The sequence below is a fragment of the Agrobacterium larrymoorei genome, from assembly GCF_037722385.1.
GTDB lineage: Bacteria > Pseudomonadota > Alphaproteobacteria > Rhizobiales > Rhizobiaceae > Agrobacterium > Agrobacterium larrymoorei_C.
This window is the reverse complement of sequence record NZ_JBBKAQ010000001.1, coordinates 633257-690927: the sequence shown is the minus strand read 5'-3', so window position 1 is coordinate 690927 and position 57671 is coordinate 633257. Positions and strand designations below refer to the sequence as shown.

Genomic DNA, 57671 nt, shown 5'->3' with positions numbered 1-57671 from the left:
TCGATCAATACCTTGCCGATATCACTATCCCGCGGAACTTCTAACTCCGCGACAGATCGACCGCACTTGAATATTAAAAGGGAATTTTTGTCGTAACCTCACGTGCAAAAATCAGAGTTTCGCGACCGACTTGTGAAACGGCCAATGACTGCTTTGGGCCAACACCGGACGTTGCGGCTGCCGCAAAACTCCCTATTCTGCGATGTCGCAAAAGTCAGGAAAACAAGTGTCGCCTTAATCGGAATTTTCGCGATAAGGAGTAGGCTTAATTTGAGATCAGAGAAGAAAAATTTCGAAACTCACATTTCGGAGTTGATGAAATCCGCTCGCGTTCCGGGCCTGTCGATATTCATTGCGGAAGACGGATCGGAGGACATTCGCGCCTTCGGGGTTCGAAATACAGAGACAGGCGCGCCGGTTGCCAGCCAGACCGTGTTTGAAGCCGCTTCTCTGAGCAAACCGGTCGTCGCACACGCTGCACTCCAACTCGTGGATGATGGCAAGCTTGATTTGGATGAGCCGCTTTCCCGATTTGCTGGCCCATTGGTGCCCCACGATCCTGCCTCGGCAACCATCACAGCGCGCCATGTCCTCTCCCACACCACCGGACTGCCAAACTGGCGTCGAAACGATGTTCCTCTACAAACCTATTTCCCTCCCGGCTCTCGGTTCAGTTATTCGGGTGAGGGATTCGTATACCTCCAATCGGCCCTCGAACGGCTGACCGGCGAACCTCTGGCTAACGTCATTGAGCGGTGCGTCTTCGATCCCCTTGGGATGAACAATTCAAGTTTCATCTGGCGAGACAGCTTCGATGACGACGCTGCATTCGGCCACGATAGCGCGGGAAAAGCAGAAGCGAAGTTTAAGCCGGATCGAGCGAACGCCGCCTTTTCCCTCCACACGACAGCCATCGATTATGGAAGGTTCGTTGTTGCGGCGATGGATGGGGTCCTGTTGTCGGAGAAGGCCGCTCGTCTATGGACGGAGCCACAGATACCAACGCCAAAGGGACGCTTCGAAGCATTGGAGAGCACCCCGCCCGAAACAGAAACCGGGGTATATTGGGGCCTAGGCTGGGGATTGGAACCAGACGCCAAGGCGTTCTTCCATTGGGGCGCGAACCCAGGGATGACTGCTTTCGTTTTGGCAGTACCCGCAAAACGCGCCGCCTTCGTCGTATTCATGAATAGCGACTTAGGGCTAAATATCGTTCCCAGCATTGTCGAGCGCGTCGTGCAAGGTGAGCATCCTGCCCTGTCGTGGCTCGGGCTGTCACGAAATTCCTAAATTTCGCCACAGATCATCCGCCCCTGAATTTGAGGGGAAATTTCCGTCGCGAAAGTCAGGAGCAAATGTCTGACTTTTGCGACCTCTTTGCGGCACCTTGCGGGGATCGGAAGTCAGGATTTCACCAATATTGCTCCGAAGAGCGAATGACCGCTCTGGGGCAACTGCTGCCTGTGCTGCCGCTTTGCGCCAGAAGCGGACTTGCGGCGAAACTTGTTCTGCGACCGCAATCGGCGTGTCGCTGAAATTTGCACTGCTGCATGTTTGGTGTTTAGTTTGGCGGGAGCTGCAGTCCTGACGGAAGGGTAATTTCGATGCGAAACAAAGCAGTGCTCCTCGAGCGCGCTCAATGGGCCGAAAAGGACAGCGCATGGCACGGCGAATTCCAAGGAAGCGTATTTGGCACTAACGTTTCGGTCATGTTTTATACCACGGACGAAACCGGCTCCGGCCCCAGGCTACACAAACATCCCTATGACGAGGTCTTTATAGTGCGGCAAGGACGGGCGCTTTTTACCGTCGGTGAACAGCAGCTGGAGGCTAGGGAAGGTCAGATCGTGTTCGGTCCGGCCAACTTACCACACAAATATATTAACATGGGTCCGGGCCGTCTTGAGATGACCGACATTCATGTGACCGATGAATTTGCTCAAGAAGACTTGGAGTAGCCATCCGCGGCTTTCCACATCCATTGCGGTCTTCTCACGGGAGTGACAGACGACGGCTTTGGGCCTACTGCTGCTTTAGCAGGGATGCGCCGACAGGAGACATTGAAAGACAAGTCCGTTAAGTTGGCCTCGTGGAACGAGGTTGAATGATGCTTATTATTTTCGGCGGACTCCCTGGGTCGGGAAAAAGCACGGTTGCGCAGGCGCTGGCACTGAGGATAGGGGCGCTTTATCTGAGAGTGGACACAGTCGAGCAGGCAATTCGTACATCCGCACCATTAGCGGAGGGAATGGATGTTGGTCCGAGTGGGTATGTGACACTATATCGATTGGCGACCGATAATCTGCGGCTTGGGCACAGGGTCATCGCAGATTCCGTGAACCCCTTGCCTGTAACCAGGAGTGCATTTCGAAATGTCGCGGCTGAGTCCGGCAGTAACTTCATCGAGATCGAAATAGTTTGCTCTGATGCCGCGGTCCATCGCCAGCGCGCCGAGACAAGATCACCCTCTGTCGAAGGACTGTCGCCACCCTCTTGGGCGGCAATCCAGACCACGAACTACAAGCCTTGGAAAGCCGATTTGCGCCTAGACACCTCCCTTCTGTCTGTCGAAGATAGTGTGGCGGAGATTGTGAGAAAGCTGAGCGCATGACCGGTTTGGGCCAAAACCCGACATTGGAATCGGCTAGATGCTGTGCACCGGCGTAATTGCGATCGAGCGCCAAAGAGCATGCCGTCCTTGTGCCTGAACTGTCCACCGGCATTGTCGCTCATCACGTCTATGTCGGAACAGATGATTAGATTGTCTCAATTGCGAGAACCAACTTCGAGATACATTGCCACACCATCCGACCTGTTGATCATATGGTACCAGTTACCAGAGCCCTTTAGAAATGGTCCGAGCATATCGCAACCAGCAGAGCGACTGCTTTCGGTTGGCGGAAAGCTTGACTACAATTGGTCCCGAAACCTGAGAGCTGCTCCATCTCGTCATATCCCTGTTGCAAGTAAACCTAATGTCGCCATCGCTGCGGGATCTGCCAGAGCGGTATACGTAGTAGAACTGGCTCAATCGTCATAAATAGGGACCATGTAGTCGTAGATCCGCGCTGCGCTTGATCCGCGCGCCCGAGGGCATTGGATAAACTCGTCGGTCAACCTCAATGCTTGAAGGTGTTTTCGCGATGCCAACTTAAAAACTGGGGATGCGGCCGTTGGTAAACACCGCTCGGGACAATCGCTCTTCCCGTCTTGTTGATTAGCCCTAGAATGCTATCGCGATCGTTCGCGTGACGCGAAATCAGGATCTCGAGTTCATCCGACAGAGAGATAATCCCCCGGTCGAACATCCAGTGAGCGGTTCCAGAGAGCGCGATTCCGTTCACTAGGATATCAGGCCCATTTTTCTCGACCGGCCGGATATGAGCCGCGTCTACCTCGGCACGACCACCACCGTTAATCAGCTTGAGTCCAGTTATCGCGCATCGTTTGTCGTAGGCTTGTAGGACGAGACGCCGAAACAGCCGATCTCTGACAACTCGAGACGACAGCTGCATGATCCGCTCCCTATCGTTCTCGAATAGGAAGGGCTCCTGAACCCTATCGGACAGATCGTTCAGCGGTGACGTTTCCAGCGACTTGCCCGTACGCGGCAATTCGAGTTGATCTTCCGCCAATCCCAACGACAGAATCCGATTGAAATCGGCAGCAGATAATGATCGGACCGCAGCCTGTGCACGGCCTGAAATCCGCCCCGCTTCGTTCAGTACACCTCGCTCAACAACACCATCCTGCCCACTAAACGCAACTGGGTTTACGAAATCGAGATAGCTGCCAGGTTCGATTAGCGCCACATACATGCCTGGCGCTTTGGGATCTGGAATAACCTCAGCGACCTTGGCGACAGCGAAATATCCACGCGTTGCAGCGACCTTTCGAGGTTCATAGTAGATGATCCAATCTCCGGCACAGCTTTGAACGCGACCGAGATACTGGCCAGGGAACTGATACTGCTCAGCCGGGCTATCATCGTAGATCGTGTCTGTGCGGTGGATGAATACGCCGAATCCCATATGCAATCTCTATCATGATAATCGCGACTCAAAACAGGCAGATCAATGACGACGCTTGCCACCCAAACCTGCAGCTCTTTGCGTCCGCTATTCGACAGTTGGACAAACTGCAACCTCGATCGAAACGTATTCATATCTGGCAAGAGCAAGCTAGTCGCCTGGGGTACTTAGAATTGGCGTCATGAGTTTGACATGGGTATCAATCCGTTCGAGCACTTTTATCGGCACGACCTCGCGCTGCGGCATCGACCACCAGATTTGGTTGACGCGCTCGACGGTATCGACCACCGCTCTCAGAACAGCAGCCTCCGGCAATCGCGCACGCCTTGCGAACGCTTTCCAGCGCTGGGCACTCAGTGCTTTGAAGGACCGATCGCCCAAGACGGATAACGCCATGGCATCTGTCGGAATGTAGGGAATCGTCGAAAGGACATCGTAAACCGGCGCAAGCTCGGGTTTGTCTCCTGCTCCGCGATAAATTAGCGACCAATTTTTTAAATGCATGTCACCATTTCCCGTTACCGCAGCCAGAGCCAACCGGCGGACGAATTCCAGCGCCGCGGCTGGGGAAACAGCAACGTTCAGAGCCGCAGCGATATCGTGATAGGCGGCCCCTTCATACTTACGCGATGGATAAATGCCAAACACCTGCGCAAAGTCCTCGATGTGGATCCGCGTCGCTCCCGTGCCGCGATCAAAGCGTTTGATGAGCAAGACCTTTCCATCCGAAAGCGTCTCAAATTCTTTCGGAATATCTTCGAATTCCGATTGATCGACAAGTTCTCGTTCCGGTACATCCATGCCGATTGCTTCGGCTAGAGCCAGATTGGCATATTCGTTTTCGGAAACACCTGGAAACGATGTCCACGGAAATTTTGCAATATACGAACCCTGCTCGTCGCCCAAGGGCAAGGTGAGACCACCGCCCTTGCCGGTATTCTTGATAACAGAGAGCTTCATCTGCACCCCAGCAAGAGAAAACCGGGCTTTCGGTTCAGGACGTGAGGTGGCATTGAGCAGAGCGATCGCGCCTTCGCTCGGTACGATGCGGACAGCTCCTGGCAAATCCGCACCGAGCGCCGCAAGAAGATCGAAATCATTGCCGGGCCGAACGCTGCCGGCATGGTGCTTCTCCATCGCCTCGCGCAGTTTGTCTTCTGGAAGCAGATTGGCAAAAAAAGCTGGCAAGGCCCTGGCGACAGGCTTCGGGTCTTTACGCAAGCCTCCGCTTGCCGCCCGAAAGGACAGGCTCAACACAGGAGAGCCACCAGTCGCGCGATAGCTTTCCTCGAAACTAAATGCATTGAAGTCACCAGGCGTCCGGACAATTGTGCCGACCTTAAGGTTGTTCAGCAGCACCTCAAGCGAGGAGATGGACTTTGGATCGAGATACGCATCAGGCATCGTCATCACCGTTGGAACTGGAAACGAACGCGGGCAAATCGTCGTCGCTGCCATGCGGCTGAAGCAGCGCATTGACAGCTGGCACCATCGGTTGCGGGATGAACATCAGTTCAAGACCAAGCGCACGTGCGATATTGATCAGCGTGGTCGTGCGGGCAGCGCTCTTTCCGCTCTCAATCTCGCGATAGCGTGGCCGCGATATGCCAGCCATCTCGGCGACCTGCTCTTGTGTCAGATCCAAGCCTTTACGCGCTGCCTTCAAGAGACCGCCGATCTCAACCAATATAGTCGTCTCTATTGACATATGATACCTAAACATATCTTCAAATGACAAAATGACACGTTTAATTATCTATTTCGACGCGCGCAGTCAAGGACCTGGCGTTGACCATGTCGTAGCGGCCCCGTCTAGCGTGGTGACGCTTTCGGATGGTGATGTGCCTCTGCGCGCGCTCACCATCTACTTCAGGCTCTGACTGATCATCAATCGCGACCTGTTTAGCGGCAATCTCAATGAGCGTCTCATCCTGATTGCTGATTGCTGCGCTACAGCGGACGGTTCTTGATCGTGAAAACACAAATTCTAGTATAGACCATAAATCTGATCACAATGTCTCACGCTCCTGCACATCACGCTGGTCGCGCTCACTCATAAAGTAGGGCGTCGCGTGCGGTCCGTAGAACGAAATATCCCACATCTCGCTGGCCGGCGTTACAATCCAAGTGCGTACAACGACGATGATATCGACGAGGTCAACATCATCCAGCAGAGCCCCTGCTTTTGGAAGGCGGACCGCTTGGCGTCAATGGGTTTTGAAAACTTGACCATGCTTCATCTGTCAGAGTTCGCGATTGCGAATTAAACTCGTGTAGTGAAGGAAGCGGGTTAGGTCAAAGCGGCCGAACACGTCGAAATGGACCTCTCAGGATTATGTTGATGGCGTCATCGAACCATGCACTTTGCGGCAACGGCACATCGTCTCTCACGCACTGTCTGCAAGCATCCTATGGGCTACATTTATGTGAAAAAGCTCGTATAAAGTGTGAACCTCGACATAGTTGCTCCTATTTCGGCTCTTTGATCACTGCCCGGTTTATCTGCTCATCGTTGAGCCGATAAACTACAAATCCCTCACCCGCAACTTTGTGGGCGCCACTATTCATTATTTCGTTAGATGAGATTCTCACCGATCGGCTAAAACTCTCATCAACGTCAGGCCCAAAGATGTGGATCGTTGAAACCTCGTCCCAGTCGACTCGCGTTCCTGTCTTTTGATCGGTGTAATATCCGCTGCCCACCAAAACGCGTTTTGTGCTCAGGGCAGACTGCCTGGAGTTATCCCCGGAAACCAGATTGAACCCGTAAGTCCCGTCAGCTGGATAGTCGAACTCGACAACGGAAACCTTGCTGGAAACCACTACCTCCAGCAACTTGTCCTCGTCCCTGATTTCCCTAGCCTTCGGATTATCCTGAAGCACAGATTTCTCCGGTCGATTGCGAAGTTTATGCCAAACGTCCTGGGAGACCTCATGCGGCACCACGAGAACCGTTCCTCCGGTTCTGAGAACAGGATCATCGACGATTATCGTAATATGAGTTTTTACTGGTTTTATCACCTCCATGTTCGCCGCCGCCACATGCGTCTCGAGGAAAGGCGTCAATGCACCCGCTAATATCATTGCTCTAAAAAGGGCGCGAAACATGCCTAATTCAGCTCTACCTTTGCTGACGTCATCTTGATGTTCTCATCTTCTTCGACGACGGACAGTTTGAACCTTGATTTTTCCTGACTATGGTACTCGAAGAAGGTTGGACCGACATTCTGCCGAGATGTCAATCGATCTCAAAGTTCATATCCGCCCAATAATCGAAATACGCCCTGACCTGCTTCTTGGGTTCAATGGTGCCTGTGCGCACGAGGGAGGAATATGTGCTCCCGCCTCGCGCCGAAATCTCGGCCCTTAACTCTGCAAGACGCTCGCTTGGTGCGGCGACAAGGAAAACATCTCGGCCATCGCTCACATAAATGAGCGCGTCGTTCGGCGACAGAATATACTTCTCTTCGTCGACAAACTCACTTTCCAGTTTAACCGCTTCGGAAAACGAAGAGGCGGATGAACCCTCGAGTGGATTATCGCCGCTTGAAACGAACAACTGACGCGAGCCAAAAAATGCCTCGAAGGCTTCAAATTCGGCGTCATCCAGCCAGTCCACGCCAAAGAAAATCCTGCAACCGTTCCTACGGCAAACTTCCTTGTCTATTCCATATCGATCGGATTTCATCTTTGGCCTCATGTCGATGGGCTGCCAGGATATCTGTATTTTCGGAAAGGCCGTCCGTTCGGCTTGATAATATCAAGTGTTGGCCCATTGCTTTTACTTTCAGGTCGCACCGTTACGGTCCGGCCGTCAGACAGCTTGCCTATCCTAATACCATTTCCTTTTATCGATCGCATTGCCTCCAACGAGGTCGTCAAAATCCTTGTTCGCATCGTCGACCGTGCCCGGTCTGTCTCTGTTAAAGTCCTTGTCGCCTAGCTTATGGGTAGAATCCGCATCCATCTGCCCGATCTTTTCCTTCTCTTTCTTCTCCTTCGCGCAGTCGGACGCATCGTTGTCTTGCGAAGTGTTGTGCGGTCGTCCGCCTTCGAGATCTGCTGACTGATGATATAAGCGTCGCCGATGATTGTTACTGCCGAAAGAACATCATGCGTCACCCAGCCAATCGGCCCCCACCAGCAGCGCGCCAGCAACAGGCGTCGTCATGCGCGTACCCTGCGATGTGCAGCAGCCTGACAGACTTCAGCAACAACCGCACTTTCATAGGGTGTCGCTTCTCCCCTGCTAATCATATAGTCGGAGCCCGGACCGACACAGAAACCTGGCAGGATTCACTTCCCTTGCTTTAACATATTTTTCAGGCGCTTCCTCATGATCACCATACTCATCCAACCAATCACTTCACGAGTTCTTTCAACGCTCGTAAAATTCAAAGCACCTTCGCAAAATCAGTCTCATGCCGAACAGCAGAACGATAAACGCAACGAAAGCACCTAATGAAAATGGGCCGAACACAATCCACGCGCTTGAAAACAGCGCTGCAAATAATGCTACAAAAACGAAATACGCTGTTTTTTTTCGCATCCTGATTCGTTGCATTTGATAACATTCCCAATATTTCTTGACACGCGCTCGCCCAACTTGGGTTCCGAAACCTGTTTAATGCACATCAGTCATCCGACCGCTGCGGCGGGCAAGGAGGATATTCGTATTTTTTCCAACTTCCTGCAAAGCTACTAAATCCCAATCCCGCGGCACCCGGCGCTTGAGATGGCGACGGAAGGCTGCCGCCCGGGGGACGGACAGGGCAGCCTTCGACAGCAGACCCCACGATTTCTCGACGATACTTACGCGTTCGTACGACCACCGGAGATTACGTCACGTTCACTGCATACTGTCATCGGCACGAAATGTAACTGCCGGCGGATCGCCGGCTCTGACTACTAAAACTGATAAGCCAGAATTCTGATCGGAATCTGGCGTTACGTGTTTTCCCGCGAGACATCCTGCTCCAGCTTCTGGATATGCTCGTCGCACACGACCTTCACCAATTCCAGGAGATGGGCAGTTCGCTCCCCTAGCCAGACCAGCGTCTCTTCGCTGATCTCGAAATGTTTCGAATACCGAGCCTTAACATAGGCTTCGTTGATTGTGTTAAACCAGGCTCTTTGCCGGTGGTGATACCGTGGAAACGCTTCCACCAGCCGCAGATCCTGCTCTTCGGCAAGTGAGCGCAGGAACTTAATGTTGTGTGAGGCAGGCGCGTAGTTGGTCAGGGTCAGGATAATACAGGAGTACGCTTGCTCGATGCACTGATGCAATTCGAAAGCGCCGAGCCGAAGATCTTTTTCGCTGATACAAAAGCGCGCGACTTTCATGAATGAAAGAGCAAGTCCATGCCTCTCATTGAAATGCTCCCGTGCGACCGCTAACCGCTCCTCCGCATTTAACGGCTTCGGCTCAGCCAACGGCTCGTCATCAAGCTCGTAGAGAACAATGCCTTCCTTGCGGATGTCGGAGAAGAAGTAGTGCCCCTTCTTCAGCTCCGTGTTCACCTCGCGCAGCGAGTGGACGATGAACTGCGTCGGCGTTTCGATGAAGCTGTCGCGGATAATCCGGTCTGCCGCCTTGTACCAATAGGTGGCATGATCCGTCAGCTTGCGATTGTTGACGATCACCAGCAAATCGAAATCCGAGCGATAGCCCTTCATCGTGTGCGGCTCGTCGACAAAGGTGCCGCGTGCATAAGAACCGAAGAGGATGATCTTGAGAATGCGTCCGCGCTTCTTGAAGTCGGCGGTGCCTTCGTTCAGCGCATCCTCGAACTCCTCGTGCAGGATCTCAAGCGCACGGGCGAGCTCTCGCTGCTTTCTATGCGGGATATGATCGAGGGAGGATTTCATCATGGGAACGGGGTCTGACTGACTTCTAATTATGCCGCGATCTTATCGCGCTGGTGGTATCCATGGACCTTATACGCTTCGTAACATTCATCAAATGGCAAAAGTGCTAGTCGATTTCTGGAGGTCCAGATGTGGCTGGTACCCACGCTTGTTCCTGATGTCGTCTATCGCAGATGCAATCTCCATCTGCGGTCCTCGCCTCTTGTAAGAACGACCCATGCGTAAGCTTAAGGCCGTTCAACCAAACGAACTGACACGAAGACAATTGCATCGCCGTTCGCTGTCAGGAACCAGCAGAACCCCGCCGGGTTAGTCTTCCTCAACATGAGGAGAAGAACGATGTCGGAGACAACCCGAGGCCGTAACCAGGATCGCGAGCGCGTGGCTGGCGGGCAGGATCATGAAGTCCGCTACGAGGCCAACAAGGAGCACGTTTCAAAGGACGCTGTAACGAGTGCGATCAAGTCGGTTGGCAACAGCCGCGACAAGGTCGAACACGAGCTCGATCGCAAGGGCTGATTATCTCTTGTCCTTGCTCAACGAAAGCCGCCTGGCCTCATCCAGGCGGCTTTCGTCTTAGTGTCTGAAGCCTTGCCCGCTGATAGCCTTACCGGCGTTTCCATCTCTACCTTCAGAGCACGGGGCGCGCCTGTCCTGCCGCTCACTTCGGCGCTATCTGGGAGCGCGTTCCCGTCAGGCCAGGCTCGATCATCGCCCTCTATCTTCCGTCGCAGTGAGTGCCCACTCTCGTTGCTTGCTGAACCACGTTGACGTTCGATGTCGATGGCTAGGTCAGCGATTTGCCTGTCGCTCGCATCGCTCTCAGATCCCCTCGAACATTCCTTTGAACTCCTTGTCCTCGTAGTACCGGATCTTGGTGAGCTTTGCCGGATAGTGCCCCTGGCGCAGAAGGATCATTCTGTCGTCTGGCAGTCGCATGATCTCGTCGGCATTGATGAGGTCGCGGGCAGCGATATGCTCCGAGTTCGTCTGCTTACCTTCACCGTAAGAGGCCGTCATGTAACACGCATCGCGCTTGCCAATCGAGCGCGCAACAAGCTCTGCCGTCTCGATGTCGTTCACACCAAACACCTGCAGTACGCCGGCATTGGCGAGGAAGGTGTTGGCGCCTTTGACGTAGAGACTCCGCAGTTGATGCATGTCCTGAAGGATCGGCCAGAGCTGCACGCCGTAGCCTGCCATCAGCCCCATGGCACGCTCGACAGCATCTAACCGTCCCAGGCTCGCAAACTCGTCGAGCAGGAACAGCACGGACTTGTTTGCGGGAACGGCTCTCTTCTGCTTGCCGAATGTTGTCGCGGTCACTTCTGACGCGGTAATGCTTTGGGATGGCGATGCACCGTTGCGCGTCGTCACCATCTCCGTCAGGCTCTGGCTGATCATCAATCGCAGTCACCGTGCATAGGTGCCAAGCCTGTCCGGTGGCAGCACCAGGAAGACGCTCTGCGTTCTTTGCTTCAGATCGATGAACTGAAAATCCGATCGCTCCATCAGCCGCTTCATGCGTGGACTATCGAGGAAGTGAGTATGCCGTTGCGCCGATGACAGAACGCCCGATGCCTCGCTATCGGACTTGCCCAAATGCCGGTTGGCGGCGCGTGCTATCAGACCCTCACAGGATGTGCTCTCCTGCATCCGTGTCAGCAGGTCGGCAAATGCCTTTGGCGGTCTGGTCAGATAGTCGCGCAACGTTGCCGGATGACGAAGATGCGGCGGTTCGCTGGCGACCACCATCATGATCAAACCGGCAATCAGTGCCTTGGCTTCCTCGTTCCAGTGCGCGTCACCAGAACTCCCCGGTTCGTCATAGACCAGAGCATCGGCAAGCGTGCCGGCATGCTCGGCAATATCGAGATCGTTTGCGTCCAGATGAGCGAATGGATTGAAGCAGGATGATGGCCGATCCGTCACCCCGAACGGGTCGAGCACATGCAGTGCTCCAAAACCTTCCCTTGCCCGCGCCGTGATCCTGGCATTCTCGCCTTTCGGATCGATGCAGATGACCGAGCGCTCGCCCGTCAGCAGGTTTGGAATGATCGTACCGACACCTTTGCCGGTGCGGGTCGGCGCTATCGTCATCAGATGCGATGGACCGTCATAGCGCAGCAACGCCTTTTTCTGCGGATCGCGTCCGATGATGAGACCGGCACGATCCTTTCCTTTCATCGATGCGATGTCTTTTGCACTTGCCCAGCGTGCCGTGCCGAACACGGATTGCACCGGCACATCGGAGACGAATGCCCCCATGAATCCGAACACTCCGAACACAAGCGGCAGATGTTTTGCCACGACCAGCAGGAGCTGACTGATCAGCCCCTGCTCCAGGCCCAAGGCCCAATGGACCACGAAGTCGAGGAAGATGATGGTGCCTGCGTTCACCCAGCCAATTGCTGCACAGATGACTGCCAGGAAGGGTGCCGTCACAACCGCCTTCACAAAGCCCCAGACCGTCATGACTGCACGGTCCCTCCGTCCTCGCCCGTGGAGCGTTGCGCGTGATCTCGATGCGTCACTGGAGCCTCATTGTCCTTGCCGTCGACGCCTATCCCTTGCCCGGCCTGCGTCGAATGATTGGGCTCGTTCTGCGGCCATAGGAGATCGACGAACAGCAGCCGGTCTGTATCGCGGCTGAGGTAAGCCGGAAACTCGCGAGCCAGCCATTGCCTCAACTGCTTGCCGTCCATCCGTCCTTGTTGATGGGCGGGAGGTTCGTCCTGCTCCAGCCGCTCCAGAACGAACGATCCGAGCAGCATCCTGCGCCGTGTCGTCTCTGCCCGCTGCTGCTTCTCCAGCCGCGATTGCAGCGCCTTCTTCTGTTCTTCCAGCTCCCTGATCCGTTGCTCGATGGGTTTGCGCATCCCTGCTCTCCCTCCTGGTTGTGGGTCAAAGCCCGGCATTCAAGGAAACCCCTTTCGAATTGGCCACTGGCATTTGTGCTAGTTGAATACTGACCTCCCGAGAGCTACCCCCAGTTAAGGCACAAGGGCGCACTTACGAGTTGAGCACGTTTTGGCGCGTGGTTTGCGCCCTTTGTCCAGGGAACAAGCGACAGTTGGAGACTGTCTGCCTGTCGGATCTGTCTATCGCGGGGGAATGATGGCGATCTATCATTGCAGCGCAAAGCCGGTTAGCCGGTCGGGAGGCCGAAGTGCCGTCGCAGCCATCGCCTACCGGACAGCAAGCCTGCTGACCAACGAGCGCGATGGCCTCACCCATGACTTTACCGCCAAGAAGGGCGTGATTCATTCCGAGATCGTTCTACCCGACGATGTCGAGGCAGACTGGGCGCTCGATCGTTCAGCGCTGTGGAACGCCGCAGAGAGGGCAGAGCGCCGAAAGGATTCCCGCGTTGCCCGGGAGTTCGAGATCGCTCTTCCGCATGAGCTGAGTGCAGACGCCCGCCTGTCGCTTGCCCGCGCCTTTGCCCAGGATCTGGCCGATCGTTACGGCGCTGCGGTCGACTTCGCCATTCACGTTCCTCAGGGCAAGAGCGACATCCGCAATGTCCATGCGCATGTGATGATGACCACAAGGGAAGTCACTCCAGACGGTCTTGGCGAGAAGACCATGATCGAGCGTGAGAACAGGTGGTTGCTGGCAAACGGTCTGCCCACCTCGCACATGCAGATGCGCGACATCCGCAAGGCCTTTGCCGATCTCGCCAATCGTCATCTGCTGGAGGCCGGTCTCGGTATCCGTGTCGATCATCGATCGCATCTTGATCGCGGTCTGGAGCTTTCACCGACCGAGCATATGGGCGTCCACGCCAGCCAGATGGAGCGGCGTGGGCTCGCCGTATCCAGGACTCGCCTCGAAGAGCAAGCCGCGAAGAAGAACGCCGATCTGATCCGCAGGAAGCCGGAAGAGGTTTTGCGGATCCTGACCGACGAGAAAAGCGTCTTCGATCGTCATGACATTGCCCGTACCATCCATCGCTACATCAACGACAGCCACGGTTTCCAGTGCGCCTTTGCCGCCGTCATGGCGTCACCCCAGCTCGTCGAGCTTTTGCCTGCGCAAAACAGCAAACTAGCGAAATACTCGACGCGCGAGATGATCGGTGTCGAGCACGCGATGGCAGCGAGCAGTCTGCGCATGACGGAGCGAAACAGTCATGGCGTAAGCGCAACCACGATTGAACAGGCACTCGATCGGCAGGACGCGATACTGGGTGGCTCGGGTCTGACAGATGAGCAGCGCACTGCTGTTCGCCACATCACTTCACCGACACAGATTGCAGCTGTCATCGGCTTTGCCGGGGCTGGCAAATCGACGATGCTGTCCGCGGCAAGGGAAGCCTGGGAAGCGCAAGGCTATCGTGTTCATGGAGCCGCCCTTGCCGGCAAGGCGGCCGAAGGTTTGACGACGTCATCGGGTATTCCAGCGCGCACGCTGGCGTCATGGGAGTATGGCTGGAGCCGTGGCAGAAATGAGCTTGGCCGCAACGACATTCTCGTCATCGATGAGGCTGGCATGGTGGCAAGCCGTCAGCTGGCGCGCTTCGTTGCAGAGGCCGAAAAGCGTGGCGCCAAGCTTGTGCTCGTCGGTGATCATGAACAGCTTCAGGCGATCGGTGCAGGCTCGCCCTTCCGCGCCATTGCCGAGCGCATCGGCTCGGTGGAGCTCACCGATATCCGCCGGCAGAAGCACGACTGGCAGAGAGAAGCGTCCGTCGCTTTTGCCACGCATCGCACGGCGGAAGGATTGCAGCAGTATGCGGAGCGAAACAGCATTCGGTTCGCCAAAGATCGGGAGCAGGCCTGCGCCGAATTGATCGGCGATTATCTTGCCGATCGGGCGCAGAACCCGGAGGGGTCACGCATTGCATTGGCCCATCGGCGGGTGAATGTGCGTGCCATCAATGATGGCATCCGAGAGCGGCTGCAGGCGGAAGGATTGCTGGCAAAAGGTGATGGTCAAGCTCGCAGTGAACAAGGATACGGAGATGGCCTGACAAACCGCGAGCTCGTCTACCAGACGGTCAACGGCAAGCGTGCCTTTGCGCCTGGTGACCGCATCGTCCTTCTCGAGAACAATTGCGACCTTGACGTCAAGAATGGCATGCTGGGAACGGTGGAAGCCGTCGAGCCGAACGCACTACATCTGCGGCTCGACGGATCTTCGGGCGGACCAAACGATGCCCGCCATCTCGCTCTACCGGTCAAAGATTACCAATCCTTTGATCACGGCTACGCCACCACCATCCACAAAGCCCAAGGGGCCACCGTCGACCGCGCCTTCGTCATGGCATCCTCGAGAATGGACCGGCATCTAACCTATGTGGCCATGACCCGCCACCGCGACGCTGTGACACTCTATGCCGGTCGTAATGAGCTGAAAGATATGAAGGACATGGTTGCCAGCATGGGGCGCTCAGGCGTCAAGGAAACCACGCTCGATTATGAGCAGGTGTTTGCCGAGCGGCGCGGATTGCAGGCGAGAGCAAGCGGAACGGAGGAGCTGGAGGTCGCCAGGGTCGGAGCGAAAACGCGTCAGCAGGAACGTGTCGTCGGAACGCCGGAACAGACCCGCTCACAGAGCCAGGACATTCCTGCCCCGCTCGTTGCCGCCATCACCCAATATGACCGTACCATCAACGAGGTGGCGCGGGACAATGCCATGCCGCATCTGGAGCGTGAGATCGAGCACCTACGATCGATGGCGGGCTCAGTTTATCAGGACACCTTTACCGTTGCGCTCACCTTCAAGGGCCTCATCCTCGATGACAAAATCGACAAAGCCGAACTGGTCAAAGCTGTCCAGGAGCGGCCGGAACAGTTTGGAGCTCTGCGTGGCAAGACTGGTCTGTTCGGCGACAATGCCGAGCGCAAGCAGGCACTGAGCAGAGCGCAAGGCCTCTCAAGCCATGTCGGTCATGCGGCAGAAACCTGGGAGCGCCGATTGGACGACGCGCGCGGGTCGGAAGAGTGGCAACGCCAGAAACGGGATATCGTTGAAGTGCCGGGTTTGACACCGAAGAGCGAGGCGATCCTCAAGGCCTTTGATCAGCTTGGCAGCGAGCAGAGGCCGCAGTTCCTTGAGCGGATGATGGAGACGCCGGACGGCAAGCAGGCGCTTGTCGAGGCAGCCGCGATCGCCAACGCGCTGGAGAAGCGGTTTGGGACGACCAGCAGGCTGGAGCTGGAAAAGATGGATCTGCGGCTGGGCAAGGATCAGCTTCAGCAGGTAGATCGCATCAGGAACGTCGCGCGGCTGGTTGAGCGGGCGCATACAGCTGAGCAGAGAAAGATGTATGAGCTCTGGCAGTCGTTAAAAAAGAGTTTGAGCCTGGGGCTTTGATCGACGAAAACCATAAGCCCCGCTAGACCGCACTCGAAATGCGGCATACCTGCAAGGGTATCGTGGGTTCGAATCCCACCCTCTCCGCCATTCTAAGTCATTTATTTAAACGTCAAATTCGCACTTTTGGTGTAATATGGCTTATTGCTGGTTCTGACGCTGATTCAAGTAGAGGCGCGTTTGAGCCACTTTCTGATCAAAAGCCTGCGGTTCGGGTTCATTTATCAAGGCTATTGACAAAATATTTAATGTCTCTAGATAATGTGCTTGCAGAGCACATCTGCGAGCACCTAACCGAACTCATAGTTTGGGACCGTGCCATGGTAGTAGCAGCATTGCTAAAAGGCTTGCAGCACACTACCGCGTCGATGGGCGACACTATACGGATGTGGCCCCACCCATCTTGTTACTGACTCGGCGGTTTATGCCGGACGACGTTAAGGGCAATGGTGGTAAGATCGAAGTTGACGTTCTGCTAGAAGAATACACAAGGGTGGCTAGTCCACCCTTTGTTGTTTCTATCTATCCTTTCTTTCCTAGGCGTATCCGGTCGTTTGGCGTAATGTTGATATACGTATGTTCACTTTTTGGAGACACCAAACCCTTTTCGCAATCCTCAAAGTCAAAGCGACTGAGCGGAGGTTTGTCCGGCCTCACATCATAGTGAAAACCTACAGGGAGGCTACGCCCGACCCTGAAAGCGCCCCTCAACCATGTAAAAGGCAAATCACCGGATACCTCGTGACCATGAAATTCACGGCGTTTTGCGGGAACAAATAGTAGGTTCCTATTATCCGAGAAGACAGTCGTCTTAGGACTAACTGTGAGTGCAGTGGGCAAATTGACTATTTCGCCGATGCTGGCCGGATCATCATCATGGTGGAAAGTAGAAGCCTGCGTTAACTGGGTCGGAAAAGTGTCGATCTTGTAGTTTGCGAATGGAAGCGCAAGAGGGCTTCGCCGAATCTCAGATTCAAAAATCGTATTTAGGGTTCGACCTAAGCTCTGCGCATTCCGCACCGCACGCATGATCAAAGGCAACGCCTGGTCTTTTTCAATGTAATTAATATTAGATGGCAAACTGAAATTAAGCGTAGCTGGCGTAAAGTTATCGAGTAGAACTTCTGAATTTGCGTGCTGCGCGTATATCAGCGAGAGGAAACAACTTGAACCCTTCTCGATATTACTTGCGAGCATGTCACGAGCAAGCCTCGCAATTACCGTAATGTCTTCAAGAGAATATGAATAAGATTGATTTGTCTTGACTGGCCTTCCAATGATGGGACTTGAGCGGAATTCTTTCGCGACAACCTTTCTTACCGCTTCAAAAAGCTCCCCCCCCAAACCTGCTAGGATAAAATATTGCACGTCAGTTTACCGGGCCCTGAACATTTCCATAACAATGTCCAAAGGAATGGATATGCGAGACTGATCCAATTTCGATAATCTCGCCAGCGCAGTCGCAAAATCTACGCTCTGCCCAGTGGACTCTAAAGATGCTTCAGAGCCGTCCGACCTCGGAGTAGGCTTTGAAATCAATGAAGACTCCTCCAGATCGCGCTCTGCGATAAACTTCCGGATATTATCCCGCAGGGTTGCGGCATTCACTGGCCCTAGCGGCCCGTCGATGCCGATTACAAATCTCTCAGGGATTTCGATCGACTTTTCAGGTATAGGCTGGCCCATAGGTATGTCGGTGTAAGAGTGCGGGGTGGAGAACGACCACACTCTAGCACATCCCGGCTTAACCGGGTTTTTGAATGCCTTCCATAAACCAGGGTGGTAGCTGAGTTGAACGCTACTCTGATGATTCAACGGACCTGAATTGGCCGTAAATAGAAAATCTGTATTTTCCGGAATATCCGCATCCGCTGGCACAACGCCATGCTTTCCTACCGACGATTTGTGGGTAATAACTCGTAGAGATTTTACGTTGTTGTCAATGAACGACTTAATACCCCCGAGGCGCTTCAGTAATGTTTTATCATCCATTGAGGCCAGCGCCTCAGTTCCAAGTGTAGTAAGTAGAAGAGCTTGCCGGGTATTGTTCCAATGCCGCGAACAGCGCTCCTCCACGAAAGCGGCCAAATCATCTGCGGTCAAAATTTTGGTTAGGCTCATTCCTAGGTCTCACTAAACACGCGTATAACGTGAGAAACCACGCATACATGCCACGTGTCAACGCGAGCCTCGCAAAAATGTTCTAGTGGTAAGATACGCGCTTATTTTCCATTGCTTCGATCATTCTAAAACACACTTGCTGCGAGCACCGGAGCAAAGACCAGATCCAAGCATAATTATGGCTTCATTTGCATGCCGTTCATCTTGGCAATAATCCGGGGCGGATCACCATCGCTATGGTTCAGAGGCTCAGAGGCCGCTGGCAAGCACGAATGTGTCGTTGGGGAGCGCCTTACGACAGACCCGCCGCTGCATTTAGCGCGCGGATAACATCAGCCCCAAGCTGTTGCGTGTTTTTTAATCCGCCTTTAGAATTGAACAAATCGACCCCTACTTCCGTCGCGATGGATCGCAGGGTTTCTTTTACAATCACCGCCTGAACTACTCTATTTTTAAGGATGCGGATGGCACCGCTTTCGTATTTTACGATCTCGAATTCAGAATAGGACGCCTTCGCAGTCACCTGTAAAGATTCGACCGGACGCTCCGTCCGAACACCACGTCTGATTGGGTAGACAAGCTTGCCGGCTTGTTCCCGCAATAGTTGACGGACTTCCCCTGACGGCGCATCCAAAAGCTCCTCGACGGAGACACCTTTCTCATCATCTATGTTGATCCGGAGGATCATAACCCGGTCGACATGGTGAAAGGTGCTATGATTGAAGCTGACATGCGTCGACGTGGTGATTGTTTTAACTGAAATCCGTTCATTCGACGCCGACACTACATCATAGCCTTGCTGATTGATGTCTAAAGCCATCTGTCCGCGAGTAATCATTGCGGCATAAAGCTCACCGATGCGTCCGGTCAGGTGGTTGAGCTCCCCTGAACTAACGCCCCAGCTGATTTCTTTTTCGAACCAAGAAAGTGTTTCAGCGAGCGACTGGATGATTTGGACCTGGCTGAGTGTCGGCCTATCCATCAACATCGCCACAAGCAGATAGAATTTTGGACATAATCTGGGTTGGTGACCCGCTTACCGCGCTCTCCAAGATACAAACTCTATGTTCGCTTTTCGACCTCGTCACCACTGATCCGATACCGTCACTCCCTGATGCACCAGCATACGAAATGTGCAGAAAACTGTCACGCTTGGTTACCCTACTTTTTCGCTGATGGCATGGCCGGAGATCAGAGCTGAGCAACAACTATGTCTTTCAGTTCATGAATGGTTAACCAAGGAACACGTTTATGGACCATGCGGTGGCAGTTCGCGCAAAGAAGAGCTAAGTCTCCGATTTTAGTCCGATGGTTGGGAAGCATATCCCTCACCGGAAACAGATGGTGCGCTTCGATGAAGCCATCACCATGGGCTCCGTATTTCTCACCGAAAACGATTCGGCATCCTTCGCACCTTAAGCAACCATACTTCTTGATCGCATGCCGCTTTTTTTTCTCGACTATCGCTCGATCTCTCTCTTTCGAACGATGTAAACCAACTAGCACGCGCCCCTCAACTCCTTCAGCAGCATCGTAGTCTTCATCAGCGATTGTAATTTGAAGCAGCTCCTGCGACGCGATTGCTGCTCTAATTGCACTTGCGATCTGGCCCAATTCTTCCGGTTTATTGCCGTATAAATCCCATATCCGCTGCTCGGCTTGAGAGCCGTTTTTTAGACCTACGGTTCCCGAATTAATGAATTTCGGATCAAGACGGCGGAAATTCATTGCTTTCATATAGACGCTACTAGGACTGCGGTAGTTCGCTCGTCGGCGTCTCCCCATCAGTGATCCGAGAACACGCAGTTCATTGGAAAGACTAATCGTCTCAAGTGAGTATTGGTTCGGGGGCGATCCACCATGATTCAAATAAAGGCTCAATGCCAAAATCAACTCGTCAGCGATCCATCGGAAGTGCTTCGGCTGCGGTTCATCCTGAGGCGCTCGGGCTAACGCCTCACGCACCTCCTTGCACATTATTACAAATGCCACCGTCTGAGCGCAGATTTCCTCAGAGGTCCCGCGAAGTTCGCACACTTGAAACCAGTTGCGAGGCGCCTTCTTGCCCAGTTGGCTTTTAAATACGGGATCCGCTTCACAGACAGCGTCGAACTGATCCGGCAAAATGTTTTGAGGGTTCGTAGGGTTGTGATGAAGCCTGCCCTGCCGAATGATTATTTTGACATCGTTATCGATCAACACATGGGATAAACCGTTAGTGCTGTCTGCAGTTCTGGGAACATTGATTTTGACAATCGCGGGATTGAACTGTTCATTGTTCGCAAAGGTGACTATGCTGTGCGCAGGTCCAATTTTAGCCTTTGAGAACTTAAAATAAATCTGATCATTTCCGTCTAAATTATAAGTTCTTGCCCCAATTTTTTTCGACATTTCCACCAGAGCTTGCTGCCAGGCGCAAAATTGATCGGCAATTTCGGCTGAGCTTAAGAGCAAGCCAGAATATTGAGCAGTGTTCATTCGATTTCGCTCCCACCTTCATCTTGAATCAGTATATTTACGGTTGTAAATTTTATCCTAACGAGTATTTCTCCGACCGCGACTAAGGCGCACAAGGATGATCGGAAAGTCCTAGTTGCCTGCTCAGTATTCGCGGTGCTCGTCGGTATAATCCTTGGCTCCGATGTCGGGGCATCCTACGTGTGAGATTCAATATCTATTGGAAATCACGATGGCGACGATCCGCAAACTCAGAGGACGATGGCAAGCTCAAGTTCGCCGTCGTGGCATCAAGCCCCGTTGCAAATCGTTCGACACGAAGCTCGAAGCCGAGAAGTGGGCGCGTAATCTGGAATCACAGATAGACAAGTTTGGTGCTGCGCCGGACACGAAAATTCTCGAAAGCACCACGCTTGGGCAGCTTCTAGAACGCTACCAACGGGAAGTCTCTCCACTAAAGCGCGGATCAGTCCAAGAGATTCAGCGTATTGGTGTGCTGCGTCGTCATGATCTCTCTTACCGGACGATGATTGGACTCAGCCAACAGGATGACCTTGCCCCGTTGAACTAATCCATTTTGAAGTAAGCTCTGGCCCATCGAGAGGACCAGAGAATGAAGCGCAATCGTTTTACGGACGAGCAGATCATCGGCATTCTGAAGGAGCACGAGGCTGGCACGCCGGTCTCGGAGCTTTGCCGCAAGCACGGCGTCAGCGATGCCAGCATATATAAATGGAAGGCCAAGTTCGGCGGCATGGACGTATCCGAAGCCAAGCGCTTGAAGACGCTGGAAGACGAGAACACGAAGCTGAAACGGCTCCTGGCAGATGCGATGCTGGACAATGCGGCTTTGAAAGACCTTTTGGGAAAGAAGTGGTGACGCCCGCAGCAAGGCGAAAAGCTGTCGCTCATCTGATGGATCACCACGAGATGAGCGAACGGCGGGCGTGTAAAGCCATCGGCTTTTGCCGGATGACGATCCGTTACAAAACCAAGCGCAGCGATGACTATGATCTTCGTGAGCGGATGAAGGCGCTGGCGCATGAACGTCGCCGCTTTGGATATCGACGCCTTCACGTGCTGCTCAGGCGTGAGGGTCACCTTGTGAACCACAAGCGGCTCTTCCGGCTCTATCGGGAAGAGAAACTGACGGTGCGCAAGCGCGGCGGTCGGAAACGAGCGATAGGCACACGAGCACCGATGCTGATCCCGCTTGCCGCCAATGATCGCTGGTCACTGGACTTCGTATCGGATCAGTTCACCGATGGTCGCAGGTTTCGGGTGCTGACCGTCGTCGACGATTGCACCAGGGAATGCCTGGGCCTCGTCGCCGATACGTCTCTTTCCGGCCTGCGGGTTGCCCGTGAGCTGGATCGGATCATCGAGAGACGAGGCAAGCCGAAGATGATCGTCAGCGACAATGGCAGTGAGTTCACCAGCAACGCCATCCTGCAATGGACGGATCGGACCAAGGTGGAATGGCACTACATCGCACCGGGCAAACCGATCCAGAACGCCTTCATCGAAAGCTTCAATGGGCGGCTGAGAGACGAGTTCCTGAATGAAACGCTCTTCTCGTCACTGCCCCATGCTCGATCAGCGCTTTCAAACTGGCGCAGCGATTACAACGATCATCGACCGCATTCTGGCCTGGGCTGGCTGACACCTGCCGAGTTCGCTCAGACAATCAACCCGCGACGTGATGCGGTGCTGCGCAGCCGGAATGGCTCCGCACCGCAACCCGCCGCTACCGCCCCAAATACAGCAACCCAAAACCGCTGGAGCGAACTCAAAACTGAATAAAACTTGGGGGCAAGGTCACCTATCACGTCGGTCTCGATCACGACAGCGACATCAACAAGAGATACGAATGCGACACGTAATTCTCGCCTGACCGTTAGCCACCGCGACGTGACGAAGGTCGTGGGAGTAGCGCCCTACAGGTCCTACCAGAGGATGGTCGTCTCGGCATACGCCCAGGGTTCGAAGCTCATCATAGATGAGCTTAATCCCTCCCTAGAGTATGGGGAGTATTGAGCATACCGAGATTATCTACCCCTGTTTCCGACCTCCTCATCGAGCGCGCCGTAGAGCTTTGGTGCCGCGCGCTGCGCAAACCTCTTCCCCACAGAGATGAATTAGAAGACTTAAGCCGTCGAAGTAAGAGTTGACGGCGACCGCGTCCTCCTGCTCGAGAGGGACGGGAACATAGCTGGCGTGGCTGAGAAGGTTCCGTTGCGGTTGATGCTACGTTCGATTTCCCGCCCTCGGAAATTGACCTTCAGATCGCAAAGAGACCATCGACGCCGGACTCAAATCATAAAGGCAACTGACGGAATTTACTGTGCCTGATTTTGCTCAGCGCCGGAAGACCGCCGACGGCCACCTTGCTGATTACCTGAACGTGGGTTTTTCTTCGATGTGAGGTAGTGCTGGAAGGTTTGATAGACTTCTTTGGCCGGCCTACTGCTACCAGCACCCGTCTGCGTGGAAAAAATATTGTAGTATGCGGTGAACTTCTTTTTGTCTTTTGCCCACATATTCTCCCAGTACCAAGTGTATTTGCTGTTCTCTAAAGCTGCTTCTTGAACGGGAATTCGTTCGAGAAGGGTCTGGTACAGAAAATTGTTTAGCTTCTGAACAAAATGAAGCAACGCTGCAGATATGGTTTGCAGTTCGTCGATTGAAGGATGAAACGGCTTTTCCAACAAATCTTTATGAGCGGCCGTCCCCAAGGCAAACGCCGTCTTTGATCCAAGCCTCCCGAACCGATGTACGCAACAGTGCCTAATTTCGCAAATCTTCAAGAAGTCACCACGAATTTTTTGCATGTCCTGAGGAAAGTTTTGAATCCCAACCATTGTAGAAAATGTGGTGAGGCCACTGCTCCCGGCAAAAGATACATGTTCGGTCAAAGCTTCTGGGAGAAGCTGACGCGAGTGATGACGTGCAGCACCAAAACTGACTGTCATAGGCTCCACCAATGTATGAACCATGTCGTCTACTTCAATCAAACGCCTGACTAGCGCCCTGATGTAGCTTTCAACCGCAGACATGTAGCCAAGCACAACAAGCGCTGCCAATTCAGGCTCAAGAGTGGACTGCAAGGTATTCTCGCCAGTAACAGCTTGGCCTAAATATATCCGGTTAATGGCCTTAGTATTATCGATAAACTGATCGTAGGGGCTCGTATCACTCAGAGGTTGGTTTCCTCTGAACATCGTTGAAGTTTCAACTGACCCATTAAAACCCTCAACAGAAACTACTTCTTTGTGAAGCAATAATGGTGCTCTCATGACATGAACTCGTCGACATACGTGTGGATTTTTTCAGCAACAGCGACTGACCTCTTTGGTCCGAACTGCCAGATCTGTCGCAACTTGGTTCCACTGTCTTGTATAGCGACGAAGTCCCCCACTACGTTGATCGCTTCGGTAGCTAATGACTCGATTTGCCACCCAGTCAGTCCTGGGACGTGAGATATCGGTGTTTTCATGCATGTTTCATAGGTAGACGCTGTCACCAGCCTCTCGCCACACGCGTGACAAAAGAGCTGTGAGTCACTCAGGCGCCTTGTTTGACAGTTGTCGCACGCGGGAAGGTCGAATCTGATCTCGTGGATCTCACTATCATCAAGGATAGTGTCAATCTTCCGACGAACTGGATGCTTAGTTTGTCGAAGCTTAAGGACCTCGAGTGAGTGTTTAGAAGAGCTACCTCGCGATGGACTACCGAGGGACCGTGACGCGATCAGAGAAGAGATGTGAGGAGTAAACCGCCTATAGGTTCGATCGGCACCACCGTGAGAAACCTCCGACTTGTATTCGTAAAGAAGGCCAGCCTCGATCAGCAGATTGATCATCCTGTTAATCATCGGCGTTAGACCAGACGTTTCAATCCCTAAGACGAGCTGCTTCTCATCTCGGTCCATTCCGTGGTTGGCCTGTCTTATTGCCTCGATGCATCTACTAAAAAAATGCTCCCCTGTTTTAACCAGAATACCAAGTTTAGGGACTTTTTGCGCAATTGAACGGAATTCTTGTAACCGGAGTTTGTGATGCTCTTGGATAATAGTGTTCACGCGCTGTTGCTCAGACCCCGATGCATCCCTGTAGGCGCGCAGCATGTTTAGATAGGCGCGGGGTATGCCAAACGACGCAAACATGAACAGCTCATTAATGTCAGCGCGAGGAAGCTGGACACTACTGAACCTTTTTGATGCAATCTCTCGCATTGTCTGTTCATAGTTTTCAGTATCAACCGGCAGCCAAGCTGAGACTGTTCTACCTTCGTGGTCAGCATGAAAGCGTGGCCCGTATTCTGTGGAGCCAGGGTACACTGAAGCCTTCGGTGCGATCCGTGAATGTTTTAAAACGCGCACCACGTCAAACAGCTCAACTAAATATTCGGGCGTAAGAGTAAGAGCCGCGTCATCAAGCAAAACGACCACTCTTTTGCGTTTATGTCGATCACACAGAGCCAGTAGAAAGTCTTTAACCTTATCAATTGACAGAAATCTTATAAGGTCTTCTTCTTCCTCATCTGGCATCAGTTGCCGCTCTAGGCTGTCAACCAACCTTTGTAACGAATCTGCTGTAAATCCGAAAACCTCTTCGAGAAAGCTATCGCTTGACGGGTGTCGGAGCTGCTCATCGACCGCGGAAGCCTCAATGAGTATGTTTGCCAGGATCCAGGCTTGAAACGTCACGAGCGCGTCGGACTTCTTGCGTAGCAGCGGTTCCAAACGGAGATATCGATTAAAGCTTACATAGAGCGCAAGCGGTAGTTTGTTCTCCTGCCGGCAGCGTACGGCGGTAAAGCGCATAAGATGCGTTTTACCAGACCCTCGCGGGCCCTCGATCAGGACCAACCCCTTCGACACAAGGGCTCTATGGACTGTATCGAAGTGATCTTCAGCAACGGTTTCATTTAGAAGAGCATGATCGTCAATCTGATCCGCTCTTTCCTCAAAAGTCTGCGCGTCCTGCCCCGCCATATCCGCTCTTCTATAAAATTGGAAAACTCATAAGCTCCGACTTCGGTAGATGGGCCGCCCCAACACCACGACTGAGGTTTTTTAATTTCATCGCCCCCTCGTCGGATCGCAATCTTCGAAAGACTGCGTCTTGATAAGTCTTCGGAGTACGAATGATATAAACGCAATCCGTTACCAAAACGCTTCCGCTTACAATTTTCGCAACTTTCAGGTGAAGAGAGCGGCCAACTCGGGCAAGAAGAATGTCGCCAGCCGTGGCTGCTTCACACCCTAGCGCTTGTTCAGCCTCATCAAAGTTGAGGAGATCGGACGCGAAATCAGTAGTATGGAAAACCTTTACCCCACGATCGCGAGCAGAAGCTGCAGTTATATTTCCTCTGTTTACGACCGCCCCGATATCAGAAAGGGTCCTGGCGCTTTTTTCTCTTGGGCTATTGGTGTAATACCTGTAATCAAGCCTGTGGACACCTTCAGCTTTGCTAATAATTATTGCGTCTGACTTCCCGGTCACGGCGTCGTAATTATAGAGTGGAACAGTCGGTTCTTTACTTTTTAGCTTTCGCACAACTAAAAGAAATGAACGCGCTTCCGTCTTTGAGAAAGAACCTCTCGGCAATTGAACAACTGCATCGATACCAAAGTTTTCGAGGAGAGTTTTTCTGAATTCCCTCGATTTTAGTCCTGAAACGAGCGTGTCAGGCAGTATGAGAGCAAGGAGCCCTCGTTCTTTTAGAAGCTCAATATTCTGAGCGATAAACATCACTTCGGCAGAGACTAGCGACTTGCTTTCCACCAATTTTTCAAATGGGGTGCCTTCGACTATTTGAGCGTACCAAGGGATCCATGGAAGCTTAATGAATGGTGGGTTACACAAAGCAAGATCGAAATCGGCAGGCAACCGCGTTCGTAAGTCCGGCGTAAGGACGTTCATCTGTAGATGTTGATGCCGGGACGTCGGAAGTAGATCGCTTCTGCAAATCTCGCAGTCGCCATCAATGTCAACGGTAGTTATTTCAGCGTCAGGCCACCTTAACGATGCCGGGACTGTTAGCGATCCACTCCCGCACCCGAGATCGACAATCGACTTCACCTTTTCATCGAAAATGAAATCAACGAGCAAATTACCCACGTGGGGCATTGTGTAGAACCGACACAATGGGTCTTTGATTACACTCGGAGTGAGAGTTGACATTAATATACCTAACGCTAAGCGTGCATCTACAAGATATTCGATTCGCCTTGAGCGAGGATAGATGGCACAAGCTTAATTGCGTGTGAATTCGGTCAGTATGTTTCGCTCGAGCCATCAAGGTTGGTCTGTATCTTGACATGCGCTTGCATAGCGTCGCATAGGCACCTTCCGACCAACGCTTCCATTTTCCTGCGAAGTGATCAGCGATTTCGACCGGTTTTGGCAACTCTAGGCTTGCTCAACCAACGAGGATCTCTTTCTGTGACGTCTCGATCTTCTAGCAACGATAACGTGAGCGGGCGTAGACGCTTAGATCTTGTAGCGTGAGACTGTCTGTGGGATGGCGATCGCGAGATAGCCGCTAGTCCCATAGGTCGATGTAAAGACATAGGGTTGCTTGGACTGTTTACGCCAAAATTTCGTGAATTCGGTATCGTAGTTGAAGAACAATTGGACGGGGTTAGGCGAGCCGGCTATAATTCGTGCGATTGCCTCGCGATCAGGATGCTTGAAATGATCGCCGTTAGTTGAGATCGCCCACATCTCACATTTAACTGCCTTGACTAAACTTAGCGAGACGTTTCCGCGGCTGCCATGATGAGATGCTTTCACGAGTGTGAAACGCTCGTGCTGTGGATTCTGTTTGCTGTAAAGCTCGAGGGAGGCGAGGAGTCGCTCGACGTGAGCGTCACCTGTTAAGAGCACGGATGAACCCCTGTAGCTCGCAACTACGGCGATGCTCGATCCATTCGGCTTAGCCCTATCACTCTTGAAGGGACGGCTGGCGAGAAAATCAATATCGATCGATTCAGGTTCCCCATATTCCTCCCATCCGTCGGGGGCCTCTCGCACCGTATCGTCCCAAGGTTTCGCCAGATTTGCCAGTTGCTGGTGATCAGGCGATAACACCGTCAACTGCAATCCGCCCTGGAGCGTGATAGTTCGTAGCCATTCGCCCTCGACGGCAACCGGTGCAGGCTTGAACTGCATGTTGGTATTGATGGCGTGTTTCGAAATGAGGGTCGCCAACCTCTCCCCATCGAGTGCCCCGTATTCCTCAAAATCGGAAGCAGGCGGCGCGTAAGTGAGATTGCCGCGATCATTGAACCAAACCTCCTTGACAAGAGGTCGGAAGATTTCGTCACGCAAGAGCTTTACGGCGCCCTCGATATGATCCCTATCGATGTGCGTGACAATGAAGAGCTCGAACATTCCATTCGTTCGACCATGTCGTGCGGTATAGGATTGTACGGCGTCTGCCGTCGAATCCCGGCCGGCATCGATGATAAGCCGGAAAGGCTCCGTTGGATCGCCCCAGCTCAGAACGAGGCAGTCGCCTTCGCGGGCGGGAAGCATCTCGAGTTGAAACATCAGTTCTTCTTCGGCGTAAGCTGTTCACGATGTGTAAGGAGAAGTCGGGTCTTAGAGGCCTCTTGGTTCTGGTAAGTAAGGAGCTGGTTCGTCGCTGGCGCCTCCCATTGCGATATGACAAACCCGACCGTCTCTGCTTGGCGACCACGAAGAAACTGCTGAAGGTTCGGTTCGAACAGCGCTTGCCCGGGCAGCGTATCAACCTCGGGGCTCGTCTCCTCCATTTCGCGGGTCCGCGGCTTCGCGATTGAAAAGGAGGTGAAAGCCTGGCTTAAGTCCATGGATCGAGCAACCCCCCGGACCGTTCGCAGGAATTCCTTGCAGACACCGCAATCGACCGATGTTTGCTCAAGGCCCTCCATCAGCCACACAACGCCTGTTGTGAAATACGGAATGCCCCGCTCGTACGAGTCGTAGAGTAGTCGATGCGCTTCGCCGAGATACTCCGCTTTATTCTGAGCCAGCAGCCATCGCGCTCGCAGGATCAGGCCATCAGGCAAGTGGGGAAAACGCTCGGCCAGATTGTTCAACCAATCGGGCCAGCGGCTCTCGGCGTCGACCTTTTCGGAAGATAGAAGGACATAGCCACCCGCAGCGGCGGCGAGAGGGTTCTCGAACTTCTCGAAAAGTGCATCGCTGGCCTGATTGAGAATTTCGCCGGCAAGATCTATTCGGCCACTGTTCAAGTATGCGACAATCCCAGACCATCGCGCGTCCCGCAGAACCGGCTCGCAGCGGAGTTCGCCGCTCTCCTCAAGGGCCAATAGTTCGAAAGGAACATGACCCTCGACGCGGGCGCTGTCATCCCAAGGCCAAGGGATGGCTACTAGCCGCGTCCCGCTCAAACCCGAAATCGCGGCGTACGTACGCCTTTCGCCGATATGTTGCGGATCGAAGCTAATGTCGGGCGGGTCTCGTTGGACGAACTGAATACGAAGGGGGGTCCCGTTGGACCCGCCTTCTAATTCGACCTTTAAGCCTGATGCATCTTGATCCAGTTCGATATCGGGAGAGAGATCGTGACCGCGGTTGAACCGCCGATCGAGAAATTCGAACCAGTGGTCCCACCTCTTGGGATCGAAACGAGGAATAATCTCCGAGCGAGCAAGACTGCCAACCGTCACCTGGAAGCGGCTATCCGGAAGGGAACCAAAGGCCTTTCGTCTGCTCGACTCAAGCATTGCCTGACGCCCGGAGGCGAGCTGTGCACCGGCAAAGTTCGCCCAACTTCTCCATGCGTTTGGGGAGTTCTCCCCTCGAAGAACAACAACGATCTCATTGTTGTCCATATTTTGCACGTCGGGGTTCACAGTCAGCTCGATGCGCCCCTGCGTTCCCGAAGGCTCTTGTATTTCTAAAGGCACTCCCGAAGGCATCACCGCCTCGATGTCATAGTCGCCCCAAGGAAGGAAGATGGTCGCGACACGAGTCGGACTGCGAGAAATGGGAGCGACGATCGTCACGATCTTCCGCGATCTGTCTAGGCGCCGTGCTTCAGTCCGCGAGTCCTCGATCACCGGACGAAATCGAACAGGAACACCAAAATCCACTTGATCGCCGTCAAGGTCCTTATGGACTCGCACCGTAACCCGAGCTTCCTCCGCCATCATTCCAGCCTCGCCTTCTTGAAAGTCGGAGCGGCACGCTGACGTGCACGCGCCAGCTCAACGTCGCCGATCTTAAGGGTAAAATCGTACCCCCCGAACGGCAGGCTCAATTCCACTTCATATTCCTCGTTCCCGCAAGTTCGGACCATCGGCTTTCCACACACACTGTAATGGAGTTCGCCAGGACCACAGGCGCCGTGGTTTCGCATGAGATAAATCGGCGAAATAGGATCCTCGGCAAGATAGTGGAAATCGAAACCTCGCGATTGACCGCCCTGCGGTTGCTGGGGCTCAGGAAAGAAATTTTGAGTCAATCGCAGCGAAACGTGCGACATGGCCTCGAGCAGCGAGTAATTGTTGACCCGCCAGTCACCGTTATCATCGCGCGCACCCATCCCGTTCATGGTCTTCATGAAAGCATCGGTAAAGACGCTGGCACCATCCTTGCGACCACGAGCAGGTTGCTCGTCCCCGGTCGAGAAGATCAACGGCGCGTTTCGGACAGTGGAAAAACCTTCCCGAGGAAGGGCTTTAGCATGGACCGGAGAGCGCCCGATGGCGGCTCCTGGCGGAAGCAGATCACCATGGGGACGGCGACAGGCGTCAATGAAGTAGATCTGCTCGGCTGCAGCACAGGTTTCCATTCCACCGAGAAATTTCCCGAGATCAAGAGCGCTCTCCCACGCATCCAGCCTGCGAAAATCAAAATCGGCGAAAAGCAGCGACGTCAAGACGCCGTAGCCGAAACCATGGCCGAAAAAGAGGAAAATCAGGCGGTTCCCCTCGTCACAAGCGCCGCGTGAGTGCCAAGCCCTCGCCGCTGCCGCGAATGTATCGTAGGTGGCTTGAGGTACGTTGCATTTGCCCGACGCAGTCTCAAAAGGCCTCGGCTCGATCTCCGAGAGCAGAAGGGCAAGGCTGCCGAGCTCAGCCGGTGGATAACTATATTTCTCGATGAACCAACGAGCCAGCATGCGAGCCGAAACCGTCGAAGAGGCCAACTGACCGAGGCGCGAACTTTCATCTGCGTTCGGCCCGCCGGCCCGAAAGAACGGATAGTGGCCGACGCCAACGATCAAGACATGGGTTCGAGGCCCATCGCCTTTAGCTTCGAATACTAGCGCATCAGGCTGTGTCTCGATTGCGGTGACCGCCGCCGGGGACTTCTTCAAAACCTTGCCTTTAGCCAAATATCCCCCCTTGGCCTCCACTAATGCGCGAGTCATCCAATAGCGATGCCTATGACTTCATCTTCCGTCCAGCACTTATAACGTTAGCATACTACAACCAGTAGGATAGCTAAATGTAGCGAATAACGAAAATCGCTAGAACCAGCGATCACGATCCCTTTCACATCACAGCGCCGACAGTGCAGTCTAGCACGCAGGCGTTGTCCCAAACACCGGTCTCACCCTCCAAGCTCAAACGGCAAATCGGATCGTTTCACAGAGTGAGATTCCAAATCATGGTCCGAGTCGAGTTTAGACAAGCGCCGCCTCCAAACAGAGGTCAGCGCCGGCACTCCACACGGTCGCGGGCTCGCCCTGCAACCTCCTCAAAGTAAATCATATTTCGCGAGCGTGACCTCGCAAACCTCGAATCCATGCCGGCATAGAAAGTCGAAATCTGTCCTGGATATTCTCACGCGAAAACTAGGACCGGACACGCCGTCTTGATTGAAAGTTATGGGGCCGATCTCTGCTAGGTATTCGCTGCATGTTTGTAAACAAGCCGAAGCGTGTGATCTGTTAGTTGTCGTCGCTGCTGCGTGGTGGGATCGTTCTCAGCAGTTCTGCCCACCAATGCCTTATATCCAGACGTTCGTGAATTGTTATATCCTTCCGAAAAAGCTTACCTTAGGTAACCCCTGTGCCGAACGCATCAAGGCCTCATAGATACACACATCTCAACTGCGCTGCGACAATCTGAGCGATGGTCTCCGAAAGACGATTTGGTTTGTCGTTCTGTGGCTGGCTGGCGTAGGAAGCGTTGCGGTCATCGGGCTTCTGATCCGATTGTTTCTGACCTAGCAGAGGATGGAGACAGAAAAATTTTTATCAAGCCGAGGTCCGCAATCACAAAAAAAGGTAGCGATGAACCAAATTCGCCGGACCAGCCGAAGCCGCCAACGCCACCCACGCGCAGATTGTCTGTCGCGTGGGTGATGATTACCATAGGGCTGAGCCGTCAGACGGTGTGCTCGGGAGCCCCGTGCACAAGCTGGAATTCTGGCGACTGCACGAGGTGGAGGTAACGTTCGAACTGAATCAGAACATCGCTGATGATCTGATCCTGCGTCATACCCACCAGATCGTAACCGCTATTTCCGCTTGAAAAGAACGTTCTTGCTTCATAGCGGTACTCCGCCTTTCCTGCTCTGATGGTTGTGAAACTCGCAACGCGATGTTTCTGCACCGAGACACCGTAGATGAAGTCACGAACGTCCGAGGCGGGGCATCGAAGCGTAACAAGACCAGGAGCTTCACGCTCGACTTCTGTCGGGCGGCCTCTCGATTGCAGTTCTGCTGCTACCTTGTCCAAGGCGGGTGCCACCTTATCGTCGATAAAACGAACGACTTCCTTCTCGGTCGTCGTTGCAAGCATCAAAGCAAGGCGACGCTGCCAGGTTTGCCCCGACGCTGGCTCTGCCGGTACGGCATTGCGGGCGCTATGAACCTCCATCTGCGCCAGATCTTGCCGCATCCCGAGATAAAGAGAAACGACGAGCGCCAACATGACAAAAGTAAACGGTAGAGCACTCGCGACTGTCGCAGATTGAAGTGCACTCAGTCCACCTGCCATGAGCAGGCAAGCTGCAACCACGCCTTCCATTGAGCACCAAAAGACGCGTTGCGCGGTGGTCGTTTCGGTTTCTCCGCCGGCCGCAATCGAATCGACAACAAGCGCACCAGAGTCTGCAGACGTGATGAAGAAGATGCAAACGAGGAGGACAGCCAGTGTCGAGGTGATTCCGGAAAAAGGCAGATACTCGAAGAAGCGGAAAAGGCCCACCGATACGTCGTTTGAAATCGCAGCGCCCAACGCGCCCGACGCCACACCCGTGTCGATGAACATTGCAGTATTACCGAATACCGTCATCCAGAAGAAGGTGAATCCTGCTGGGATAAATAGCACGGCGGCGATGAATTCACGAACCGTTCTGCCCCGCGAGATGCGGGCAATAAACATACCGACGAACGGTGACCAGGATATCCACCAGGCCCAGTAAAACAGCGTCCAGGAATCGATCCAAGGTGTTGGCTCGTAGGCGTAGATGTTGAACGTTCTCAACACGAGCGTGTCGAAATACAAACCAAGATTCTGAACGAAATCCCGGAAGAGCTGCGTCGTCGGTCCTGTGGCGAGGACAAACAGCATCAGAAGAACGGCGACGACAAGGTTGGTCTCCGAGAGAATGCGCACACCCTTATCCAGGCCGGTCACCACAGAAACGGTCGCCATCGCAGTGACGAGGACGATCAGGACAAGCTGGACAGTAGCGCTAATCGGAAGACCCAGCAGGTGATTGAGGCCTGCATTGATCTGTGCGACGCCAAGTCCAAGCGACGTAGCGATACCGAACATCGTGCCAACGATGGCAAAAATATCGACCGCGTGTCCAATCGGACCGTTGATCTTGTTCTTGAGCAGTGGATAGAGGCCAGAACGAACCGTCAGTGGGAGATTATAGCGGTAACCGAAGTAGGCAAGAGACAGGCCAACGACGGCATAAATTGCCCAGGCGTGGATGCCCCAGTGAAAGAAGGTCACCGTCATGGCTTCACGCATGGCTGCCACAGTTTTCGGTTCGGCGGTCGGTGGTGCCATGTAATGCGTCATGGGTTCGCCGACAGCGTAGAACATCAGTCCAATGCCCATGCCTGCGGCAAAAAGCATCGCGATCCATGACAAAAACCTAAACTCTGGAACAGAATCATCCGGCCCCAGTTTAAGATTGCCAAACTTTCCGAAGCACAAAAGCAGCATGGCTACGAGAAATATGCCGACGGATAGCAGGTAGAACCATCCGAAGGTGCCAAGTATGGAGCTTTGAATGGCGCTGAAAAGGGCTTCTGCTTGACCAGGAAGCGCGATGCCAACTGCTACGAACAAGGCTATGATAATGACAGATCCGTAGAATACGGGCGGGTTAATTATGAACGATTTCATGCGTTTGATCTTGCCCCCTCATGCAATTGCTCAAATCGATTTTCAAATATTCTCTTTGAGTCCGGTACCGGTTTCAACAAAAGATCGTCACAGATTGGACATCTTTCGGTAAGGGAAATGCATGAGTTTGGAATTGGCTCCATCTGCGTCTGCGTCACTGGTCGCCCGTTCCGGAGGCGTGTCGGCTCCGTGATGTTGACCAGGCTGGCACTCGCCCCTATCCAGTGTAAATGACACCTAAGACACTAAGTAAGAGATCGGTCCCGTCCCGCCTCGAGATTCTACAAATGAAGCTGCGCCGCATCGAGCGTGGGCGTGACGCTTGGGCGCTGCGTTGGCAAGCCATTTTGGCCGTCATCGATGTCAGCATCATTTCATTTTTTATATTCGGTCCATTTCTGCGCAACGGGCCGTCTTACCTGATCATTGATTACATGATTGCGGTCTGGATAACCGCGGAGTTGCTAGCGCGCGCATTTGCGATGGGGTCAATGGGTCTGTTTCTCAAGAAGCCGATGACCTGGATTGACTTCGCCATCCTTGCGACACTGCTTTTTCCGAACGCCTTGTTCAATTTCGCATTCCTGCGAGCCATGCGGCTATGGGCTGTCGGCGAGAGTCCGCTCTTTGCCGTCATTTTGAAGCGGCTCGGCTGTCATCATTACAAGGATGTTGCACGTGCATCGCTCAACTTCCTGGTTTTCCTCTTTATGGTAACAGGATTTGTCTACACGACGTTCTTCTATCACCAGAGCGGGCTCGTCGGCTTCGTCGACGCGCTCTATTTTACGGTTGCGACGATGACCACGACGGGCTTTGGTGACATCACGCTACCTGGCCCGCTTGGGAAACTCACGTCCGTCGTCACCATGATTGTCGGCATCTCTCTCTTTGTCAGGCTCGCGCAGTCGATCGTGCGACCCAACAAGGTTGCTTACCCTTGTGAGAAATGTGGATTGCAAAGACATGAGGTCGACGCCGTTCACTGCAAAGCTTGCGGGCATTTGCTGAACATCCCAAACGATAATGATTGAACTGAAGGAGCGCGCAAAGCATGCGCTTCTTTTCACATACGATATCCGTTTTTGTGGGAAACTCATCGGAGGTTAGTATCAAGCTGCCCTACCGCGTAAGCCGCGTGCGCTGCGGGTTCGGTCCTCTATCCTCTCGAATCTGCACAGGTGTAGACCAACCCTGCTCTCGGAGCTCGTCCAACTGTTCAAGGACCGCGGTGGACAGTAGCGAAATCAGGATGATCGCAATCCCGAGCATTACCCTTGGGTCTGGCACCTCGTTGAATAAGAAATATCCAGCGGCAGTAACGACCAGAAGCGACAGATAGCTTACGGGTGCAAGAATGCTGGCATCCGCCTTTCGATAGGCCTGCAAAAAACAGTATTGCCCGATTTGAGCCAACAGTCCGATCCCAAGGAGAGGAACCCAGTCGATCGGAGCAACCGGCTTCCAAGTCCAGGCCGCCGGAACCGCGGTGATTACGACAAGGCCGACGGTATAGAAGACCATCATGACCGTCGTGTTTTCCGCCCGCAAAGCACGGGCCTGTATAACTTCAAGCGCACCGAAAACAACGGAGATAAGGACGACAAGAATGCCTGCATTCACCTCTCCACCTAAGAGATTGATAACAACGACCACACCTATAAAAGCAAGACAGGCTCCAGCCCACCGGCACCGGTTTACGCTCTCGCCAAGCAAGGTAACAGCAAGCGCATTGTCACAAATGGGCGCGAAAAGCCTAGGGCATTCACAGTCGCCAGAGGAAGTAAGCCGATCGCGATGAAATTGCTCGTCAAGGCGATAGCATTACAGCAAACGCGGAAAAGCTTACGCCAGGGATATCAAACAGCTCTCATCTGTTTTCGGTGTCGCCAGATGAGCGCGGCGTGGACTCCGCGCGTATTTTGATCTCACAAAACCTACGACGCTTGGATTTTCCGAAAAGCCGAAAATGTAGCCTCAGCACAACCAAACAGGACAAATTCGACGCCCATGGGGTCTTTCCTGTGCAACGCCGGCCTTCCGGATGTCCGGCAACCTGCCCGTCTCAGCTGCCGCGATTTGGATTAGCTGCTCGTTTCAACGCCGAGCGACTCTGCAGGGGCAACCGGAAGAACTGAAGCATACTAAATCATGGTCCACGATATAGACCTAAAGGACTCGCAATTTAGCCGCATAAATAGCCTTATTTGCTGTTGATTTCGCGCGTTTTCATGTGTATCCCAAATACACAATTTTGTAGCGGTCCATATTGTGGAGGCAATATTCCGATACATTCAGACCTTTGGAGGGGTCTGGCCTGTCTGGCAACAACAGCTATCCAGACGTCACGGGCGTGGCGCGGACTCTCTGTTGCAGACATGTTCCTTGCGAAGGTTGTTCTGTGGGAGAGGAGGCCCCGATGACCATGACCGCAAACGCGAATGACGACGTATTCGTACTCGATGACGAACTGTTGCACACCGGACAGGTAACAGGGTCTTGGTTCATGCGCCCAATCGAAGGCGTGGCAGCGATGCTGCTGGCGGCGATGATCGCCCTGCTTCTGCTGGGCGTGGTGTCGCGATATGCCCTGCATCTACCGATCGTTTGGATCGATGAAACGGCATCCTTGTGCTTTCTGTGGTTTGCCATGCTGGGCGCAGCAATCGCCATTGATCGCAGTGAACATCTTCGCCTGACGCTGTTTCTCAACATGTTTCCGGATCGTGTTCTGGGCTACATCAATTCGCTAGCGCTGGTGCTGGTGGCGACATTTCTTGCAGCAATCATTACGCCCGCCATGGAGTATGCAATCGAGGAATGGGTGGTCACATCAGCTGCCTTAAATATCCCGATGTCGTTTCGCGCCGCGGCGCTGCCCGCCGGCGCCTGCCTTATGCTGCTTTTGGTGATCAACAATCTCTTTCGTCGGGAAAAACTGCGAGATATCATCACAGCCATTGCGACCGTCGCTATTGTCTCCGGCCTGCTCTATCTGGCATCACCGACACTGGAATCCCTCGGCAATTACAATCTGGCGATCTTCCTCGGTCTATTCGTTGCGCTTTTTCTAGTGCTGGGTGTTCCGATTGCCTTCTGCTTCGGTCTTGGAACCCTCGCATACTTGACCTTTACCACCTGGGTTCCGACCATTGTGATGATCGGGCGCATGGATGAGGGCATGTCCAGCATCATTCTTCTGTCAGTGCCGGTGTTCGTGCTGCTGGGCTGTGTTCTCGATGCCACAGGCATGGGTAGGGCGATTGTCGAGCTCCTGTCCTCGATGTTTGGCCATATTCGCGCGGGCATGTCCTATGTTCTGCTCGGTTCGCTCTTTCTTGTCTCCGGCATTTCCGGCTCCAAGGTTTCTGATATGGCAACTGTCGCACCTGCGCTGTTTCCTGAAATGAAGCGCCGTGGCCACAAACCCAAGGAGATGATCGCGCTTCTGGCGACCGGCGCCGCTATGGCCGATACGGTTCCGCCCTCCATTGTGCTGATCGTTCTTGGTTCAGCGGCAGGTGTCTCGATTGCCGGCCTCTTCACATCCGGTTTCATGATTGCAATGGTGCTGCTTCTGGTGCTGGCTGTTCTGGCCCGCTGGAAGGCTCGAAATGAAAACATGGAAGGCGCAACGCGCACGCCATGGCCATTGGTAGGCAAGGCAGCCCTGATTGCAGCACCGGCGCTCGTTCTACCCTTCCTCATCCGCAGCTTGGTGGGCGGCGGTGTCGCCACGGCAACCGAAGTATCCACTATTGCCGTGCTCTATGCCATGATCGTAGGCGCAGTACTTTATGGCGGGATCAGCCTCAGGAAGCTCTATTCGATGCTGGTTGAGACAGCAGCCCTTTCTGGTGCGATACTGCTGATCCTCGGCTGTGCATCGGCCATGGCTTGGGGGCTAACGCAAAGCGGCTTTGCTTTCCAACTAACCGCAATGATAACCGATCTTCCGGGCGGCTGGATGACATACATGGTTGTGTCGATCCTAATTTTCATGATCTTGGGCTGCGTCCTGGAAGGTTTGCCGGCGATCGTTCTGCTTGCACCGATCATGTTCCCGATCGCCCGCACTCTTGGCATTAATGACATCCACTATTCAATGGTCGTGGTGGTCGCCATGAATATCGGCCTGATGGCGCCGCCTATCGGTATTGGCTTCTACATCGCCTGCAAGATCGGCAACGTGTCGCCGGACGAGGCCATGGGTGCCATCTGGCCCTATCTCGCAGCCATGATTATCGGCTTGCTCTTGATCGCTGCAATACCCGGAATTTCGACCATTTTGCTCTAAGACCGCGGCGGGTCAGCCCGCGACGACGATGGAAGATAACTGACTATTTTTGGGAGGAGAAACAATGAACATCAATAGACGTACCATGCTCGCCGGCGCCGGCTCCGCCGTACTGGCCACAGCCTTCGTGTCGCGCGCTCGCGCTGCCCAATACAATTATAAATATGCCAACAATCTGCCAGCGGCGCACCCGATGAACATTCGCGCCAAGGAGGCGGCTGAGCGTATTGCCAAGGAGACCGATGGGCAGGTCAATATCAACATCTTCCCCAGCAGCCAGCTGGGTGCCGACACAGATGTTTTGAGCCAGGTACGCTCTGGAGGTGTCGAATTCTTCACACTTTCGCCGCTGATCCTGTCAACGTTGGTACCGAACGCATCTATCAGCGGTATCGGCTTCGCCTTTCCGAATTACGACTCGGTATGGGCGGCCATGGATGGCGATCTCGGCAAGTATGTCCGTGGCGAAATTGCGAAGCAGAACCTCGTTGCCATGGACACCATCTGGGATAACGGCTTCCGCCAGATCACAAGCGCATCGAAGCCCATCGCCACGCCGGCCGATCTCGAAGGCTTCAAAATCCGCGTGCCAGTGAGCCCGCTCTGGACTTCCATGTTCAAGGCGTTCAAGTCGGCCCCTGCCTCAATCAATTTCGCCGAGGTCTATACAGCGCTGCAAACCGGCGTGGTCGATGGCCAGGAAAACCCACTCGCCATCATTTCCACAGCAAAGCTGTTCGAAGTGCAAAAATTTTGCTCAGTCACTAATCATATGTGGGATGGGTTCTGGTTCCTGGCTAATAAGCGCGCGTGGGAGCGCCTGCCCGATGACCTGCGCGCTATCGTCGCCAAAAACCTCAATCAATCCGGCAAGGACGAACGCGCCGATGTCGCCAAGCTCAATGCCTCGGTAAAGGAAGATCTGATTTCCAAGGGAATGACCTTCAACGACACGGATGCGACACACTTCCGCGCCGCGTTGAAAGAGGCAGGTTTCTATTCCGAGTGGAAAGGCAAATATGGCGATGAGGCCTGGACCATCCTTGAAAAGGCCGTTGGTGCAAGCCTGACCTGACCGGTCTTTTGAATAATTGGCCCCGCCGGGAGCGGGGCCGACCCGACTATGTCTGACGATTGGAATGGAGACTGCTTTGACAGGTCGCCTGACGGGAAAACGCGCGCTTGTGTTTGGCGCAGGATCATCGGGGCCGGGTTTCGGCAACGGCAAGGCTGCGGCGTTGCAATTTGCCCGCGAAGGCGCGTCTGTAGCCTGTGTCGATCTCTCCGCTGACTCGGCTCAGGAGACCGCAGAGATCATTCGCGGCGAAGGTTTGGAGGCCATTGCCGTTGCCGCCGATGTTACTCAACTACAATCCATCTCGGCCACCGTTGCCCGCACCTGCGAGGCCTTTGGTGGCATCGATATTTTGCACAATAATGTCGGCGTGACCCATATGGGCGGGCCAGTCGAGTTGGATGAAGAGAGGTTTCGCGCCTCGGTCGATCTCAATATCGGCTCGGTCTATCGCACCACCAAAGCTGTGTTACCGGTGATGCTGGCACAGGGCAGCGGGGCCATCGTCAATATCTCGTCGCTCGCCTCCATTCGCTGGACCGGCTACCCCTATTTTGCCTATTACGCTATGAAGGCAGCGGTGAATCAGGCGACGGTGGCACTCGCCATGCAATATGCCCGGCAGGGCATTCGCGCCAATTGCATTCTTCCTGGACTAATAGACACCCCGCTGATCTATAAGCAGATAAGCAATCAGTACGCGTCTGTCGACGAGATGGTGGCAGCGCGCAATGAGGCTGTTCCGGTGGGTCGCATGGGCAATGCCTTCGACATTGCCCGCGCCGCCGTTTTTCTCGCATCTGATGAGGCTAAGTTCATCACCGGCGTCTGTTTACCAGTAGACGGCGGGCAAAGCTGCGCGGTGGGAGCATTCTCCTGAGATGGCAGCAACAACAACGATACCGGTAGAAAACGATCTGACGGGCGCGCGCGCGGTGGACAGGGCTCTCGCGCTTCTTTCCATGGTCGGCAGGCACGCGGAACGGGGCGTAGCGCTTTCGGTCATAGTGACAGAAAGCGGACTGAACAAACCCACGGCCCGCCGCCTGCTGCTAGCTCTGATCCGTGCTGGCCTTGTGGAGCAGGATGAGGAAACGCGGCGTTATTATCTGGGCGAAGAAACTTACGTGCTGGGCAGCCTGTCATCGCGCCGGTTTGGCCTTCTTCAAATGGCGCAGGACGGCCTGACGCGCATTTCTCGCCGCTCGGAGGATTCGAGCTTCCTGTCCGTGCGCCGTGATACATTTGCGCTGTGCCTTTACCGTGAGGAAGGCACCTGGCCGGTGCGCACCCACGCGCTTCAAGCCGGCTTTGAACACCCATTGGGTATTGGTGCAGGTTCGCTCGCCATGCTGGCGGCGCTGCCAGACGCCGAGGTGGATAGCATTATTGCGGCCAATAGCGGGCTCATTGCTGCCAATTATCCCGGGATCACGCTTGACGGCCTGCGCCGCGACGTCGAGTTGACAAGAGCCAATGGATATTCGCTCAACCCAGGTCTGATCCTATCTAATTCCTGGGGTATTGGAGTTGCCATCTGTGCGCCCGATGGTGCGGTGGCAGGAGCGTTGAGCATTGCCGCTGTGGACAGCCGGATGCGACCGGAGCGCCAGCCTGAACTTGCAGCACTACTGCGCGAGGAAGTCACCCGCATCGAGACACGCATTGTGGAAATGATGGCCAGTCGCTCCCGCACGCGCGGTGAAGGCGACACGAAACGGCAACCTAGGAGAACGAGCAAATGAGCAAAGCGCAGATCGTCGGCTGGGCGCATTCACCTTTCGGCAAGTCCCCCCTTGAAAATACCGAGCAACTGATGGCTTCAGTCGTGACGCCGGCAATAGATCACGCGGGCATCGATGTCGGCGATATCGACGGCATTTTCGTCGGCGTGATGAACAATGGCTTTTCGAAACAGGATTTTCAGGGTGCCCTAGTAGCAATGGGGGATGAGCGCCTCGCCTATACGCCTGCGGTGCGTTTCGAAAATGCCTGCTCAACAGGATCAGCCGCCCTCTATAGCGCCATGGACTTCATTGAGTGCGGGCGCGGCCGCATCGCACTCGTTGTCGGGGCCGAAAAGATGACGTCGCTGCCAACCGCGGAGGTGGGAGAAATCCTACTCTCTGCATGTTATCGTGCGGAAGAGGCCAATATTCCCGGCGGGTTTGCCGGTCAATTCGGCCGCATCGCCCAGGCATATTTTCAGCGCTATGGCGACCGCTCGGAAGAGCTGGCGATGATCGCTGCAAAGAATCACGCCAATGGCGCAGTCAATCCCTACGCCCATTTGCGCAAGGATTTCGGGTTCGACTTCTGCAATACTGTTTCGGATAAGAACCCCTACGTCGCAGCCCCCCTCCGCCGCACCGACTGCTCGCTGATTTCCGACGGCGCTGCCGCGATCATTTTGGCCGATGAGGAAATCGCCGCGACACTCGATCGCGCCATCGGTTTCCGGAGCCGCAAGCATGTCAATGACATCATGGCGTTGAGCCGCCGTGATCCGTTGGCCTTCGAGGGCGCGCGCCGCGCCTGGGCAGGCTCGCTGGAACTTTCCGGCGCAACGCTGGGCGACCTCTCCTTCGTTGAGACGCACGACTGCTTCACCATTGCCGAATTGATCGAATATGAGGCCATGGGGCTTGCGAAGCCTGGCGAAGGATATCGCGTTGTCCGGGATGGAACGGCGCTGAAGTCCGGCCGCCTGCCCATCAACCCATCAGGAGGCCTGAAATCGAAAGGTCATCCCGTCGGAGCAACCGGTGTTTCCATGCATGTCATGGCGGCGATGCAGTTAATGGGCGAGGCAGGCGACATGCAAATTCCCAATGCCTCCCTGGCTGGTGTATTCAACATGGGGGGCACGGCGGTTGCAAATTACGTCTCAATCATGGAGCGCGTGAAATGACAATGCACAGTGCCTTACAGCACCCCGCGGGCGGGGTCGCGCCATCCACCACACGGGTGATGAATCTGTCGCATTTCCTGGCCCAGGCCGCACGCCGCAACCCGGACCATATAGGCTTCGTCTGGGGTGAACAGACATGGACCTGGGCTCAAATGGAAGAGCGCGTCGACGCAATGGCTCACGCGCTGCAGAGTGAATTCGGCGTCAAAAAGGGAGACCGCATTCTCGTGCAGTCCTCCAACAACAACCAAATGTTCGAATCCATGTTCGCATGCTTTCGCGTAGGTGCGGTGTGGGTGCCAACCAATTACCGTCAATCGCCCGATGAAGTTGCATATCTAGCCAAGGCCAGCGGTGCACGCGGGATGATCTGCGCCAGTGCCTTTCCCGATCATGCAAAAGCCAGCCAGAAAGCGACCACTATCGATTTCATCATCGCAATTGGCCCGGCTGAGTTCGGTACAGATTACGATGTCATCGTTGCCCGTCATAAGGGGCAAAAAGTCAAAAGCCAGGCGGTCGATCGAGATGATCCGTGTTGGTTCTTCTTCACCTCCGGCACCACTGGCCGCCCCAAGGCTGCGGTTCTCACCCATGGGCAGATGGCTTTCGTTATCACCAATCATCTGTGCGATTTGATGCCCGGAACCGGGCCGGGCGACGCCTCAATCGTCGTTGCCCCACTTTCACATGGAGCGGGCATTCACCAATTGGTGCAGGTGGCTCATGGCGCGAAGACCGTGCTCCCAGCAGCGGAAAAGCTTGATGTGCCCGCCGTCTGGGAGCTGATCGAGAAATGGCGTGTCACCAATGCGTTCACCGTGCCGACTATCCTGAAAATGCTCGTCGAAGACCCCTCTGTAGATAGATTCGATCATTCCTCGCTGCGCTATGTAATCTATGCCGGCGCACCGATGTACCGCGCCGACCAGAAGCGGGCACTCGCAAAGCTCGGCCCCGTGCTGGTGCAATATTTTGGGCTGGGTGAAGTCACTGGGAACATCACCGTGCTGCCGCCATCTTTTCACAACGCCGAGGACGGTCCAGAAACACGGATTGGCACTTGCGGCTTCGACCGCACCGGCATGGAAGTGCAGATTCAAAACGATGCGGGCGAAGAGGTTGGCGCCGGTGAAACCGGCGAAATCTGCGTGATTGGTCCTGCGGTTTTCGCTGGCTACTACGATAATCCTGAGGCCAATGCCAAAGCTTTCCGCGACGGTTGGTTCCGCACGGGCGACCTTGGTCACCGCGATGAGAACGGCTTCCTGTACATCACCGGGCGAGCCTCCGACATGTATATTTCCGGCGGCTCGAACATCTATCCGCGCGAAATCGAGGAAAAAATCCTCATGCATCCGGACATAAGCGAGACTGCTGTTCTGGGTGTGCCAGATGCGATGTGGGGCGAGGTCGGTGTGGCTGTTTGCGTGGCCCGTGAGGGCGCGGATATCTCTTCCATCGACCTCAGGGCCTATCTCGAAGGCAAAATGGCCCGCTACAAGCTGCCAAAGACTGTGTTGTTCTGGAATGCGCTGCCGAAATCCGCATACGGCAAGATCACCAAGAAAATGATCCGCGAGGAACTGGAGAAACGCGGTCAAATGCCGGCTTTCGAAGAAAAGCAGACAGGCTGACAGGCGTTTAATCGAGAGGAGACGGTATGACACAAAAGAGGTCAGGAAAGAAAGGAGCCGTGGCGATCACTGGCGGTGCATCCGGCATCGGTTTTTCCACTGCGCAGCTCCTGTTAGCGCGCGGCTGGCAGCCATGGTTACTGGATCTCAAGCGCGAGGCTCTGGATATTGCATGCGAAAAGCTTGGTATCGATCTCGCGCGCGGCCTCCTCTGCAATGTTGCAGACGAGGTGTCGGTAGAGAAGGCATTTGCCGCCTTGACCGCGGGCGATGCCGACCATTCGGTTGATCTTGTGGCTGTTGTCAACAGTGCCGGCATCGGTATCGACAAGCTGTCTGTCGACACAAGCGTTGAGGAATTCCGGCATATCCTTGATATCAATCTCGTCGGCAGCTTCGCGGTAGCGCGCACTGCCGCACGTCACTGGCTGGAGCGCGATATTGCTGGTTCGATTGTGAATATCAGCTCTGTTTCCGGTATGTGCGGAAATCGAGGCCGCAGCGCCTATGGCGCTTCGAAAGGTGGCGTCAATCTTCTGACGATGGTGATGGCGAACGAACTGGGGCAATCGGGCATTCGTGTCAATGCGGTTGCTCCCGGTCCGGTAGACACCCCCCTCACCCAGGCAGTACATACTGAGAATGTTCGCAATCAGTGGCATAGCCGCGTTCCGATGCATCGCTATGGCAGCACCGACGAGATCGCCTCAGCCGTTGCTTTCCTTGTGTCGGATGATGCAAGCTATATCAATGGACAGGTCCTCGCCGTTGATGGAGGATTCATTACCGCAGGGCTTGCGGTATGACGGGGACAGCCACGCGAGTACTTCCCCGCCGCATCGCACATCCCGGACCGATAACGCCTGAGCGCTTTCGCGCTGTTGGTTGTCGAGCCTATCCTGTTACGCTGACGGTAAGGCCCGGCACAAGCGCGAACAAAGCGATTGCCGATGCTTTTGCGGAGTTGGGTTTCGAAGGTGGTTACGTCAGATTAAAAGACGTCCCGATGAAACGGCTGCATTATGTCATGCCAGCAGCCGCGCCGGATGACGCCCATGCTGCGTGGTATAGCGAAACCTTTTCCATGCCTGGGGGCACAATCATCGATGCAGGCCTGCATATGGGCCGACGAGATAGCGTTCCGTTTTCGCACTGCCATGGTTCTTGGAAGAGTGCCGAAAGCGTAATCTCCATGGGGCATCTCCTGCCTTTCGAGAGCGAATTTGCTGTAGAGACATCGCTTGAGGCTCTTGCACTGGATGGAGCGATCCTCGATGTGCAAAAGGATGAGGAAACCAATTTTCCCCTTTTCACACCCATCGCTCAACAGCGCCGCAAAAACGTGTCGGGTTTTCGTGCGCTTTTATGCACAGTGCGCCCCAACACCGATATATGCACGACACTCGAAGAGGTGTCTGCCAAGTTTGGTCTGCGAGAAGCCGAGGTCAACGGGATCGGCAGCCTGATCGGCGCGGATTATGAAGACGGAACAAGCCTTAGCGCCTACGCGAGCGAAATCTTAGTGAAAGTAGGCCGCATCGACGCGGCCGTTCCCGGATGCCGGAAGGCGATGCTGGATATTGCGATGGTGGATCTCACCACACGTATCACTGGCGGGCGGCTGGTGCGCGGCACGAACCCGGTCTGCGTCACCTTTGAGCTGCTTCTGACCGAAATACAACGGAATGCCGCATGAGCTGCGATGCGCAACTCACCGGCCCGCCTGATTGCGGCTCATGCTGCGGGTGGCTCTTCCGCAGGCAACCACTCTTCCAGCGTCACTTCAAAAGTCATGCAAACGGGGTTAGCTCCGGCGATGAAAGGGCCCCCATAAACCGAACCTTCGGTGTCAGCGACAACGCCAGTCAGCGAGGCCCGCAGCGTACCGTCGGGCTGGGCACGCACTTCGCCTGCGATGGAGACGATTTCAACGGCCGGACCGCTTACTTGCAAGCACGCGCCACAGCGGGTGCCGAGGCAGGCATCAACGAGACTTCCAAGGGCACCGCGCACGAATGCATTTCTAAAGCCTTCGGCAAGGCACAGCTTTTCGACACCCAGCACAAGGTCCTCATTGGGTGCGATGCGGGCATAGGCCACACGCCCCATGGATCCGATTTCGACAGTGCTATGCGTGTTCATCGGCGTGCTCCGTACGGTTCCTAGGTTGAAGAAGGGGAATGTTGGTTTCAGCGTCGAAGGACTGCTGCAGCACGAAACTGTCGAGTGAGGTCACAAGTGCAGAAACGCCACGCTCGCCGACAACACAGGATTCAGTCAGTAGATGGCCGCCCTTGATTACACCTGCCGCGGTGCGCATCGCGCCATGACAATGGACGATCGGCTCGCCGTTCATGCTGCGCCCGAGCGTAGCATTGCCGAAGACAAGCCAAGCCGCACCGGCGTCGATGGGTTTAGTATAGGCAATGACAGCATTGCCGGAAGGGTCGGGCGGCGCGACGCAATAGGACAATATGTCGAAATAGCCGCCAAGAATGGTAAGCGAGGCATTCTCAATGCCGTTTTCGAAAAGCGGCTGCACGATTCCGTCGTAAAGACTGCGTCCTTCCGCAATGAACAGCCGCACGTGGCGTGCGGATGGCGAGCGCAGGCTGTTGATGCGCACCGGCGAGGCAATGCCGGGATGGATCAACGTTCTCGGTCTTGGAAAATGATGTTGTTCCACGCGTGCCACGCCTGCTCCTCCCTGCTGTCTGTAACTTGCAGTACGGTACGTAAAAATCAGCGGAAGGTGCTTTCGAATGTGGCCGCCAAAACGCCCGTCGAAAAACATTTCTTTCGTAGGCTGCCGCAGCCACGGCAGATATTTTGCTGCGCATTGTGGGGGAGAACGGGATGACAAAACCGCTAGACAGAATTGACCGCAAGATATTACGCGCCCTGCTGCAGGATGGCAGCCTGAGCAATGCGGAGCTTTCGGAAAAGGTGGGGCTGTCGCCTAGTCCCTGCTGGCAGCGTGTAAAGCGGCTGGAAGACGACGGGGTCATTCGTGGCTACACTGCGATACTCGACCAGTCCAAACTCGGACTGACCGAAACTGTTGTCATCGAGGTGATGCTGGAGCGCCACGACGACGAGGTTCTAGAACGTTTCGGGGAAGCGATGGCCGCTCTTCCGGAAGTGCTGGAAGTGTATCTGACGACAGGTGAGTATGATTATCTCATCAAGGTCGCAGTGGCAGGAACCCTCGGCTACGAGCAGTTTTTACGCCGGAAACTCTACAAGATTGATGGTGTACGCCACTCTCGATCCTGTTTCGCACTTAAATGTCTCAAACACACATTATCAGTCGTACCCGATCCCGAATCTCTGTCGATGAATAGCGATCGACACTAGCCACGTACCGGCAAGATAACGGCAGCGGATTGCTAGCCAGACAGATGGCAATTGTGTTGATTCGATTTTCCTTCTAGGTCGTGGGCGATGAAGAGCCCGCAAAGCCAGCCCAAATGCAGCAGGACTTCACTCCCTTACAAGGACCGCTTCTCAGGAACAGAGCCAAATGCACGGTGTTCCGCCCAAGCATGGTGATCATCAAATACGGTTACGAAAGAGCCCGCTGCGATGGCGGAGGGCTCTTTCGTACTTTCTTACGGCCATCAGTGGGCGTTGCCGAGCTTTCTGATCGCTTCTACGTCTTGCGTGGTGACTGCAGAAGCCTTGTTCGTCCACGCGTTGCGCAGGAAGGTGGCGAGCGTTGCGATCTCATCGTCGGACAGGCGATCCTCGTAGCCCTGCATTCTCACCTTCATTGGGCGTTTTTCAGTTGAAGGAAGCTCTGCACCATGAAGGATCACGCTAATCAGGCCTTTACTAGACTTCGCTGTCACCAGGGAGTTTCCGTCGAGTTCCGGGAATATTTCCGGCGCACCCTTACCGTTCACGAGGTGACATCCACCGCAATTGTCCAGATAGAGCCGCGCTCCTAGCGGCATGTCAGGTCTAGCGCTCGACAAGAGTTCTTCGGTCTGCGTTGGCGCATCGGGCGATTTTGCGGCCGGTTGTTCTGGCGTCCCGATCTTCGTCAGGAAGCTTGCTATCGCCCGATTGTCATCTTGCGTCAGGTACTGAGTGGAATCTCGCACCACCAGCATCATTTCGCCGGTTGCCGTGGAATGAGCATTGCGAGCCGTGGCAAGATAAGCAGCCGTCTCATCGACGCCCCATTTTTGCGGACCGCTGCTAGGGCCTCTCAAATCCGGGGCCGTGTAGTTATCGATTTCGCCACCTGACAGAAAGCTCTCTGAAGAGTCGTCGATGCCGTCCTGCGTCATCAACATCGAACGCGGACTATGGCACGCCGCACAGTGCCCCGGTCCTTCAACCAGATATTTGCCGCGGTTGAACATCTCATCCTCTGCGGCGTTGGGCTTAAACCCGGCTTCGCCGCGCAAAGCTATCCAATTCCACGCGCGTAGGCCGAAGCGCATGTTGAAGGGAAACGCGAGCTTCGTCGCCTCTACGTGGTTCTGGACCGGCTTCACTTCATTCATGAAGTAGTCGTAGAGTGACGCGATGTCCTCTTCAGTCAGCTTCCTGTAATTTTCATATGGCATCGCAGGATAAAGATGTGTGCCGTTCGGCGTCACACCATCATAGAGAACGGCACGAAAGTCATCGAGGGTATAGCTTCCGATACCGGTTTCCTTGTCCGGCGTGATGTTGGTCGTCCAGATTGTTCCCATCGGGCTCTGGATCGCACGACCGCCTGCAAAGGGTGTTCCACCCTCATTCGTGTGACAGGCCATGCAATCGCTGGCGCGCATGAGATATTCCCCGCGACCTTCTGCCGGCTTGAAATCCGCAGCCAGTTGAGCAGTCGCTTCCGTGCGCTGAATGGGCACTAAAATGAAGGCGAGAAGACAGGCGACGCAAACGAGGACGAGAGCGGCGAGAACTTTGAGAAGCGTTTTCATGGTGGCACTCCTCAAACTAGTGGCCGTGGGTTGGGAAGGTAGTTCTTGCGGATATGCTCCGCTGCCCAATAGGCGAGACCACCCACCATGCCGGTGGGGTTATACTGCGTATTCTGCGGAAATGCCCCGGCACCAAGAACGAAGATATTGTGCTTGTCCCAGGCCTGAAGATACCGGTTGACCGCCGATGTCTTGGGATCGTCGCCCATTACGGAGCCGCCGACGTTGTGCGTGGTTTGATAGGGCCTGACATCATACATGGCACCTTCTTTCTTGAAGCCTTCCTGCATGGATGTCGGGTTGAGAGCCTTCGCAATTGGCTCGATCTTAGACTTCATGAATTGGGTCATGCGAATGTCATTGGCATTCCAGTTGAACGTCATCCGCATCAAGGGTCGCCCGTGCCGGTCCTTGTAGGTCGGATCGAGATCGAGGTGATTGCCACGATAGGCCATGTGCGACCCATGCGAACCGATGGACATGGAGTGCCCGTACCATTCACCCACGGCCTGCTTCCACTTTGCGCCCCAGCTTGGGGTGCCTGCTGGAAGCGCCATGGAGCGGATCGGTTGACCATTCGATTGCCCGGCGGAGATGTAGGAGCCGCCGATGAAGCCTTCCCGACCGAAATCGATGTTATCGATACCGAAATCATCGATGGTCATACCATTGGCACCAGTGCCGATGAACGGATTGAAGACCTCGTCCTTAAAAAACAGCGTGTAGCCACCATTCATTTGATAGGCGTAATTGCGTCCGGTAACGCCTTCTCCCGTATTGGGATCATAGGGCTGTCCGATGCCGGATAGCAGCATCAGGTGAACGTTGTGCAGCTGATAGGCAGCCAGTATTACCAGATCGGCAGGCTGGAAGACTTCTTCCTGCGCCTTTTCGTCGAAATAGGTCACGCCGGTCGCGGTCTTGCCATCCGGCGCCATTTCGATGCGCAACACTTCGCATTCGGTCCGATATTCGAAATTCGGCTTGCGCTTCAGGGCGTCAAGAATGGCGGTCTGCGGCGAAGATTTCGAATAGTTATAACAACCATAGCGCTCGCAGAAGCCGCAATGATTACACGGGCCCATCTGCATGCCGTATTCGTTGACATAGGCTTGCGACGCTATACCACCGGGGCGCGGAAACGGATGGTAGCCCATGGATTTCGTGACTTCACCGAACTTGGCTCCGTCCCAGGTCGTCGGCATAGGCGGCATGGGATAATCGCGGGATCGTGGGGCCTCGAACGGATTACCGCCTTCAATCTTCTCACCCTTGATGTTACCAGCCTTGCCCGAGATGCCCGCAACCCGTTCAAAACGGTCGAAATAGGGCTCGAGCTCGTCATACGTGACCGGATAATCTTGAATGGTCATATCTTCAGGGATGATGGACGCGCCCCAACGTTCCTCGACATAGGAGCGAAGACGATATTCCGACGTCATAGGACGCCAGTTAAGCCCGTTCCAGTGCGTTCCGGCCCCGCCGACGCCGATACCCGGAAGGAAGGAGCCAAGGCTGCGATATGGCAATGCCACCTCTGTCTCGCTCCGACGGATTGTCACTGTCGAGTTGCGCGGCTTTTGCATCATGCCGAGACGTACCCCGTATTTCAGCTCGTCGATCATCTCAGGATATTGGAAATCGGGTACGGTATTCTGGTCATGACCGCGCTCGAGCGCGACGATCTCGAGCCCGTCCTGCGCAAGCTCCATGCCTAGGATCGATCCGGTCCAACCAAGACCGACGATGACCACATCTTTTTTCTTTTCAGTTCTAGCCATCGTTTATGCCCTCTCGCCAGAGATCGAGACCGGTCCCAGCGGATACTTGACGTTATGTTTGAGAACCCATTCCTTGTAGGATCCACGCGCGCCGGGGAACCCGATGTAGGTCCACGCCTGCATCTTGTGGTTTCCGCCGTACAGTGGATCGGCGAAATAACCCTCTTTGGTGTTACTAAGCAGAATGGAGAAGAAATCGCGCATTTCCGGATCAAGCTTCACTTCGTCTTTCTGAAGCGAGGTAAGCGCCAGATCCTGCGTCGCATCATCCAGCTCCGCGAAAATCTTCCTATGTGTCGTGCGACACCATTCGTCAAATACCGGGATCGCTTGTTGGTAAATCTGAAGCGGTGTCAGCGGTGTCTGCCAGCCACGCAACGGACTTGCGTCGGCCTCATGAGGACCTTCCATATACCAGTCGGCAGCGCGACCGAATTCGCCAGCCAATTGCATATCGATAAAGACCGGCACACAGGTTTCTAAGGCGCCGGGGCCCTCGCCCTCGGAAGGGATCAATCTTGCTACCGCTGCCACTACAAAGGCCCACTCGCTGGGCTTGAGACAGATAGGCGTGTACGCATCCAGCGCGACCGGCTCTAGTTGCTCCTCAGCCTTAAGCGGCACGGCCGCGAGTCCAGCGACTGCAGCACTTGCAGCAGACGCTTTAAGAAAATTTCGACGTGAAGGACGGCCTGGAAGGTCTCTCATAGGCAACTCGCTTTGTGACGGGGCGTCACTTGAAAATTGTTGTTTCGATCCATCGGGAAATGAGTCAGGTGGGCCGCTGCGGTTTATCGTCGCAGCGGAATCAGCGCAAGTTCACTTAGAACAAAAATCGTTCGGCTGCCGCTTCGTGAGAATTTAGTTCCGTAATTCTTCTAAAATAAGCAACAATCTTCAAGCCGCCTGGCAAAGTGGCCGATCTGAAACCAACATACCCAAAGCATAGAGTATCTGTCTGACAACCATGCGGTACAACGTCAGATCGGCAAGTAGGCGGACTCACAATGCCCTCCGGCACGCGCTTCCAGAACGCGAATTGAGGCGCGCTGACGCCCAGAAGGCGCAACAGCATCCACCTCTGGAAGCTCGCTTTAACGCTCGCTCCTTATTGACTGGGGCGCTTTAGCGTCTGTTTGATATTCATCCGTTACCCCAGCGATTGCTCCTTACTGGAATGCAAAGCACCAGGCATGACGTTTTCAGGTATTGGGCAGACATAAGGGTCGTCGCCCCTCGCAGCTTTCCATTCTGCTGTTGCCTTGGCCAACAGGCTCGGAGATGTTGCCAAATCAAGGCCCGTCGAAGCAAGAGCTTTAGCAGCATGCACCATTGCCTTATGGGCTGCACGGCTTCTGCCCTGCGCCACGACTTGCCATGTATGAGGGTTTGTTCCTATCGCCCAAGTTGGCGCCCAACACTGTGCGGTAGGTGTCACACGGCTGACGTCGCCCACATCGGTAGATCCTGCTCGAAAATGGGAGTGCCCTTCGAAAGCACGCAATCCCAAATGTAGCGGCGTCGATCCGTCAATCTTCTCGTTGGAGAAGACATCATCCTTGATCTGATAAAGTTTGATGCTGCTCTTGATAGCTTCCTGCGTAAATGTGGCTTGGATTTTACGGGCGAACTCCATGTCTGCCTCATCAAACGGCACCGGCCCAATCGCCATCAGATTTTCGTGGATTGCGTTTTCAAGCGTGAGGTTCGGCAGCAAGTTTGTGGCGGCGGTGTCGAACACGATCTCCACCTCAGTTCCGGTCATCATGGCGGCACCGCGCGCTACCTGATCCACGCGCTCGGCCAGTGCCAGAGCCTGGGACATTTCGGGCGCGCGAACGAGATAAAGCACCTCTGCTTTTGCCTGAACCACGTTAGCGGCACGTCCGCCTGCATCGGTGATGGCATAATGCACGCGGCAATCCTGCGGCATGTGCTCGCGAAGGAAGTTGACACCGACATTCATCAGTTCGACGGCATCGAGAGCCGACCGCCCAAGATGAGCCGCATTGGCGGCATGCGCGGCAGTGCCTTTGAACCTATAGTAATACTCAAGTACCGCGAGGTTATTTGTCGATCTGACGCCATTGAATGGGGCTGGGTGCCAGGTCAGTGCGGCGTCCACATCGTCGAAGGCACCTGCCCGCACCATGAAGGTTTTTCCGGAACCGCCCTCCTCTCCAGGGCAACCATAATATCGAATTGTCCCCGGCAGACCGTTAGCCTCCAAATGTCTTGCCAGCGAGATTGCCGCGATGAGAGACCCGACTCCTAATAGGTTATGGCCGCAGCCGTGACCGCTGGCGCCCGGCTCACCTTCCCGTTGCTCATCGATGTCCGCAAGCTGGCTCATGCCTGCAAGAGCATCATATTCGCCAAGGAATGCGATGACAGGTTTTCCATGCCCGTATTGGCCGACAAATGCGGTTTCCATTCCCGCGATGCCTTCCTCAACGGAGAAACCATGTTGCTTCAATGTCTCAACAAGAAGTTTGGCTGATTTATATTCGTCGTACTTCAGTTCTGCCAGATCCCATATTTGATCACTTATGGATGTAAAATTAGGAGCTAGGTCGTCGATCGATTGCGTTAGTGATTTCAGGGCTGATTGATCTGGCATGCTGTTCCTCGAGACAAAGCGAAACCGGCACCGCGCATCGATGATGGCAGAGGGCTTCTGTGCATATGAAAGGCACCGCTTATTCGCGGTGCCTAATGACTGGATTATTTACCGACCGACACTTCCCAAAGCCGCGCGTTGGATTGCCAGACCGGCTGACCCTCAAGCGACTTGGTCGCTCCCCAAACGTCGATCATGTCGTAGAGGAAGATGCCTGGCATATCCTGCAACATGAGCTCGTGGAACTGGTCGAAGATTGCCTGACGCTTCTGCTGGTCGATTTCCGCATAAGCAGCCTTCATCAGTTCGATCGCCTTCGGATTATCCCACATGAGCGAAGCGTTCTTGTCCTTATCGCCCACATAGAAGCTGTACATCAACGCAGGATCGAGACGGGGTGCGACGGATTGCGAAATGATCTGGTAATTGCCAGAGCGGCGGCGATCAACCTGCGTTGCATAGTCCAGAACTTCGATCTGCACGTTCAGACCGATCTGCTGCAACATCGCCTGAGCGATGACGGCTGCCGGGAAGCTGGGTACATTGCCACGCTTGTTGGCGATGATGTTGATTTGCTCACCCTTGTAGCCGGATGCTTCGAGTTCCTTTTTCGCCGCATCAAGATCGTAAGGAAGACGCTTCTTCTGTGTCTCGCTGAAGTAGATAGAGTCCGACGCCACCATCGAGCCGTTGGCCTTTCCGGTACCATTGGAGGCCGCAGCAACAAGCTCGTCCATGTCAAGCGCCATCGCGATTGCACGGCGAACCCCGGGTTTGCTCATGACGGGGTCGCGGGTCTGGATGTAGAAGAGGTTTTTGCCGTTGTTCTGCGAAATAATGACCTTGGCCTTTTCGCTCTTCTCAAACTCCGGAATGAGATCAGGCGAGATTTCCGCAGTGTCGAGCACACCCGATTGGAGACCTGCCTTCACAGTGGATGCATCGGGGATGACCATGAACTTGATGCCATCCACCAGTGGTCGCTTCGAGCCGACCATGCCATCCGGTTTGCCGTCATTGGCCGGAGACTGGTACTCATCGAACTTGGCCAAGTGGATGTATTCGCCCTTCTTCCACCCATCCCATTTGAACGGACCAGTTCCGATTGGCTTATCGAATGCACCTTCAGCGTTGAGGGAGTCTTTCGAGATCATGCCTGTGTAGCCGCACTCCGGCCGCGCCATCAGGCCGAGGAAAACCGCGGAGGGCTTATCGAGCGACATCGTGACGGTATGCGCATCGACAGCCTTGATCGCTGTCACCTTCACCGTACCGCCGTCGAAATCATTGATGCACGTCCACTTCGTGGCGGGGTCCATGTATCGGTTCCAGTTCCAAACGACGTCATCCGCGGTCAGCGGCTTGCCATTGTGAAACTTGACGTTCTGGCGAAGCTTGAATGTGTATGTCAGACCATCGCTCGAGGTTTCAACACTTTCCGCCAGCAAAGGCTTTACTTCGCCGTTGTTGGCGTAGCCCACGAGCCCTTCGACGATATGAAGGATGACGCCATCCGTATTCCCATCCCGGTTAACGCCGGGGATGTTGCTGCGAAGATCCGAGCTCTGCGCAATCACGATATCGCGCGCGTGGGTCGCGCCTGAAAGCGCCATCAATATAGTTCCAGCAAGAAGTAAGCTTTTCATGTTCTACCCTCTGTTATTGTTGGTTTTAATGCTGTTGGCTCAAGCTCGAAAATCATCCCAGCAGACGCGCGAAAGGCGTCCGATGGTTTCAAGAGACATGGTGTATCCCGGTGTTCCATCCGGCATTTCCTGCGGCACCTGGTCCGTAAAAGCGGTGATGATGTAGAGCGGTTGACCATCGCTGTAGACGATGCCTGCATTCATCCTCCCGCGCTTTCCTGTGCCGCCCTTATGAGCGACGACCGTGCCGAACGGCAGACGTGAAGGGATAGCGTATCGCAGAATCTGATTTTTCAGCGTCTGCAAGGCGTAGGCACTCAATTCTTGAGAAACGCCCAGCCGCTTCGAAGCCTCTTCGGAACCCTGAGCATCGAGAATCGACTGGAGCAGGAACATTTGATCGCGCGCCGTTGTCGTCGTAACGGACTTCAAGGAATGATCGGGAGACAGAGCGAGCGGCGGGATCAGAAAGCGGTGATGCGTGCCTTCCATGCCGATTGCCCTGCAATAGCTGTTCACTTCCTCCAGCGTCAGGCGCTCGAAGACCATCTTGGTGCAGACATTGTCGGAAAGCACCATCATGCCGGTGATGGCATCGCGAAGCGAGATCACGATGCCCGGCGTAAGATAGCGAAACATTCCGCTTGCGACTTCTTCGGCAAAGCGCGCCTCGTAGACAATCTGCTCATCCAGATCGAGCCTGCCTTCTTGGACCGCGCTCAGGGCAGCCATCATGATCGAGGTCTTGCGGGTGCTGGCAGACGGAGTTTCCTCATCCGCTCCGCGTTCAAATATCTCGCCATTGCGCAGGTTCTTAATGCTGAAGCGCGTGACGAATGGCTGTCCGTTACAGATCGCGTTCAGCCTTTCGGCGGTTGATCCGAGGTTGCCGGATGTCATGGGTGCTGTATTCATCGTCACGCCTCCAAGCGCCACTTGAGTTTCACGCCGCCGGTCTCGTTGAGATCGAGCGCGGGAATTGCCGAGAGAAGGCGCCGGGTGTAGGCCTGCTTCGGCATGTCGAAGATCGTGTTGCGGTCACCTTCCTCGATGATCCTGCCGTCCTGCATGACGATGACGCGATCAGCAACCTGTTCAACGACGCCGAGATCGTGGCTGATAAACAGGCAGGAGAAGCCATATCGTTTCTGCAAATCGGAAAAGAGCGAGAGCACCTGCGCGCGAACGGTCACGTCCAGCGCCGAAACGGGCTCGTCGGCAATGAGGAAGCGTGGTCGTCGCGCAATCGCCCTGGCAATGGCCACTCTCTGCCGCTGTCCGCCCGAAAGTTCATGCGGATAGCGAAGGGCGAATTCGGCGTTGAGACCAACTTCTTCCAACGTTTCGTAGGCGCGCTTCATCTTCGCCACCCGGTCTATTCCGGGAACGAGACGCAGCGCTTCTTCAACGAGAGCGAGGATTGTCATGCGAGGATCAAGCGAGGAATAGGGATCCTGAAAAACCATTTGGCAATTGAGACGATAGTCGCGCCAGTCCTGATCACGCGTGCGGCCCTGGAAGAAAACCTCGCCCTCGGTTTCCTTGACGAGTCCGGCAATGGTTCGCCCCAAGGTCGTCTTGCCGGAGCCTGAACCACCCACCAGAGCCACGACTTCGCCTTCATGAACGTCAATCGAGACACCGTGCAGTGCGCGTTTTGGCTCGCCCTTCTTGAGAAACGATTTCCGTCCAGGATAATCCACGACGATGTTGCGGGCCGAAATCATCGGTGCCGAAGTCGTATCGATAGGCCTGACGTCGCCGCGCACTGGCAAGGATGACAGAAGCTTGCGCGTGTAAGGGTGCTGCGGGCGCTCCAATATCTGCTCAGTCGTACCGGCTTCAACGATGGAGCCCTTTTCCATCACGACGATCCGGTCTGTGTAGCGGGCCACCATCGGTAGGTCATGGCTGATGAGAAGGACTGCCGTGCCTTCTGCCTTCGTCAGTTCCACCATCAGTTCCATGACGTCGCGCTGAATGACAGCATCCAGCGCTGTCGTCGGCTCATCGGCAATCAGCAATGCCGGTTTCAAAAGCATGACTGATGCGAGCATGATGCGTTGGCGCATGCCGCCGGAGAACTCATGTGGATAGGACGTCAGTGCTCGCTCAGGATCGCGTATGCCGACACGTTGCAGCATGGAGAGAATTTTCTCGCGCCTTGTGGAGGCTTGATCCTGCGTGTGCAGCGCCAGCCCCTCCTCCAGTTGCCGTCCAATGGTCATCGACGGGTTGAGCGAGGTCATGGGCTCCTGAAATACCAATCCGATCTCCGCACCACGCAGCGTGCGCAAGTCCTTTTCACTTATTGCGGTGATGTCGCGGCCCTTGAAGATGACTGTACCTGCCGTCTTGCGGATGACGGGCGGCAGCAGAGAAACAATCGCTCTCGTCGCGAGCGATTTTCCCGAACCGCTTTCGCCGACGATGCCGAAGATTTCACCCGGCGCGACATCGAAGGTGACATCCTTCACCACGCCAACATCGCGACGGACGATTTCCAGCGAAAGATTGCGGACGCTGAGAAGCTTTCCTTCAGTCATTTCAAACCTCTCATGCGTGGATCGAGTTTATCGCGCAGAGCATCTCCGAGAAGGTTGATGCCAAGCAATGTGAGTGCGATGCAGAGG

General features: G+C 54.6%; 45 protein-coding genes and 3 pseudogenes (2 of these 48 running past the window's edge). 18 read left to right on the top strand and 30 right to left on the bottom strand.

What is annotated here, in order from left to right:
* The 4 genes from WKI41_RS03045 to WKI41_RS03030 all read left to right on the top strand — a co-directional run.
* A protein-coding gene (locus WKI41_RS03045) for an alpha/beta hydrolase (protein ID WP_340192027.1) crosses the window boundary here: on the top strand, nucleotides 1-44 show its end. Its footprint begins 511 nt before the window's first position; the window shows 44 of its 555 coding nt (coding positions 512-555); its start codon lies beyond the left edge, outside the window; it ends in the stop codon at nucleotides 42-44.
* 226 nt (nucleotides 45-270) lie between these two features.
* A complete protein-coding gene (locus WKI41_RS03040; protein ID WP_340192026.1) occupies nucleotides 271-1290 on the top strand; it encodes a serine hydrolase domain-containing protein in 1020 nt (339 codons plus the stop codon).
* A 314-nt stretch (nucleotides 1291-1604) separates the two neighbouring features.
* Nucleotides 1605-1958, top strand: a complete 354-nt coding sequence (locus tag WKI41_RS03035; protein WP_340192025.1) for a cupin domain-containing protein — start codon at nucleotides 1605-1607, stop codon at nucleotides 1956-1958.
* A 149-nt stretch (nucleotides 1959-2107) separates the two neighbouring features.
* Nucleotides 2108-2611 (top strand): AAA family ATPase, encoded by a 504-nt coding sequence (locus tag WKI41_RS03030; protein ID WP_340192306.1) that lies wholly within the window; start codon nucleotides 2108-2110, stop codon nucleotides 2609-2611.
* Nucleotides 2612-3119: 508 nt separating this feature from the next.
* Here the strand turns inward: WKI41_RS03030 and WKI41_RS03025 are convergent.
* The 6 genes from WKI41_RS03025 to WKI41_RS03000 form a co-directional block, all read right to left on the bottom strand.
* Entirely contained in the window at nucleotides 3120-4031 is a 912-nt protein-coding gene (locus tag WKI41_RS03025) for an HNH endonuclease (RefSeq protein ID WP_340192024.1), read from the bottom strand.
* Nucleotides 4032-4181: 150 nt separating this feature from the next.
* Nucleotides 4182-5435, bottom strand: coding sequence for a type II toxin-antitoxin system HipA family toxin (locus tag WKI41_RS03020; protein WP_340192023.1), 1254 nt, complete (start codon nucleotides 5433-5435; stop codon nucleotides 4182-4184).
* A complete protein-coding gene (locus WKI41_RS03015; protein WP_340192022.1) occupies nucleotides 5428-5739 on the bottom strand; it encodes a helix-turn-helix domain-containing protein in 312 nt (103 codons plus the stop codon). The genes WKI41_RS03020 and WKI41_RS03015 overlap by 8 nt, the downstream gene beginning before the upstream one ends.
* Nucleotides 5740-6500: 761 nt before the next feature.
* Nucleotides 6501-7139 carry a hypothetical protein gene (locus tag WKI41_RS03010; protein ID WP_340192021.1) on the bottom strand — a complete coding sequence of 213 codons (639 nt, stop codon included), beginning with the start codon at nucleotides 7137-7139 and terminating at the stop codon, nucleotides 6501-6503.
* Nucleotides 7140-7269: 130 nt separating this feature from the next.
* The gene (locus WKI41_RS03005; RefSeq protein WP_340192020.1) at nucleotides 7270-7719 is read right to left on the bottom strand and encodes a hypothetical protein; all 450 of its coding nucleotides are present in this window, start codon (nucleotides 7717-7719) and stop codon (nucleotides 7270-7272) included.
* Nucleotides 7720-8978: 1259 nt separating this feature from the next.
* Nucleotides 8979-9902 carry a nucleotidyltransferase and HEPN domain-containing protein gene (locus WKI41_RS03000; RefSeq protein WP_340192019.1) on the bottom strand — a complete coding sequence of 308 codons (924 nt, stop codon included), beginning with the start codon at nucleotides 9900-9902 and terminating at the stop codon, nucleotides 8979-8981.
* A gap of 336 nt (nucleotides 9903-10238) precedes the next feature.
* On the opposite strand from WKI41_RS03000, the gene WKI41_RS02995 reads away from it, so the two are divergent.
* Nucleotides 10239-10418 (top strand): DUF3606 domain-containing protein, encoded by a 180-nt coding sequence (locus tag WKI41_RS02995; RefSeq protein ID WP_340192018.1) that lies wholly within the window; start codon nucleotides 10239-10241, stop codon nucleotides 10416-10418.
* A gap of 303 nt (nucleotides 10419-10721) precedes the next feature.
* Here the strand turns inward: WKI41_RS02995 and WKI41_RS02990 are convergent.
* Nucleotides 10722-12167: pseudogene (locus WKI41_RS02990) on the bottom strand (type IV secretory system conjugative DNA transfer family protein).
* A gap of 203 nt (nucleotides 12168-12370) precedes the next feature.
* Nucleotides 12371-12778 carry a mobilization protein gene (locus tag WKI41_RS02985; protein WP_340192017.1) on the bottom strand — a complete coding sequence of 136 codons (408 nt, stop codon included), beginning with the start codon at nucleotides 12776-12778 and terminating at the stop codon, nucleotides 12371-12373.
* A gap of 238 nt (nucleotides 12779-13016) precedes the next feature.
* On the opposite strand from WKI41_RS02985, the gene traA reads away from it, so the two are divergent.
* On the top strand, nucleotides 13017-16220 hold the full coding sequence (gene traA / locus WKI41_RS02980; RefSeq protein ID WP_340192016.1) for a Ti-type conjugative transfer relaxase TraA: 3204 nt from the start codon (nucleotides 13017-13019) through the stop codon (nucleotides 16218-16220).
* 522 nt (nucleotides 16221-16742) lie between these two features.
* Here the strand turns inward: traA and WKI41_RS02975 are convergent.
* From WKI41_RS02975 to WKI41_RS02960, 4 genes are all read right to left on the bottom strand, one after another.
* Nucleotides 16743-17588 carry a hypothetical protein gene (locus tag WKI41_RS02975; protein ID WP_340192015.1) on the bottom strand — a complete coding sequence of 282 codons (846 nt, stop codon included), beginning with the start codon at nucleotides 17586-17588 and terminating at the stop codon, nucleotides 16743-16745.
* 6 nt (nucleotides 17589-17594) lie between these two features.
* Nucleotides 17595-18341: a hypothetical protein gene (locus WKI41_RS02970; RefSeq protein ID WP_340192014.1), complete on the bottom strand. Its 747-nt coding sequence runs from the start codon at nucleotides 18339-18341 to the stop codon at nucleotides 17595-17597.
* A 292-nt stretch (nucleotides 18342-18633) separates the two neighbouring features.
* Nucleotides 18634-19323 carry a DUF6998 domain-containing protein gene (locus WKI41_RS02965; protein WP_340192013.1) on the bottom strand — a complete coding sequence of 230 codons (690 nt, stop codon included), beginning with the start codon at nucleotides 19321-19323 and terminating at the stop codon, nucleotides 18634-18636.
* 209 nt (nucleotides 19324-19532) lie between these two features.
* On the bottom strand, nucleotides 19533-20819 hold the full coding sequence (locus WKI41_RS02960; protein WP_340192012.1) for an HNH endonuclease: 1287 nt from the start codon (nucleotides 20817-20819) through the stop codon (nucleotides 19533-19535).
* Nucleotides 20820-21030: 211 nt separating this feature from the next.
* On the opposite strand from WKI41_RS02960, the pseudogene WKI41_RS02955 reads away from it, so the two are divergent.
* Both WKI41_RS02955 and WKI41_RS02950 read left to right on the top strand, forming a co-directional pair.
* Nucleotides 21031-21348: pseudogene (locus tag WKI41_RS02955) on the top strand (site-specific integrase); the annotation flags it as partial.
* Nucleotides 21349-21411: 63 nt separating this feature from the next.
* Nucleotides 21412-22601 (top strand): IS3 family transposase gene (locus WKI41_RS02950; RefSeq protein ID WP_340192011.1). Its coding sequence is split into 2 segments (ribosomal slippage): nucleotides 21412-21661 and nucleotides 21661-22601, totalling 1191 coding nucleotides; the frame shifts between segments, so codons are not numbered across the junction.
* A 536-nt stretch (nucleotides 22602-23137) separates the two neighbouring features.
* Here the strand turns inward: WKI41_RS02950 and WKI41_RS02945 are convergent.
* From WKI41_RS02945 to WKI41_RS02915, 7 genes are all read right to left on the bottom strand, one after another.
* The gene (locus tag WKI41_RS02945; RefSeq protein ID WP_340192010.1) at nucleotides 23138-24094 is read right to left on the bottom strand and encodes a hypothetical protein; all 957 of its coding nucleotides are present in this window, start codon (nucleotides 24092-24094) and stop codon (nucleotides 23138-23140) included.
* Complete coding sequence (locus WKI41_RS02940; RefSeq protein WP_340192009.1) at nucleotides 24091-25794, bottom strand: hypothetical protein; 1704 nt, start codon at nucleotides 25792-25794, stop codon at nucleotides 24091-24093. Before WKI41_RS02940 ends, WKI41_RS02945 begins: the two co-directional genes overlap by 4 nt.
* A gap of 10 nt (nucleotides 25795-25804) precedes the next feature.
* Entirely contained in the window at nucleotides 25805-26932 is a 1128-nt protein-coding gene (locus WKI41_RS02935; protein WP_340192008.1) for an N-6 DNA methylase, read from the bottom strand.
* Nucleotides 26933-27295: 363 nt separating this feature from the next.
* The gene (locus WKI41_RS02930; RefSeq protein ID WP_340192007.1) at nucleotides 27296-28357 is read right to left on the bottom strand and encodes a ComEC/Rec2 family competence protein; all 1062 of its coding nucleotides are present in this window, start codon (nucleotides 28355-28357) and stop codon (nucleotides 27296-27298) included.
* The gene (locus tag WKI41_RS02925) at nucleotides 28357-29967 is read right to left on the bottom strand and encodes a hypothetical protein (RefSeq protein WP_340192006.1); all 1611 of its coding nucleotides are present in this window, start codon (nucleotides 29965-29967) and stop codon (nucleotides 28357-28359) included. The genes WKI41_RS02930 and WKI41_RS02925 overlap by 1 nt, the downstream gene beginning before the upstream one ends.
* The gene (locus tag WKI41_RS02920; protein WP_340192005.1) at nucleotides 29964-31154 is read right to left on the bottom strand and encodes a hypothetical protein; all 1191 of its coding nucleotides are present in this window, start codon (nucleotides 31152-31154) and stop codon (nucleotides 29964-29966) included. Before WKI41_RS02920 ends, WKI41_RS02925 begins: the two co-directional genes overlap by 4 nt.
* A gap of 997 nt (nucleotides 31155-32151) precedes the next feature.
* A complete protein-coding gene (locus WKI41_RS02915; protein WP_340192004.1) occupies nucleotides 32152-34134 on the bottom strand; it encodes a BCCT family transporter in 1983 nt (660 codons plus the stop codon).
* A 287-nt stretch (nucleotides 34135-34421) separates the two neighbouring features.
* On the opposite strand from WKI41_RS02915, the gene WKI41_RS02910 reads away from it, so the two are divergent.
* Nucleotides 34422-35168 carry a potassium channel family protein gene (locus WKI41_RS02910; protein WP_340192003.1) on the top strand — a complete coding sequence of 249 codons (747 nt, stop codon included), beginning with the start codon at nucleotides 34422-34424 and terminating at the stop codon, nucleotides 35166-35168.
* An 88-nt stretch (nucleotides 35169-35256) separates the two neighbouring features.
* On the opposite strand, the pseudogene WKI41_RS02905 reads toward WKI41_RS02910, so the two are convergent.
* Nucleotides 35257-36032 (bottom strand): annotated as a pseudogene (locus tag WKI41_RS02905) (DMT family transporter); the annotation flags it as partial.
* Between the two features lie 521 nt (nucleotides 36033-36553).
* On the opposite strand from WKI41_RS02905, the gene WKI41_RS02900 reads away from it, so the two are divergent.
* The 8 genes from WKI41_RS02900 (at nucleotide 36554) to WKI41_RS02865 (ending at nucleotide 45750) form a co-directional block, all read left to right on the top strand.
* Entirely contained in the window at nucleotides 36554-38431 is a 1878-nt protein-coding gene (locus WKI41_RS02900; protein WP_340192002.1) for a TRAP transporter large permease subunit, read from the top strand.
* A gap of 64 nt (nucleotides 38432-38495) precedes the next feature.
* Nucleotides 38496-39506, top strand: a complete 1011-nt coding sequence (locus tag WKI41_RS02895; RefSeq protein WP_340192001.1) for a TRAP transporter substrate-binding protein — start codon at nucleotides 38496-38498, stop codon at nucleotides 39504-39506.
* 76 nt (nucleotides 39507-39582) lie between these two features.
* Complete coding sequence (locus WKI41_RS02890) at nucleotides 39583-40386, top strand: glucose 1-dehydrogenase (protein ID WP_340192000.1); 804 nt, start codon at nucleotides 39583-39585, stop codon at nucleotides 40384-40386.
* A 1-nt stretch (nucleotide 40387) separates the two neighbouring features.
* Nucleotides 40388-41251: an IclR family transcriptional regulator gene (locus WKI41_RS02885; protein ID WP_340191999.1), complete on the top strand. Its 864-nt coding sequence runs from the start codon at nucleotides 40388-40390 to the stop codon at nucleotides 41249-41251.
* The gene (locus tag WKI41_RS02880; protein WP_340191998.1) at nucleotides 41248-42417 is read left to right on the top strand and encodes a thiolase domain-containing protein; all 1170 of its coding nucleotides are present in this window, start codon (nucleotides 41248-41250) and stop codon (nucleotides 42415-42417) included. The genes WKI41_RS02885 and WKI41_RS02880 overlap by 4 nt, the downstream gene beginning before the upstream one ends.
* Nucleotides 42414-44054, top strand: coding sequence for an acyl-CoA synthetase (locus tag WKI41_RS02875; RefSeq protein WP_340191997.1), 1641 nt, complete (start codon nucleotides 42414-42416; stop codon nucleotides 44052-44054). Before WKI41_RS02880 ends, WKI41_RS02875 begins: the two co-directional genes overlap by 4 nt.
* A 26-nt stretch (nucleotides 44055-44080) precedes the next feature.
* Nucleotides 44081-44860: an SDR family NAD(P)-dependent oxidoreductase gene (locus WKI41_RS02870; RefSeq protein ID WP_340191996.1), complete on the top strand. Its 780-nt coding sequence runs from the start codon at nucleotides 44081-44083 to the stop codon at nucleotides 44858-44860.
* Nucleotides 44857-45750, top strand: coding sequence for a DUF296 domain-containing protein (locus WKI41_RS02865; protein WP_340191995.1), 894 nt, complete (start codon nucleotides 44857-44859; stop codon nucleotides 45748-45750). Before WKI41_RS02870 ends, WKI41_RS02865 begins: the two co-directional genes overlap by 4 nt.
* A 38-nt stretch (nucleotides 45751-45788) precedes the next feature.
* On the opposite strand, the gene WKI41_RS02860 is transcribed toward WKI41_RS02865, so the two are convergent.
* Both WKI41_RS02860 and WKI41_RS02855 read right to left on the bottom strand, forming a co-directional pair.
* Complete coding sequence (locus WKI41_RS02860) at nucleotides 45789-46196, bottom strand: PPC domain-containing DNA-binding protein (RefSeq protein ID WP_340191994.1); 408 nt, start codon at nucleotides 46194-46196, stop codon at nucleotides 45789-45791.
* On the bottom strand, nucleotides 46183-46749 hold the full coding sequence (locus WKI41_RS02855) for a DUF296 domain-containing protein (RefSeq protein WP_340191993.1): 567 nt from the start codon (nucleotides 46747-46749) through the stop codon (nucleotides 46183-46185). The genes WKI41_RS02860 and WKI41_RS02855 overlap by 14 nt, the downstream gene beginning before the upstream one ends.
* Nucleotides 46750-46910: 161 nt before the next feature.
* Between WKI41_RS02855 and WKI41_RS02850 the strand changes: the two genes are divergently transcribed.
* Nucleotides 46911-47411 carry an Lrp/AsnC family transcriptional regulator gene (locus WKI41_RS02850; RefSeq protein WP_340191992.1) on the top strand — a complete coding sequence of 167 codons (501 nt, stop codon included), beginning with the start codon at nucleotides 46911-46913 and terminating at the stop codon, nucleotides 47409-47411.
* A 263-nt stretch (nucleotides 47412-47674) separates the two neighbouring features.
* Here WKI41_RS02850 and WKI41_RS02845 read toward each other — a convergent pair whose 3' ends face one another.
* From WKI41_RS02845 to WKI41_RS02810, 8 genes are all read right to left on the bottom strand, one after another.
* Complete coding sequence (locus tag WKI41_RS02845; protein WP_340191991.1) at nucleotides 47675-48991, bottom strand: c-type cytochrome; 1317 nt, start codon at nucleotides 48989-48991, stop codon at nucleotides 47675-47677.
* An 11-nt stretch (nucleotides 48992-49002) separates the two neighbouring features.
* Entirely contained in the window at nucleotides 49003-50772 is a 1770-nt protein-coding gene (locus tag WKI41_RS02840; protein ID WP_340191990.1) for a GMC family oxidoreductase, read from the bottom strand.
* Between the two features lie 3 nt (nucleotides 50773-50775).
* Nucleotides 50776-51480, bottom strand: coding sequence for a gluconate 2-dehydrogenase subunit 3 family protein (locus tag WKI41_RS02835; protein WP_340191989.1), 705 nt, complete (start codon nucleotides 51478-51480; stop codon nucleotides 50776-50778).
* A 442-nt stretch (nucleotides 51481-51922) separates the two neighbouring features.
* Nucleotides 51923-53392, bottom strand: coding sequence for a M20 family metallopeptidase (locus WKI41_RS02830; RefSeq protein WP_062599720.1), 1470 nt, complete (start codon nucleotides 53390-53392; stop codon nucleotides 51923-51925).
* Between the two features lie 104 nt (nucleotides 53393-53496).
* Complete coding sequence (locus tag WKI41_RS02825; protein ID WP_340191988.1) at nucleotides 53497-55038, bottom strand: ABC transporter substrate-binding protein; 1542 nt, start codon at nucleotides 55036-55038, stop codon at nucleotides 53497-53499.
* 39 nt (nucleotides 55039-55077) lie between these two features.
* On the bottom strand, nucleotides 55078-55938 hold the full coding sequence (locus tag WKI41_RS02820; protein WP_112358152.1) for a serine hydrolase: 861 nt from the start codon (nucleotides 55936-55938) through the stop codon (nucleotides 55078-55080).
* 17 nt (nucleotides 55939-55955) lie between these two features.
* Nucleotides 55956-57584: a dipeptide ABC transporter ATP-binding protein gene (locus WKI41_RS02815; protein WP_340191987.1), complete on the bottom strand. Its 1629-nt coding sequence runs from the start codon at nucleotides 57582-57584 to the stop codon at nucleotides 55956-55958.
* Nucleotides 57581-57671: the 3' end of an ABC transporter permease subunit gene (locus WKI41_RS02810; protein ID WP_112521885.1), read on the bottom strand. It continues 728 nt past the right edge of the window; only the last 91 of its 819 coding nucleotides appear in the window; the start codon falls outside the window, past its right edge; the stop codon is at nucleotides 57581-57583. Before WKI41_RS02810 ends, WKI41_RS02815 begins: the two co-directional genes overlap by 4 nt.

Excerpts from the sequence above, each read along its gene's own strand:
- WKI41_RS03035 (WP_340192025.1), top strand. The coding sequence starts at position 1,605 with ATGCGAAACAAAGCAGTGCTCCTCGAGCGCGCTCAATGGGCCGAAAAG.
- WKI41_RS03030 (WP_340192306.1), top strand. The coding sequence starts at position 2,108 with ATGCTTATTATTTTCGGCGGACTCCCTGGGTCGGGAAAAAGCACGGTT.
- WKI41_RS03025 (WP_340192024.1), bottom strand. The coding sequence starts at position 4,031 with ATGGGATTCGGCGTATTCATCCACCGCACAGACACGATCTACGATGAT.
- WKI41_RS03020 (WP_340192023.1), bottom strand. The coding sequence starts at position 5,435 with ATGCCTGATGCGTATCTCGATCCAAAGTCCATCTCCTCGCTTGAGGTG.
- WKI41_RS03015 (WP_340192022.1), bottom strand. The coding sequence starts at position 5,739 with ATGTCAATAGAGACGACTATATTGGTTGAGATCGGCGGTCTCTTGAAG.
- WKI41_RS03010 (WP_340192021.1), bottom strand. The coding sequence starts at position 7,139 with ATGTTTCGCGCCCTTTTTAGAGCAATGATATTAGCGGGTGCATTGACG.
- WKI41_RS03005 (WP_340192020.1), bottom strand. The coding sequence starts at position 7,719 with ATGAAATCCGATCGATATGGAATAGACAAGGAAGTTTGCCGTAGGAAC.
- WKI41_RS03000 (WP_340192019.1), bottom strand. The coding sequence starts at position 9,902 with ATGATGAAATCCTCCCTCGATCATATCCCGCATAGAAAGCAGCGAGAG.
- WKI41_RS02995 (WP_340192018.1), top strand. The coding sequence starts at position 10,239 with ATGTCGGAGACAACCCGAGGCCGTAACCAGGATCGCGAGCGCGTGGCT.
- WKI41_RS02985 (WP_340192017.1), bottom strand. The coding sequence starts at position 12,778 with ATGCGCAAACCCATCGAGCAACGGATCAGGGAGCTGGAAGAACAGAAG.
- traA (WP_340192016.1), top strand. The coding sequence starts at position 13,017 with ATGGCGATCTATCATTGCAGCGCAAAGCCGGTTAGCCGGTCGGGAGGC.
- WKI41_RS02970 (WP_340192014.1), bottom strand. The coding sequence starts at position 18,341 with ATGAGCCTAACCAAAATTTTGACCGCAGATGATTTGGCCGCTTTCGTG.
- WKI41_RS02965 (WP_340192013.1), bottom strand. The coding sequence starts at position 19,323 with ATGGATAGGCCGACACTCAGCCAGGTCCAAATCATCCAGTCGCTCGCT.
- WKI41_RS02960 (WP_340192012.1), bottom strand. The coding sequence starts at position 20,819 with ATGAACACTGCTCAATATTCTGGCTTGCTCTTAAGCTCAGCCGAAATT.
- WKI41_RS02945 (WP_340192010.1), bottom strand. The coding sequence starts at position 24,094 with ATGAGAGCACCATTATTGCTTCACAAAGAAGTAGTTTCTGTTGAGGGT.
- WKI41_RS02940 (WP_340192009.1), bottom strand. The coding sequence starts at position 25,794 with ATGGCGGGGCAGGACGCGCAGACTTTTGAGGAAAGAGCGGATCAGATT.
- WKI41_RS02935 (WP_340192008.1), bottom strand. The coding sequence starts at position 26,932 with ATGCCCCACGTGGGTAATTTGCTCGTTGATTTCATTTTCGATGAAAAG.
- WKI41_RS02930 (WP_340192007.1), bottom strand. The coding sequence starts at position 28,357 with ATGTTTCAACTCGAGATGCTTCCCGCCCGCGAAGGCGACTGCCTCGTT.
- WKI41_RS02925 (WP_340192006.1), bottom strand. The coding sequence starts at position 29,967 with ATGATGGCGGAGGAAGCTCGGGTTACGGTGCGAGTCCATAAGGACCTT.
- WKI41_RS02915 (WP_340192004.1), bottom strand. The coding sequence starts at position 34,134 with ATGAAATCGTTCATAATTAACCCGCCCGTATTCTACGGATCTGTCATT.
- WKI41_RS02910 (WP_340192003.1), top strand. The coding sequence starts at position 34,422 with ATGAAGCTGCGCCGCATCGAGCGTGGGCGTGACGCTTGGGCGCTGCGT.
- WKI41_RS02900 (WP_340192002.1), top strand. The coding sequence starts at position 36,554 with ATGACCATGACCGCAAACGCGAATGACGACGTATTCGTACTCGATGAC.
- WKI41_RS02895 (WP_340192001.1), top strand. The coding sequence starts at position 38,496 with ATGAACATCAATAGACGTACCATGCTCGCCGGCGCCGGCTCCGCCGTA.
- WKI41_RS02885 (WP_340191999.1), top strand. The coding sequence starts at position 40,388 with ATGGCAGCAACAACAACGATACCGGTAGAAAACGATCTGACGGGCGCG.
- WKI41_RS02880 (WP_340191998.1), top strand. The coding sequence starts at position 41,248 with ATGAGCAAAGCGCAGATCGTCGGCTGGGCGCATTCACCTTTCGGCAAG.
- WKI41_RS02875 (WP_340191997.1), top strand. The coding sequence starts at position 42,414 with ATGACAATGCACAGTGCCTTACAGCACCCCGCGGGCGGGGTCGCGCCA.
- WKI41_RS02870 (WP_340191996.1), top strand. The coding sequence starts at position 44,081 with ATGACACAAAAGAGGTCAGGAAAGAAAGGAGCCGTGGCGATCACTGGC.
- WKI41_RS02865 (WP_340191995.1), top strand. The coding sequence starts at position 44,857 with ATGACGGGGACAGCCACGCGAGTACTTCCCCGCCGCATCGCACATCCC.
- WKI41_RS02860 (WP_340191994.1), bottom strand. The coding sequence starts at position 46,196 with ATGAACACGCATAGCACTGTCGAAATCGGATCCATGGGGCGTGTGGCC.
- WKI41_RS02850 (WP_340191992.1), top strand. The coding sequence starts at position 46,911 with ATGACAAAACCGCTAGACAGAATTGACCGCAAGATATTACGCGCCCTG.
- WKI41_RS02845 (WP_340191991.1), bottom strand. The coding sequence starts at position 48,991 with ATGAAAACGCTTCTCAAAGTTCTCGCCGCTCTCGTCCTCGTTTGCGTC.
- WKI41_RS02840 (WP_340191990.1), bottom strand. The coding sequence starts at position 50,772 with ATGGCTAGAACTGAAAAGAAAAAAGATGTGGTCATCGTCGGTCTTGGT.
- WKI41_RS02835 (WP_340191989.1), bottom strand. The coding sequence starts at position 51,480 with ATGAGAGACCTTCCAGGCCGTCCTTCACGTCGAAATTTTCTTAAAGCG.
- WKI41_RS02830 (WP_062599720.1), bottom strand. The coding sequence starts at position 53,392 with ATGCCAGATCAATCAGCCCTGAAATCACTAACGCAATCGATCGACGAC.
- WKI41_RS02825 (WP_340191988.1), bottom strand. The coding sequence starts at position 55,038 with ATGAAAAGCTTACTTCTTGCTGGAACTATATTGATGGCGCTTTCAGGC.
- WKI41_RS02820 (WP_112358152.1), bottom strand. The coding sequence starts at position 55,938 with ATGACATCCGGCAACCTCGGATCAACCGCCGAAAGGCTGAACGCGATC.
- WKI41_RS02815 (WP_340191987.1), bottom strand. The coding sequence starts at position 57,584 with ATGACTGAAGGAAAGCTTCTCAGCGTCCGCAATCTTTCGCTGGAAATC.